The sequence below is a fragment of the Rhizobium sp. R711 genome, assembly GCF_002211365.1.
In the GTDB taxonomy this organism is placed as follows: Bacteria; Pseudomonadota; Alphaproteobacteria; order Rhizobiales; family Rhizobiaceae; genus Rhizobium.
The window spans coordinates 1-57,069 of the sequence record NZ_LOKZ01000002.1 but is presented as its reverse complement, the minus strand read 5'-3'; the positions used below and the strand labels follow the sequence as shown (position 1 = coordinate 57,069).

The following is a 57,069-nucleotide window of genomic DNA, read 5'->3' as shown; positions in this document are numbered from 1 at the left end:
CGACAATGCATCCGGTTGCAAGGGCTGTCATGATCGAGTTCGCCTGTTTCGGCGCCATCGAACTGAAGTGATCGGATTTCGTCAAGCATGCGCATCGCAATTTGCGCGCGTCTCAGGGCGATTGCTGCGCAAACGCGGTTTGTCCACGCGCCTGCCTACCCTTGGACAGTGGTTGTTCTTGGCAAAATGCGCTGCGAACGTCTCGCAGCGACAAGCCAGACTCCAAAAAGCGGGAGTCTCTCCAGAGAGGGTCTCCCGCTTTGTCAACGTGCCTACTGCTGGGGCGTGCCGCTCGTCGAAGGGTTGGCCGGGGCTGGCGTTGCCGGCTCGCTGGACGGTGCAGCAGGTGCAACCGGCGGCTTCATCGGCTGAGATTGCGTCGTCGAAGCGGTCGGGTTGGGGTCAGTGTCCGGCCGGCCAAACCATTGCGTGAGCGCAAAGGCCGCAATGAGTATCACTGCGATCGCGGCAACCCACCCAATCCAGCTATTCGAATGGCGGCGACGGGGCGTCGTGCGCAGGTCTGGTTCCAGGCTGGGGTTGCGGACGGGATCATTGGGGTCGTACGTCATGTCGTTTCTCCTCTCTGCTCAAAGAGAAATGAATTGTGCCCAAGTTTGTTCCCAGTATCTGAGCAGATGCCCTCGAGAGGTTGACCGCTCGGCATTGCACCTGGCATCACCGCGCGTTGCGATCCTGATCGCTGGACTTCTATGACATCCGTCCTTTAGACTTTCTTCAGGATTTGGCTGGCAAGGTCGGCGGGCGCGTTTGAGTCGTGCGTACGCGCACCTTGATCCGGTCGGAACGATCGTTAACCGATCGCAACGGGCGCTCCCCTTCGGGCTGGTCGTAATGCGGCTTGCCTTGACCCCATTCCGTGATCGAAGCATCCAGATAATCTGTCAAAGGTCCCGGGGGGACCGCACCGTTGATCCGCAAGCGATTACAACCACCGCCTCGCGGCGTCCGAGGTCAACGCTGGCCATTTGCGCTGGCCCAAATCCAGCTCGCATGTCAAGGTGATGCGCAACCGCAAAGGCGCCAGGCGACGGCATCAGAAGGGGTGACATATGTCGGCGATCGAGGTCCCGGGACTGCTGTCCTTTACCATCGCAATACTCGTCTTCTTTGCAGGCGCCAACCTCAATCGTTCGATTCCGATCCTTGCGCACTGGAACATACCCGAAGCGGTCTCTGGCGGTATTGTGGCAGCGTTGGCGACCCTGCTTGCCTACGAGTTCCTGAACGTTGAAATCAGCTTCACGCTTGCTGCGCGCGACATGCTGCTTCTCTATTTCTTCACGGGCGTCGGGCTGAATGCCAGGTTGTCCGATCTGATGGCAGGAGGAAAGCCCTTCCTCATCCTACTCAGCCTGACCTTGGTCTTCCTCGTCATCCAGAACCTCGTTGCCATTTTGACCAGCGAGATCCTTGGTCTTGCGCCAGGTACTGCGATATTGCTCGGGTCGACCTCGCTGATCGGGGGACACGGTACGACCATTGCCTGGGCTCCGATCATAAGCAACCGTTTCGGCTTGGCGAACGCGCTTGAGGTCGGCATTGCTAGCGCCACACTCGGTCTCGTCATCGCCAGCCTGGTCGGGGGGCCGATTGCACACTTTCTGATCAAGCGTCATCGACTGAGCGGTCGCACCAGCGAGGAACTGACGATCGGCGTCTCGCGGGCAGCGACAAGCAGCCATCACGATGATGTCAGTTATGTCAGCCTGCTGCGAACCCTGCTGGTCACCAACATTGCCATCCTCTTGGGATATGCCTTGCATGAGATTATCGTCGAGGCTGGCATCAATCTTCCGCTGTTTGTCGTCTGCTTGCTCGTTGCAATTGTGATGACCAACACCGTACCCTTCGTCGTCCCGAAATTGCCCTGGCCGACGCGCACCCGTGCGCTCTCGCTGATATCGGAGCTGTCCTTAAACGTGTTTTTGGCAATGTCGTTGATGAGCATGCAGTTGTGGGGCCTCAGTGGGCTTGGTCCGGCGCTCGCCATCGTGTTGGCGATCCAGACGATCGTCGCAGTGGCCTACATCCTGTTCGTGGTGTTTCCGGCAATGGGGCGCACTTATGAAGCCGCCGTGATTTCTGCGGGTTTTTGCGGCGTCTCCTTGGGTGCAACGCCGACCGCGATCGCCAACATGACCGCCGTGACCAAGATCCATGGTGCTGCAACGGTCGCATTCATCATCCTGCCGCTCGTTTCGGCATTCTTTATCGATCTGGCTAACGCAGCCGCGCTTGGCTTTCTTGTGCGCTGAGTTTTGTTTACAAGATGGCGAGTGCCCGCTCAAAGGCGCGCCTCGTCATCCCTGGAGACGTCTGAGGAGCACGCCAAGGCGCTGCTGCGATGGGCAATCGTCGAGTTCCGGGCGAACGGGAATGCCGCCGCCTCCTCGGTTCCTCACCTCGCTCGGGCTGTAGCCGAACGCTCGCTTGAACGCGCGGCCGAACTCGGCGCCGTCGCTGAACCCGCGTTCTTCGGCAATCTGAAAGATAAGACGCCGGTCGTTCGGGTCAGTCAACGCAGCGTAGGCGCTGAGCAGACGACGGTGCTGAATATAGTGCATCACGCCACCGAAGGGCTCGAACAGGTTGTAGAGCCGCGTGCGAGAGATGCCGAGCTCCTTTCTTACCAGCTCACTCCCGAGTTTGGGGTCGAGCAGCCGCGTGTGTACCAGTTGACGGGCCTTTTCGAGAAGCACATTGGCAATCGGCGCTTCGGCGGCTTCGATATGATCGGCCGATGGCTGTACGCAGGCAAGGATCATTGCGCGCGTGGCTGCTGCAAGCCCGGGAAGGTCGGCCCGAGTGAGCATCGGCAGTCGATTGGCGACGTCAGCGAGATAATCCGAAAACAGTCGCCCCATGCCGGTCCCAAGCGTGGAGAATTCTGCTGAGCCGAGCGTGGCCGACGTCTCTAGCGAAAGATCACGCGGAACAAACAGCATGAGCATCTCGCTGTTGTCGACAACGCCATTGAAGGATCGACCGAGCGAGTGGACCTGGACCTCTCCCGGACCCGCGGTAAACGCGGTCTTTAGCGCATCGGTGCGCGTCTGTCCGGCCAATAGGACCGTCATGGTGAAGTGGTCGACGGGGTCGCGCCGTACATGTCCCGGCAGGCTTGAAAAGGCCAGACGATCCGTTGAGATTTCGGCAAACACAAGACTGCCAAGATCCCAAAGTTTCTGTCGGCCTTTGAAATTCGCCGTCATCGGGTCGATATCGGAAAGCTCGAGCATCGGCGCGAAACTGTCGCGCCACATCGCGAACTGGTCGGCTCGCGGCAGGCCAACGGTCGAAAATTCGAATGAGGGCAAGGATGATGCCCTTCCGTTAAGAGAGATTGGCGCAACGGCATTGCGGTCAAGGTTTGCGAGGCTCCCGCTACTGGGCTGGCTTCCGGATGCCCTGACATGGTTGGTGACGCCTTCCATCATCACGTCACCTCTTGTGGGCCGCAGGCGAGGCCGTGTCGCTACCTGTAGAAGAACCGCCCTTATTGTCGCCCCTCATGCGTGGCTTTGAGAGAATTCCGTTTCGGGAGAAAGTGCCGGACGGCTTTGTGTTTGGGTGCATCGAAACGAAACGATCCCATGGAGCGGGATGCCGTGGGCCGGGGCTGCCGCAAAAAAAACGGCTCGGTAACGCGACGGAAAAGAATAGGCAGTTCATTCGTGCTTTCCTCTTAGGCCCGGGAGCGAAACAAGGTGACGTCTGAATGATGCAAGCGAACTGATGTCTACGTTTCAGGGGAATGCCCGGTCATGGTGGATGCGAAATCTCCAGCACTCGTCCGGATATTCGGCAAGCCGCCTCGGGCATCAGTATTCCTCCCGCCGGCAATTTAGCCGGTCCGGCCGCTTTCCTCAACCGTCAGATGCACGATCGGTAAAGAAGGTCGCTATAGAGTGGCCGCATGTTGTCGTTTTGTACCCGTGTGGCGCCGTTTTGCTTCTGAGCCTATGGCCCATGCGCTTCCGCCCTTGAACTGCCCGACAGCAGCGCCGCAATCCACATTGCAGACGGCGTACCGGCGCAATACACAATGAATGCGATAAGGATCGGCACACCGATGAAGGCACCCGAAATGCCCCACATGAAACTCCAGAAAAACACCGAAAAAATGACGGCAAACGGAGATATTGCCAGCGACGCCCCGGTCAACCGCGGCTCCAGGTAGCTACCGATGATGAACTGGATGAAGTTGAGGCTGGTGAAAATGACGACGGCGGTTTGCCATGCTTCGAATTGAGCAATGGCAAACAGGGTCGGAAGCGCTGTCGCAACGAAGGGCCCGAGAAAAGGGATGTAGTTGAGCGCAAACGCGATCGCTCCCCATGCTGCTGCAAGTTCGAGCCCGGCACCCAGCGCAAAGAGCCAGACCACCAACCCGGTGAGGATACTCGCAAAGGTGCGAACGATCATGAAGCGGCGCAATTTTGCGCCAAGCATTCGATTGGCCACCAGGATGCGCGTTCCGTAAGGTTGTGCTGCGGGAACGACGAGACGTTTAGTGAAGTCTTCCACTTCGAGCAGGCCCAGCATGATGAAGATGAAGACCAGAACCGCAAAACCGGCAAAGCTGTTTAGCCGTCCAGCCATCCCTTGGACAAAACCCACCAGCCAGGCAACATCAAAACGGTCGGCCAGGGGCCCTGCGACGGCCAGGCCGTGCTCTTCCAGCCAGCTTGTCCAGTTAACGTAGATGGCCTGGAAACGGTCGGCGTTGACGAAGAGCCATTGCGCCAGCCTGCCAAACCCCCAGGCAACCGATGACCCGATGGCGACGATCGCGATCATAGTGACGCTTAAGGTGATCAGAAGTGCAAGAAGTTTGGGAAGAAAGCGCTGCAACGCGGCCTGACAAGGCCAGACGAGCGCGATGACGAACAAAGAAAAGATGAGCGGCGCGAAGATCGATTGCGCGACATAAAGCAAAGCAAGCACCAGGATACCGGTTGCCGTTGAACCGATGATGCGACTGCCGCCTGCTTCCTGCATGTTTGCCCCTGGATGTTGGTCTATCTTCCAACCTCCGCCAGGAAGACGGGGAGTGGCATTGCGTGCGAGACTTCCCCGGGCGAGGCCCTTCCTCCTGGCGCGCGCCTGCCTTCTGCCCAAATGCGCGCGCCGCCGACATGCCCGCTCGATGTAGACTAGCTGGCAGCGGCCGCCTTTTGCAACGCGTCGCGCAACACCTGTTCTTTCGTTTCATCAAGAGAGGTCTTGAGGACGACGCCACCATGGGCCGATATCTCTTTCAGGACCTTGTCTGCGGTCATTTCCTGGATCAGCACGAACAAGGCGGCTTTGCCCGGATCAAGATTGGCGGCGAGTTCCTTCATGAATGGGTCGTTGATGCCGACGTCGGTGAGAGCGCCGCCGATGGCGCCGGATGCCGTGCCGACCGCCACACCCAGAAGCGGATTGAGAAACAGAACACCGATCAGCAAACCCCAGAAGCTGCCCGAGGCAGCACCGGCAACCGTGGTGTTGACCAATTGATTGAGTTTGATCTTGCCACCGTCGTTCTTCGTCGCAATCACGGCATCTCCGACCTTGATCAGGTATTCCTTCTGCATTTCGAACAAGCGCTGACGCACCTCTTCGGCTTTGGTTTCGCTCGGATAAACAATTGCAATCAAAGTAGACATGACCAGTCCTCCTTTACTGGATGGGCTTGCACCAAAATCGGAAACGCCGGCCATTCCACCAATTCTCAGCCGACTTCCTGCCATGCGTGGGCAGCAGAAATTGACAAGTTCCAATAGCACCAACGCTTTCCCGGCGACCGGAAGCGGCATGCCGCCTGTTGGATGCAGCCGGGATCAGCGGTGAGACGAAGCGCAACCCATCGCCAAAATGACGGGGCAGCGAAAAAGCGCCCCCGTTATTCATCAATCCATCTGTTCCGGGGATCAGCGCGAACGGTGGAGGTCCCGTGGAAGAACTCAAATGACGTTGCTCCTTAAATGCCCTGCCAAGCTTGTGCAGTTTGCCAGTACCCGAGGGCGCAGTGCCCGTCGCAAACTATAGAGCGGTTCAAGAAGCGAAGTGATCAGCATAGAATCCCGCGACTATGCCTGCAGTCCAGATTTGGCAGTCTCTGGCGGAAAGAAACCCGAGGCGTGCCAGAATGAAACGCCGTCAACTTGTCACCCGAACGACACGCAACCCTGATTTGAGCAAGGACGCCCGAAATTCATCTACCGCGTCCGCTGCTCATCGCTTAGAACGTTGAGATGGATCGCCTCATGCGTGCAGCCACAGAAGTGATCTGAACCGATTGTCTTTGTGTACGCCAGATTGAACAGCTGCCAGAGAATTAGACTGGGCCATGTCGTCAATGCGATTGTCCGTCATCGTGATCATGTTATTGGCGCTGGTCGGCTGCGGTGGGCCACGCGCGGTTCTTGGCCTGCCCGTTACATCGTCATCGGGATCGGAACCAGGGGCGATCGTTCCGATCTATGTCGCGACCACGCGCGCGAGATCCGACAATCTGTCCCTGCCTTACTCGGCCGAGCGGTCGCAGACGCTGAATTTCGCGAAGCTCGATATCGGAATTCCAAGGAACCACGTTCCTGGCCGCATCGAGACAAGCGGGCGGATTCCCGATCCCTGCCGGCATTTTTCGGCGCGAACCTACCAAACGATCGCTGACCGACAAGAATTCATCAGGCAGTTGAACGCCGCCTTGGCGCAGCGCGCGCCTGAAGATCGCGAGATCTTCATCTTCGTACACGGTTACAACAACAATTTCGCCGACAGCGTCTTCCGCAATGCTCAGATCACCTACGACTACAACATCAAGTCGGTCTCGCTCAATTACGCCTGGCCATCTGGAGCCTCGATCCCTCTTTATGTCTTCGACCGCGACAGTGCCCTGATCGGTCGACGAGGTCTTGCCGAGACAATCGAGATCGCGGCGCAGACCAACGCAAAGAGAATAATCCTGGTTGGCCATTCGATGGGCGCCTATGTCGTCACCGAAGCCTTGCGCGATCTGGCATTGAGGGGCCGCACCACCACCCTGAAGCGCTTGGGTGGCGTCGTTCTTGCTGCGCCTGATATCGACGTCGACGTCTTCCGCAGTCAGCTTGACGATATCGGGGATATCCCGCGGCCGTTCACAATCATTGTTTCGCAGCGCGACCGCGCCCTCGGTTTTTCCCGGCGCCTGGCAGGCGGCCACCCACGTGTCGGCAGCGGCTCCGAAGTCGCCGACCTTCAGAAGAGAGAGATCGCGGTCATCGATGTCTCCAACATCGATGGCGGTCGCCACAACGTCTTTGCGAGTTCACCAACACTGATGGAGATCGTCAACAACGACGCCCTGATGCGCAGCGTGGTAAGAGAGGACCAGGCACCGGTCGGCCAGACAATGCTCGCCGACGGCGCATCGGTTATAGAGGGTGCCGCATCCCTTGTGATCTTTCTCCCGAGCCGCATTCTGAGTGGGCTCGTGCAGGCTTCCGCAGGGCAGTAGTGGAGATGCCGGAGCGCAAACGACCAGACTGGATTTCGTCTTATCGATACAGCATATGAGCTGACGGAAGCCGTATTGGGGCTACGATATAGAGCGCAAGCATAGGCCACAGATTGGAGGAGGCGGAAGCGGGCAGGTTTGCCCGTTGCCTCTTTGGACACGCCACACCATGGCCCGCTGGCGCGAATTCTTCCGACAGTGGTCCGAAGTTACCACCCGTCAGCGCGGGCAAGCAGCGATGTAGCGCCGACCGTAGCGATCCCGGAATTCGCATTGTCCCGGACGACCGGCGACGTTGCCGATGACCGCACCGGAGGCTCCTCCGATCGCAGCACCAACCGCGGCGCCGCGCACGTTATTGGTTACCGCGCCACCGACCACCGCACCCGTTGCGGCCCCAATACCGGCACCCTGTTGCGTCGGCGTGCAACTTGCAAGCGCCAGACCTGCCAACGAACACATCAGCAATCTCTTCATCACTCGCCCCCATGTAAGGTTCATCCGGCACCGAAGATCGCGGCATCAGCCGCGTCTTTCGGACTATAGTGTTGCAGAAGAGTGCCTGTGATCGGCACGGAATCCCAAAACCAAGCTCTGAGTTCAAATCTCTTGGACCGGTCACCGCGGCCCACTGGTCTGCAGGCAGCATGCACCTGCCAGACAGGCGGCGCGCCGCGCGGCTTTTGCTCGGCGCGGGTGATCGCCAAAGCTCGAGCAAAAGCCGCACGGATGAATGATGAGGCCTACTTACGGTCTGTCACGGCCGGGCTGAAGACCAGCAGGCTGAGGATCTCAAACAGCACCTGAGCGCCAGCCTGTGCGGTGTTGGTGGTGCTGTCATATTGCGGAGCCACCTCCACGACATCGCCACCGACGAGATTGAGACCCTTAAAACCGCGAAGCAGTTCAAGCGCCTCACGGCTGGTCAGGCCGCCGATCTCGGGCGTTCCGGTACCGGGCGCAAAGGCCGGGTCGAGACTGTCGACGTCGAAAGACAGGTAGGTTGGGCCGTCGCCGACGATCTGGCGTGCCTTCTCGATGATCGCAGGGATACCCATGGCGTTGATCTCCTCGGCGTGGATGACAGTCATCCCGGATTCGTAGGAGAATTCCCAGAGATATTCGGAAGGGCCCCTGATGCCGATCTGGATCGTGCGGGTCGGATCGAGAACACCGTCGAGTACGGCATTGCGCATCGGGCCGCCGTGGTGGAATTTCGTCTGATCAAAGGGACCGCCGGTATCGCAATGGGCATCGATATGGATGAGCCCGATGGGCTCCTTGGCACCCACAGACTTCAGAATCGGATGGGTTATGGAGTGGTCGCCGCCGACAGAAAGCGGAATGACGCCTGCCTCGACAATCTTGCGGATCGCCGCCTCGATATTGTCGTGGCATTGCTCCAGCCGGTAGCGGCTCCCAAACGGGATATCACCGATATCGGCTGCCCTCAGGTCGTAGGCAGGAGCGCAGTCCAGCACGTGGTTGTAGGGGCCGATCCGTTCGATGCTGCGCACGGCCCTCGGTCCGAAGCGCGAGCCCGGTCGATTGCTGACACCGAGATCCATCGGGATGCCGATTGCCGCAACCTGCAGGTCTGCGAAATCAGGAGCGGCGAAATTGACCGCCTTGTAAGGCAGGCCCGCGAAGGTCGAAATACCGCTGTAGGGTGCCGCGCGCGTCCCGCCCTTGAAGATTTTTTCGGCCACGCGGCGGAAGCGCGGGTCGAAGAACTGCGCGCTGTCGCCAAACTTCCTCCTAAGATCTTCCAGGTGCTTCTTCAACTCGACCATCGTTTCGTCCTTCATTCGAAATTGCTCGACAGTATCACTGACAGGTGCACCCCTGTCGCGAAGGGCCGCACCCGATTGCTGTTTTCACGACCGTGGCGAGAGATGCTCGTGGATGGCCAGCCAATCGCCGGTTGACTGTTTCTCGAAAACGATTGTTTCGCGTTCCATGCTCGTAACAGGTGCGCCGTTGATACTCAGGTCAGTCTCGACGCAGTGAGTGAATATGGCAATGGAGCCGGCGATCTGAACGTCTCGGACGCTCGAGCGACAGGCGTGAACACGAAAGCCATCGCGCGTCTCCCAAAGGGCCCACTCGGCTTCATATTCGGCACGCGTGGCCAGCCGTCGGTCGAGATTGTGAAATATGAAGGTGGCCTCGGGCGCGAAAGCGGAGAAATAACCATCGCGATCGTGCCTGGCGAAAGCATCGACTAGTCTGTCTGCCGCCGCAAGCACGGCATGTTGCTGGTGTTCCATCCCTTGTGGTTCCTATTGAATTTTTGGGCTGCTGATCAGGACGGCAAGCGGCCTGTTCTGCCGCGCCACGCCTTCCTTAAGTGCCTCAAGCGTCATCGCTTCATCTTTTACGAACTCGATGAACATCATGTTGAGGTTGTTAAAGAGCATCTGGCCCACCGCGATCGCGTCGATCCCCGGCATAACGGCACCGCGAAGCTGCAGTTTCTGCACCAGCATCGAAACCTGATCACACAGGCGTCGATCGAGCTGCGTGTATCGCCTGGAGAACGGTGTTTCTGGCTGCTGTATGGATGTCGCCATGGCAGTTCGCCACATCTCCTTGCTAAGGTAGACGAGCGAATGATCGAAGTACTGGTCGATCAGCACCTTTAATGCGTCGAGCGTCGTGGCCGGTGGGTTTTCAACGATGGCCTTGCCCGATTCCAGGACCTCTTCGACTTCCATCGAAACCGTGGCGACGAGAATGTCTCCCTTGTTTTCATAGTAGTTGTAAAAGGTGCCGACCGACACCTCGGCGCGCTCGGCTATGTCCTCGATGCGCGCGCTGTCATAACCAACCTCGCGAAACAGGCTCGCAGCCGCTTCCAAAATGCGGCGATTGCGATCGGCTTTCTGCTTGGCGCGCAGCCCCGTCATGTCCAGCTCTCTCAAATAATGAATGCCCTCAAAAATCATATTGACTTAAAAAATGAACTCATTCAATCTTTTTCGTGAAGGCGCCGAAACGAGCGTCACCGACCAGAGGGCAACATCATGACCGATTTCATTGCAGGCATATCTGCGCCTAGATTTCTGACCTTTGCCGCGACATTGGCGCTTGCTGCAGCCGCCGCGCTGACATCTGAACCCGTCCTGGCACAGGACGAGTTGAACGCGCTTGTCTGGTGCGACCACACCGATCCGGCATTGATCGAACCTTTCGAGAAGGCGAACAACGTCAAGGTCAATCTGAAGGAGTATGAGGGCACAGGCGCTGGCCTCTCCATCATCGATCAGTCGCGCCCGGGAGACTGGGACGTGCTTGTCATCGACGGCGTTGACGTCCAGCGCGCCGTCGACAAGGAGATCCTTGCGGAGATTCCAGCTGACGCACTCCCGAACGCGGATATCTTCCCGGACGTGCGCATGGAGGCCAACAACAGCCGCGACGGCAGGACCTACGCCGTCACCGAGAAGTTCGGCTACAACACTGTTTCCTACGACAAGACGAAAGTTGACCCGGCCGACATGAAGGACATGTCGAAGCTCTGGTCGGATAAATACAAGGGCCGCATCGCTGTCTACGACTACTATCTGCCGATGATCGGTCTCACCGGCATCGATCTTGGAAAGGCGACGGCGAGCCTGACGGATGCCGATATGCCGGCAATCAAGGATAAGCTGCTTGCACTCAAGGCCAACGCAAAGCAGGTCAGTGACGTCGTCTCCTCGCAGACAGCGCTTGCGACAGGCGAGGTCGACATCGTTTTCGGCGGCGGGGAGTGGTTGACGGCCGGATTGGTGAAAGACAAGCCTAACCTCGACTGGACCATCCCCGAGCAGGGTGCAGTGCGCTGGGCGCAGTCCATCGGCGTCATGAAGGATTCCACGAAGAAGGACCTTGCTCTCAAGTTCGTCCAGTATATCGTCAGCCCCGAAGGGCAGGCGCGGCTTGCGACGTCGTCCTGTTACTGGGCAATGCCCGCGAACGCCAAGGCCGGCGAGCATCTGACTGACGAACAGAAGGCCGCTTTGCGCTGGAACGAGCAGGCCGACTATCTCAAGCGCACGCAGCTTTATCCGATCCCAACTGCGGAACTTGACGCAAAGATGCAGGACGCCTGGACCGAGATGCTGCAAAACTAGCGGTTCGTCTCTTCCGTCATCAGACCATCACAATACCCTCTCCCCCGTTCTTGGGAGAGGGCAGTCGGAGACTTGTCCGTGGCTCATGTTTCTCTTGAAGTCGCCGAACGCCGCAAGGCCTGGAGTTTTGTGGCTCCGGCGCTTGTGTGGACCATCGTCTTCTTTGTCGCCCCGTTTCTCTTCATGGCGGCCATGAGCCTTTGGGAGCAGCAGGGCGGAGGGATTGTCCGCGTCTGGAAACTCAACAACTACATCGCCTTCTTCGAGAAGGACGCGCTGTTTCGCGGACTGACGAATTCATTGGAGATCACCGCGATCGTCACGGTTTTCTCGATCCTGCTTGCCTATCCTCTGGCCTGGATCATCGCTGAGCGGGTACCGCAGAAATATCAGCGAACAGCCCTCATCCTGGCGATCTTGCCGTTCTGGACCTCCTACGTCGTTCGATCCTATTCCTGGCTGCTGGTGCTCTCGCGCAATGGCGTGATCAATCAGGCGCTTCTTAATCTCGGTGTCATCAGCGAGCCGCTGGAACTCGCCAGCAACCGCACGGCAACGGTGATCGGCTTTGTCCATTTCTTCGTCATGCTTCTTACCCTGACGATTTATGCCAATCTCGTGCAGCTCTCGCCGAATTATCGCCGCGCGGCGGCTGACCTCGGTGCGAATGCGTTTCAGACATTCTGGCACGTCATCCTGCCACTCACCATGCCGGGCATCATGACCGGCGCGTTCCTGACCTTCGTTCTTTGCATCGGTGACTACGTCACGCCGCAGATTCTTGGGGGCAACAATGAGCTTGTCCTGCCGCAGATCATCATGTTGCAGCTTGGTCGCCGCGCCGACTTCCCGATGGCCGCAGCGCTCTCGATCATCCTGATGCTGGTCGTCACTGCCGCATATATTGCCTGCGCCCGCTGGCTGAAGATTAAGAGGACGTAATGGCGCGCAACAGGCTCACCAACCTCGTTTCCAGTGTCTATGCCGTTCTGATTTTCGGCTTCATCTTTCTGCCGGTGATCGTGCTTGTGCTGTTTTCCTTCCAGGACGGTCGCCTGCCGGTGCCGCCGTTCAACGGGTTCTCGCTGCAATGGTATGAAGCCGTCTTCGCCGATCGGAAGCTGATGAACGCGCTGCTGCATTCGTTCCTGGTGGCGACCATATCGTCTCTTGTTGCCTGCCTTCTCGGATTTTTCGCTGCCTATGGGCTGGCACGCTTCAAGCTGCCGGGCAGCGCCTTGCAACGCGGATTGCTTATTGCGCCGATGACGGTCAGCTATCTGATTATCGCACTTGGGCTGTCGAGCGTCCTCAATGTGCTGGGCATTGGCCTTTCGTTGTGGACAGTCGGCATCGGTCACGTGGTGATCAATCTGCCGCTCTGCTTCGCGATCATCTATTCGTCTATGGGCGACCAGCATATCAATATCGAGCGCGCCGCGCGTGATCTCGGCGCCAGCGACATAAAGGTCATGGCGCTCGTTACGGCGCCGATGCTGCTGCCGTCGCTCCTCGCCTCCTTCTTCCTGTCGATGACGTTCAGCTGGGATGAATTCATCATCGCTTTCTTGCTGTCCCGTTTCGACGTGACGCTGCCTGTCGAGATCTGGAGCCTGCTTCGTTCCGGTCTCAATCCCAAGACCAATGCCATCGGGTCACTGGTGTTTCTCGTTTCGGTCGTCTTACTGATCGTGTTGGAACTGTTCCTGTTCGGAAGGACAAAGAAGTCATGACCGCCCCGGTTTCGATTGAGAACGCGACGAAGACGTTCGCCAGCTTCACGGCGCTCGACAACGTTTCCCTTAACATCAACGCGGGCGAATTCATCGTCCTGCTCGGGCCCTCCGGCTGCGGCAAGACCACGCTTTTGTCCATTCTCGGAGGTTTCCTGCAGCCGACGAAGGGGCGCATTTTAATCGGCGGCAAGGAAATGACCGGCGTTCCGCCGGCGAAACGCCCGACGACCACGATGTTTCAGGACTATGCTCTCTTCCCGCATATGAAGCTCAAGGACAATGTCGGTTTTGGCCTCAGAATGCGCGGCATCGGCAAGCCGGAGCGCGAGCAGCGCGCCGAGGTCTTCCTCGATCTTGTCGGTCTCAAGGCCTCCGCCGACAAGAAGCCGCATGAGCTTTCTGGTGGTCAGCGACAGCGCGTGGCGCTCGCCCGGGCTCTTGCGGTCGATCCTGACGTTCTGCTGCTCGACGAACCGCTGGGCGCTCTTGACCTCAAGCTTCGCCGGCAGATGCAGGACGAGTTGAAAGCGATTCAGAAGCGCGTCGGTACGACCTTCGTCCACGTCACCCATGACCAGGAAGAGGCGATGGCCATCGCTGACAGGATCGTTGTGATGAACCAGGGGAAGGTCGAGGATTTCGGACCACCTTCCGAAATCTACATGCGTCCGCGCTCGCTCTTTGCCGCCGGCTTCATGGGTGAGGTAAACTTCATCGAAGGCACGATCAGAGATGTCGACGGCACCCAGGCGATCGTCGAGACGGCGCTTGGAAAGGTGGCGTTGCCGAAAAGCTGCTTTACGGCTGGCATGCCGTGCATCGGTCAGGCGACGACGCTTTGCATCAGGCCGGAACATTTCCGTCGTGCCGGCGAGGGGAACGGCCCCGCCACTGCGCTGGGCCAAGCGACCGTATCTGGCAGCGCCTTTTTCGGAACGCATTATCGATGCCACCTGACGCCCACCGGCGCCCCGCAAATGCGCATCGTCGCGCACATGCCGCAATCGGCGGCGGTGATGGAGGGCCAGGCAGTCAGGCTCGCGGTCAATGTCGGCGACATCGTGGCCTTGCCGTCGAAACAGGCATAGGCTCACACCATGGAACGCGTGACCCCGGACAAATGGTATCAGGTGAAACGGCTGGCGGACGACGTCACTCTCATTTCCGAGCCTTTCATCCAGGAGTTCTACCGCTGCAATGTCTGGCACGTTCGCGGGCGCGATCGCGATTTGCTTGTCGACAGCGGTATGGGCGTTGTGTCGCTACGCGAATGGGTGCCCCTGGTCACCGAGCGGGATCTGATTGCGGTCGCAAGCCACACCCACTTCGACCATATTGGCTGCCATCACGAGTTCGAGTGCCGCGCGGTCCATTCAGCGGAAGCCGACCTCATTGCCAATCCGACGCGGACGAACACGCTTGCCGACCCCTACGTCACCGATGACATCTTCGACGCATTGCCACCCGAACCCTATTGCTCGAAATGCTATGGCGTGAAGAAGGCGCCGGCGACGCGTATTCTGGAGGACGGAGATGTCATCGATCTTGGCGACCGGCGCTTCGAGGTCGTCCATACCCCCGGCCACTCGCCCGGTGGCATCGCACTTTGGGAAGCGAGGACGCAAACCCTCATCTCTGGTGATATTCTCTACGACGGGCCGCTGATCGAGGACGCCTATCATTCCAACGCGGCCGATTATCTTGCCTCGATGGAGCGGCTTTTGACGATACCGGCCCGTGTCGTGCATGGCGGGCATTTTCCGAGCTTCAGCGGCGAGCGATACCGCCAGCTGATCACGGATTGGCTGAACGAAAGACACAAGAAGATCTGACGGGAGTGAAGACATGCTCGACAAGCGCAAATTCTACATCAATGGCGAGTGGGTAGCGCCGCTGGCAGCGAATGATCTTAAGGTCGTCAATCCTGCGACCGAACAGCCGGTGGCTGTGATTTCGATGGGCACGGCCGCCGATATCGATCGCGCGGTCACAGCTGCGAAGAAGGCGTTTTCGAGCTACAGCCGCACGAGCGTCGAGGAACGCCTGGCGCTGTTGGAGAGATTGCTTGAGATCTACAAGCGCCGCTACGAAGAGATGGCGCAGACGATCACGCTCGAGCTCGGCGCGCCGATTACCATGAGCCGCCAGCAGCAGGCCGACGTTGGAGTTGGGCATTTGCAGGGTTTCATCGATGCGCTGAGGCGGCTGAAGACACGCGACGCATTGGCGAACGGCGACGTTGTCTTGCGCGAGCCGATCGGCGTTTGCGGTCTTGTCACTCCCTGGAACTGGCCGATCAACCAAATAGCACTGAAAGTGGTTCCGGCGCTGGCCACAGGCTCGACCTGCGTACTGAAGCCGTCCGAGTTCACACCGCTCAACGCCATGCTCTATGCGGAGATGATACATGAAGCCGGCTTCCCCGCCGGCACCTTCAACCTCGTGAACGGCGATGGCGTTAATGCCGGTGCCGCACTTTCGAGGCACAGGGATGTGGACATGATGTCCTTTACCGGTTCGACCCGGGCCGGCATTGCCGTCAGCAAGGACGCGGCCGACACAGTCAAACGGGTAACACTTGAACTCGGCGGGAAGTCCCCCAACCTCGTATTCGAGGACGCTGATCTTGAGGACCGCATCATCGGAAGCGTGCTTGAATGTTTCAACAATTCGGGCCAGTCCTGCGATGCACCGAGCCGCCTCCTCGTTCAGACGTCGGTCTATGACAAGGCTGTCGAGATCGCCTTGCGTGTCGGTCGTGAGGCCAGGGTCGGTAGTCCCGCAGAAGAAGGCAGCCACATCGGCCCGCTTGTCAGCGACCTCCAGTTCGCTCGGGTACAGTCATTGATCAATGCGGGTATTGCCGAGGGTGCGCGCGTTCTCGTCGGCGGGTCTGGCAAGCCGGAGGGCTTCGAGACCGGCTATTTCGTCAGGCCGACGATTTTCGCCGACGTCAACAATGACATGCGCATTGCCCGTGAGGAGATATTCGGGCCGGTGCTGGCCATGATGCCGTTCGACACCGAGGAGGAGGCGATCGCGATCGCCAACGACACGAGCTACGGACTGGCTGCCTATATCCAGACCGGCGACCCTGCTCGTGCCGAACGCGTAGCGGCAAGGCTCAGGGCCGGGATGGTCCATATAAACGGTGCGCCGCATCGTTATGGAAGCCCCTTCGGGGGCTACAAGCAATCGGGCAACGGACGAGAAGGCGGTATATTCGGACTTGAGGACTTCCTTGAGGTCAAGACCCTTCACCGTCCTGATGCTGCCTGATCGGTGTGGTGAATACATGGGCTTGCGCGCGCGACATGAGCATCGCACATTGCGCAGCGGCAATTGCAAACGCAGGACGAACGATGAGGGGAACTTTCTTTCAACCAGTTGATGCTGCAGACGTTCCGCGCTTCGCCGGGCATTCGACCTTCATGCGTCTGCCAGCGGTGCAGACCGCAGTCGGGCTTGATATCGCGCTTGTGGGAATCCCCTGGGACGGCGGAACAACGAACAGGGCAGGCGCACGCCACGGGCCGCGGGAAGTTCGCAATCAGTCGAGCCTGATGCGGCGTGTGCATCACGTCTCAGGGACAGAGCCGTTCAGTATCGCGAATGTCGCCGATGTCGGCGACCTCTCGGTCAACCCAATCGATCTTATGGACGGTCTCAAACGCATTGAAAGCGGCATGAACGAGATTGTCGCTGCCGGTGCCATTCCGTTGTCGGTGGGCGGCGACCATTTGACGACGCTCCCCGTGTTGCGTGCGGTCGCCAAGAACCGGCCCCTCGGACTGATCCATTTCGACGCACACTCCGACACCAACGATCGTTACTTCGGCGACAATCCTTACACGCACGGAACGCCGTTTCGTCGTGCGATCGAGGAGGGACTGCTCGACCCGAAACGAATTGTTCAGATCGGAATTCGCGGCTCGATCTACGATCCAGGCGAGCACGACTGGGCGAAAGAGCGGGGCGTGCGGATCATCTATATGGAGGAGTTTGTCAGCCGCGGCGCGCAAGATGTGATGCGGGAGGCGCGAGAGATCGCGCGTGGCCTGCCGACCTACGTTACCTTTGATATCGACAGCATCGATCCATCAATGGCGCCCGGAACCGGAACGCCGGAGGCGGGCGGCTTCACGACGCGGGAGGCACAGCAAATGATCAGGCTGCTTGCCGGAGTTGATATCGTCGGCGCCGACGTGGTCGAGGTCTCGCCGCCATTCGACCTGGTTGGCATGACGGCGCTTGCCGGTGCCACGATGATGTTCGAACTTCTTTGCGTCATTGCCAAGCAGATCGGGGATCGGCGCAACGCTGCGGGCGCCTGATTGCCTGGCGTTCATCAGGCGCGAATGCCAGCCTCGCCCGATAGTCGTCGGTAGCCGCCACGCCAGTAAAGCAGTGGCAAAACATCCTCGCGCGTTTCGATCGCACAAACGCGACCGATAAGGATCGCGTGCGAATGGTGGTTGAGTACCGTTTCCAGTTCGCAGTCGAGAACGGTCAGCGCGTCCTTTAGCGCCGACGTTCCGGTCGAAAGACTATGCCATTGCGCGTCCTGATAGCGCTCGATACCGCGCCGTCCGTCGAACCCGGCGAAGGATTGTGCGATGTGCTGCTGGTCGGCGGTAAGCACGTTCACGCAGAAGCGGCGATACCGCTCGACCACAGGCCAGGAAGACGATTTGCGATTGAGGCTGACGATTACCGAGGGCTGATCTGCCGATAGGGAAGATACCGATGTCGCGGTAAAGCCTGTCCGTTCTTCGCCTTCACCAACGGTGACGACGCTGACCGCCCCGGCCAGATACCGCATCGACAGCTTGAACACAGATTGATCGACGACAGGTCGGGTTGTCACCTCTGGCATCCGTTCTCTCCCTGGTTAGCCCGCGGCTTGTGCCTTGGCGAAACGATTGGTTGGCATTGAAAGGCCGAGGTTCTCCCGTAGCGTCTTGCCTTCATATTCTTCTCGGAAGAGCCCGCGCCGGCGCAATTCAGGAAGGACCAGCGTCACGAAATCGTCGAGGCTCGAGGGAAGTGTCGGGAACATCAGGATGAAGCCGTCCGCCGCACGGGAATTAAACCACTCTTCCATGAAGTCGGCAATCTGGGTCGGTGTGCCGGTGATGCCGTTGCCCGTGTGCTTTTCGGCATAGTGACGCACCAACTCACCGACTGTCCGCCCGCTCTTGACGAAATCGGTGAGCTCTTCGAACAGCGCCCGCGACCCCTTGGGCGCAGTCGGCAGTCGATCCATCGGAAACGGCTTGTCCAACGGCACGCCGCGCAGGTCGGCCTCGAGAAACTCGGAAAGCATCAAGCGACCAACGTCCGGATGCATCTTGTCGATGAGGTAGTTGACCTTGGCCTGAGCCTCGGCCTCCGTTTCGCCGACATTTAAGACAACACCCGGCATGATCTTGAGGTCATCAGGATTGCGTCCGTAGGCGGGCATACGACCCTTGACGTTTTCGTAGAATGCGCGGTTTCGGTCGATGTTCGAGGCGAGGCTGAAGACGATCTCGGCTGTGCGTGCCGCCATGTCCATGCCGGGTTCGGAACCGCCTGCCTGTGCGATGACGGGCCGACCCTGCGGCGACCGCGCAATGTTGAGCGGTCCGCGCACCTGGAAGTGCTTGCCCCTGTGATTGAGCGCGTGGTGCTTGCTCTTGTCATAGTAGACGCCGCTCTCACGATCGAGCAGCAGCGCGCCGTCCTCGAAACTGTCCCAGAGACCAAGGACGACGTCTAAAAACTCGTTGCCGCGCTCGTAGCGCAAGGCGTGCGGATCCAGCCCCTCGCGATTGAAATTGTAGCCCGTCTCGTCGTGGTCCGAGGTGACGACGTTCCAGCACGCTCGCCCATGGCTCAGATGGTCGATCGAGGCAAATAGCCGGGCGACGTTGTAGGGCTCGTAGTAGCTGGTCGAGACGGTGGCGACGAGCCCGAGGTTTTCCGTCGTCACCGACAGGGCGGCGAGCAGGGACAAGGGTTCGAAACGGTTCATCTTGGTCGGAATGCGGGCGAGAGCATCCGGGTCGCCGACTGCTGCAGCCGGAGAGTCGGCCATGAACATGAAATCGAACTTCGCCGCTTCTGATCGTTTGGCGACATCGAGGAGGTGGCTGAAATCGTTGGCGCCGTTCACGTTGCTGGCCGGGTGCAGCCAGGAGGCTGGATGAAAGCCGAACGTGTAGACGAAGGTGCCCAGTTTCATCTTGTCGGTACGCGCCATGACATTCTCCCGCAGGCTCTGATCCGTGATTGCCCAAGGTAGCGCCACGCGACTTTTTTCATCAATATCGCGATGCTGGCTTCCGTTTTAGTTTTTCTAAAGTGTCGCCGGTGCAGAGATCTGCGCCTGCCGCCGCGAGATGGCAATGAGCCAATCGCGAAACTCCAGACCATAGGGCTTTTGCAGTGCTGAGCGGTCCCAGGCGAGGAAATAGCTCTCGCGCAGCGGCATTCTGATATCGATCGGGATGACCAATGTCTGCGCTTCCAATTCGTCGGCAATCATCGACATCTGTGCAAGCACGATGCCGCGCTTGTTGACGGCAGCATCTATGGCGCTGCTCGACAGGGTAAAGGACAAGCCGGAGGGCGGACCCTTGAAACTCAATCCGACCTTTGCAGCAAATTCGGCCCAGCTGGGATAGGGTGTGAAATGCCGTTCCCATTCGACATGCAGCAGCGGGTAGGACATGAGATCGGCGGCCGCCAGCCCTTTGTCGCCGACCAGGGCAGGGGAGCAAGCGGGAACGACCCAGTCGCGAAACAGCTCGGCATAGTGGTCGTGCTGCACGACGTCCGAACCGTAACTGACGCGGAAATCGACTTCGTCGAAGCCCATTCGTGGCTCCTTGTCGCGACCGGTCACGCGCACATGCGCATCGGGATGCAGGGCCTGCCAGTCGAAAATGCGCCTGCCAATCCATTTGTTGACAACCGACGACAGTGCACTCAGAACCAGCGCATTTTCGTTGCGGGCACGCTCCAGGACCTGTTGGGCGAGCGCAAATTGCTCAAACGCCTTCGATATTTCGCGGTGGTAAAGACGACCCCATTGCGTCAGCTCGACAGTCCGGCCGCTTCGTTCCACAAGAGTGATGCCAAGAAAGCTCTCGATCTTGCGTATCTGCTGGCTAATAGCGCCCGGAGATACGTCGAGCTCGGCGGCAGCTGCCATTACGCTCCCACAGCGCCCGACCGCTTCGAATGCCTGCAGACCTTTGAGGGGAATTCCCCGGAATATCTGTTCGTCGCTCAACGCATCCCCACTATGGCTCTCGTCGTGACGCAGGCTTATCGGCCGGATGAAATATGCCAGCAAATTGGAAGCGATCTCCGGGATGCGTGATCTCGACATACGTCACCATGCGCTCATTCTGCCACGTCTGACGAATGAGGGTGAGGCAGGGCTCGCCACGGTCGATCGCCAGCATGCGTGCGGTCACCGCGTCGGCTGCGACAGCCCGTATCACATGTTTGGCCTTAGACCAGGGCACTTGCGACAGCAGCCATTGTGCCGGTGGTACGGCTGCAAAACTCTCGTTTCTGGCAAGCGGTACGGTATCCAAAAGGATGATGCGTCGCTCGATTGCAGTGGGCTTTCCGTCGAGAATGTGCAGACACTGAATTCTGAGGATTTCGGCTCCCGACGTGCTGCCCAGCCGGCGAGCCTCGATGGGCCCCAGGGTCTCTATCGTTCGCGTCAGGATCTCATAGCGGTGCTCGTGGCCCGCCAGCATTGCCTCGGTGCCGATATCCTGGATGTCCATGACGGTACGGTCGATCTGCGGCGAGGCGACGAATGAACCGGTTTTGCGCTTGCGCACGACAAGCCCGCGCTCGACGAGTGCCGTCAGCGCCTTGCTCACCGTCATGCGCGAGCACGCGTAGTCATTGATGAGGTCATGCTCTCTCGGTATCCGATCACCTGGACGCCAGTCTCCGCTCAGGATCTTCGCCTCGATGTCTTTGAATATCTGAAGATAAATTGGCTCCAACACACGGCCTCATCGCGCTGCCGACCAAAAAACGCAACCGCGAAATTACGCCGGCAGGAAGCCGTCCGGCACAAAAATTGCGTTCGTCGACTTTGACATTGACACCCTAGGCTAGCGCATATCTATTTGTATAGTCAAAAGCGGATCGCAGACGTCCGCGCACGGGACTAAAAATCGGGAACTCGAACGCATCCTGGCGGGTGTGGAAACTGGAGAGATGACAATCATGATCGCACGTTCACTGCTTAAGGGCCTCGTCGGCGCCGCCTTTCTGGTCGGGGCGACCCTGTCGGCGCATGCGGCCGACACGCTTGCCGCCGTCAAGGCAGCGGGCACGCTGAAAGTCGGTACGGAAACCGCCTTTGCGCCCTTTGATTTTATCGATGCCGGCGAGCACGCTGGTTTGAACGTTGATCTTTTTGCCGAAATCGGCAAGGAGCTCGGGGTCAAGATCGAATGGGTAGCTCTTCCTTGGGACGGCGTGTTCCCGGCGCTTGAAGCTGGGAAGTTCGACGTCGTTGCCGGCCCTGCGACCATCACCAAGAAGCGCCTGGAGCGTTATCGCTTCACGCCCCCGATTGCCGAAGCGACCATCGCGATCCTGAAGAAGGCCGGTGACACGACGATCAGCAAGCCCGAGGACATCGCCGGCAAGACGATTGGCGTTGGCAAGGCGACTTCACAGCTCGATCAGCTGAAGGAATTTTCGGCAACCCTGCCTTCGAAGGTGGACATCCGCGAATACCCCGCCTTCACCGAATCCTATGCTGATCTCGCAGCTGGTCGTATTGCTGGCGTTGCCAACTCTTTGCCGAATATCGCTTTCGTCGCCAAGCAGCGGGAGGGAACCTTCGAAGTCGTCCTGCCGCCGTTCGGCAAGAAGTCCTATTTCGGTTTCATCGGCCTGAAGGATGCCGATCACGGGCCGCTGATGGACGCTATCGATGCAGCACTTTTGAAGATCAAGGCGGACGGCCGTATGGCCGAGCTGCAGAAGAAGTGGTTTGGCGCCACCTTCGACACGCCCGATGCGGTCAAGGATCCTGCGTTCTGACTGTAGACCGATCATCGATTGCGCCCGGTCGGGGCGCAATCGAAGACGCCATTTGCCTCTATGACAGCCAGGCGGGCAAAAGCCGGACATGTCCATCAAACTCTTTGAATTGCTTCTCTATGCGTCGATCTACACGGTGCTGATAAGTGTCGTCTCCATTTTGATCGGCTTTGCAATCGCAATCCTTCTGTCGGGCATGCTGCTGTCGAAGAAGGCGCCCTTCGTCATTCCCGCACAAATTTTCATCAGTTTCTTCCGCGGCGTTCCTCTGCTCGTGCAGCTGCTGTTGATCTACAACATGTTGCCCGCGATCGGGCTGAACGTGCCGAGCATCGTCGCTGCGATCATCGGCCTCTCACTGTGCACAGCCGCCTACCAGGCAGAAAACATGCGCGGCGGATTTGCCAGCGTCCCGATCGGTCTCGTGGAATCCGCCGAAATGGTTGGCCTGACACCGGGCCAGATCTTCCGGCGCATCAAGGCGCCAATCGCGCTCAGGCTGACCTTTCCGGCGCTGGTCAACGAGGCAATCCTGATCCTCAAGGCGTCGTCGCTGGTTTCCGTCGTCGGCGTCATCGAATTGACGCGCATGGCGCAGGATCTCGCCGGCAGCACCTTCCTGCCGCTGCAGATATTTGCGGCCGCGGGCCTTATCTATCTCGTCATCAACTGGATCGTCGCGCTTGCCGGCGATCTTATCGAGCGCTCTCTTCCGGGAGTGCCGCGATGACCTTCGACATAAACGTCATCCTCGACCAACTGCCGGCGATCACAAGTGGTGCCGGCGTCACGATCCTGATCTGGATCGTCGGGACAATCGCTGCTGCCATCCTCGGATTCTTCGTCGCTGTCGGCCGGCGGTTCGGTGGCCCGATGCTAAACAAGGCGCTTTTCCTGATCGTTGCCGTGCTGCGCGGTACACCGTTCCTCATCCAGATCTTTCTCGTCTATTACGGCGGTCCGTTCATCGGCCTGTCGCTCGATCCGCTCCCTGCCGGCTTGATTGGCATTTCGATCTATGGCGCTGCCTACTACAGCGAGATCTTCCGATCCGGTTTCATGGCCGTTCCCAAGGGTCACATCGAGGCGGGCGAGTGCGTGGGCTTAACGCAGAGGCAGATTATCCGGCGCATCCTGTTGCCTGAGATGACCATGCTCGTGCTCCCACCGTCTCTCAATATGGCGGTTCTCCTGATGAAGGAGACTGCCGTCTTGTCGATCATCACTGTTCCGGAACTGACGGCGACACTGAGCGCCATCGGCGCCCAGCAATATGCCTTTGTCGAAGCCCTCTCCGTGCTGGCGCTCTTCTATTGGGTGCTCGTGGAGATCACCGGCAGGCTTGGCCGCCTCGTCGAAACAAAACTCACCAGATTCAGGTTTTTCAACGCATGAGCCTTCCCGCGATCGCAGTTAGAAATCTCGTCAAGACGTTTGGAAATACGACGGTTCTCCAAAATATCGACATCGAGATCCCGCAGGGCCAGGTCTCCTGCCTGATCGGACCGTCGGGTTCGGGCAAGAGCACGCTGCTTCGCTGCATGGCTTTTCTCGAGGAAGCAACGTCGGGAACGATCACGGTCAATGGCGAGGTCCTGGGTTTCACCGAAAATGCCCAAGGGATGCGGGAGCGCATTGCGCCTGCCGCCAACCGTGCGATCCGTGCGCAGATCGGCATGGTGTTTCAGCAGTTCAACCTCTGGCCGCACATGACAGCGCTTGGAAATGTCAGCGAGGCGCTGAAGACCGTCCACAAGATGAGCCGCAAGGATGCCGAAGAGCGTGCCATGGCACAACTCGTGAAGGTCGGCCTGGAAAGCCGGGCAGGGCACTATCCGTCGCAGCTTTCCGGCGGGCAGCAACAGCGCGTGGCGATTGCCCGGGCGCTGGCTCTCAAGCCAAAGATCATGCTTTTCGACGAGCCGACGTCCTCTCTCGACCCGGAGCTGACAGGCGAAGTGCTGAATGTCATGCGCGATCTCGCCGCCGAAGGGATGACGATGGTCGTCGTCTCCCATGAAATCGGCTTTGCCGCCACTGTCGGACAGCAGATCGCATTTCTCGACCACGGCAGGATCGTCTTCACCGGGCCTCCGCAAGAGGTTTTCAGGAAGCCGAGAAATGCACGGCTCGAGCAGTTCCTCGACACCTATCTCGATCGCGGTGCGTCGATGTTGCTTTAAGTGCCAACGACACGGGGTAACTCACTGCGGCCGCGCAATCGATGGCTCACGCTGTGGCAAGTCGGGTGCGCGGCTTGGCGTCTCCTGAAACGAGGACGGTCTAACCGGTTGCGGCCTTCGGCCGCTATGCGTCTGCCGCATGGGTGGCGTGAGGTCTTGATGCTGTTCGCCGGCAGAAGATGCGCCTATATCAGGGTCATCGAAGCAAACGAAGCGCCACGGACTGGCAGCTGTGCTTCGAAAGCCCAGGAAAGGGGATTATCATGAACGTAGCACGCTCTTTCAACAATTGGCGCAAGTACCGTCAGACGGTCTCCGAGCTTGGCCGTATGAGCACTCGCGAGCTTTTCGATCTCGGCATCGAGCGCGCCGACATCCGTAGCGTTGCGAAGGCAGCGATCGGCCGTTAAGGCCGGCAAACCGCCAAAGTTTTCGATTTCCGAGCGTCCGCAGTCTTCTTGCGGGCGCTTTTTTCTTTGGCGTCTGCACTGTCGGCGGGCGTTTGGAATGCCTGTCGAGCCACCCGGTAGACGCATAGCGCATGGCAGACATGCAGAAAGATGCCTGTCATTTGGGCGAAAATGGTGTAGAAGTCTATCCATCGAAGCGATGCACCTCCTCCCGCAGCGCTTCGTATGGCAAGCGTCCTTCTCCTCCTCCCAAGGTCGCTTGCGGAACAGCAGCACTCCTCCTCCCAGCTGCTGTTCGGTTATTTCAGGAAAAGCCTGCCGCACCTCCTCCCGCGGCAGGCTTTTTCGTTTGTGCTGTGATTGCCCGGCCTGGGGTGGCGAAGGCTGCGACTGATCACTGCTTCCGCCGAGATCTCGAGCACGTTGCACCGGCCGTCGACGGCACGGATGAAGTTTCCATCCTATGCGGCAACCATCCTTCGGGAAAATGGCAGGGATCGAATACAGGCCATGGCAGAAAGGATCACCGGCAGGCACGCAAGATAGGACGTGCGGATGCCGGCGTGCTCTGCCACGAAGCCCAGGAGCGGAGGGGCAAGGAAGAACACGACGAATGACATCTGGCCGAGTGCTGCGACGTTGAGATGGGCAGCGCGATCCGCGCGCTGCGCTGCTGCCGAGACGGCGAGCGGATAGACCGCGCTGCATCCCCCACCCATGAGGGCAAACCCCGCAAGGGCCATAGATTGGTGCGGGGCGAGCCAAACGGCACAAAGCCCGGCGGCAGATACGAGAAGCAGCGTAAAGGCGACCGTTCTGGAGCCAAAGCGATCGACAAACGGGTCGGCAAAGAGGCGTGTGAGCGCCATGAAAAACGTGAAGAACGTAAGACCAAGTCCTCCGACAAACGGCTCTGAGTCAAAGACGTCACGCATATAGATCGCTGACCAGTCAATCCCTGCACCTTCGACAAGAAATGCCGCGATGCCTATGAGGCACAGCGGAAGCAGCCCAAGCGTCGGAAGCGCGATGTGCCCTGGATCGGCATGTGAAAGCGTTGGGCGGGCAGGAGCATTGCGCATGCCAGCGATGATGGTCGTACCAGCCAGGAGGACGAATGCGAACGTCAGGGCAAGATGAAGCTGCACCGATAGTCCTGCCTGGCGGGCAAAGGCCGAAACCAGGGCGGTCACGAAAAACCCAAGACTCCAAAATCCGTGAGCTCTGTTCATGACGCCACGGCCAAGCTGCGCCTCGATGCGATCGATCTCGACGTTAAGATTGATCTCCAGCGCTCCCGCCAGAAGCCCTTCCATGAGGAGGAGCGCAAAGACGAAGGGTGCCGCACTCATCCACGGCACGAGCGCAAGCAGCGCGGAGGTTCCAAGAATAGTGAGGAACGCCGTCGTTCGCGCGCCGAGGCGTGCGACGATGGTGGATGAAAATGTCAGCGATACGAGAGCGCCAATGGCGGCGCCGATCAGCGTCAATCCAAGCTCGGATTTGTCGATCTGCAAGGCGTCCTGAACATCGGGCAGACGCGAAAGCATTGCTCCCATCGACACCGCAAAAAGGAAGAAGCAGACATAGATCCGCTGCTGCGGCGCGATTTTCATGCATGGCTCCCGAGAATCGTAAAGGCTGAGCAAGCCATGTTTATCCGAGCACGACAGATATCGGCAATTCGCTTATAGTCGTGGCTCCGCTTGCAAGGCTAAAAGAAGCCCCACCGAAGCGGGGCTGGAGGAAGAGTGTCTATCTAACGCTCAACTCGCCAGAGGGTTCCCGCGCGCCCCGTCACCTTAGACCGCAGAGGCAGACGCCGACGGCGTCGTGAACCAGTGCGGACCGTCTTCAGCCATATAGATGTGATCCTCTAGCCGAACACCGAATGCGCCGGGAAAGACGATCATTGGCTCGTTCGAAAAGCACATGCCGGCAGAAAGCGGCGTCCGGTTGCCTTTGACTATGTAAGGTGCTTCGTGAATCTCGAGGCCCAGCCCATGGCCTGCGCGGTGGGGCAGACCGGGCAGACGATAGTCCGGACCAAGACCGTGCCGGGCAAATGCGTTGCGGGCGGCGGCATCAAGGCTTTCGCAGGCGGCTCCCGATTTTGCCGCCTCGAACACGGCCTGCTGTCCCTCACGCTCGATTGCCCATGCGCGCATAAATTCCTTATAGCCATCGTCAAGCATATAAGTGCGCGTCAGATCGGAGTGATAGCCGTCAATTCGGCAGCCGGTGTCGACAAGGATAACGTCTCCCTGTTTCAAAATCTGTTCGCCATCGGCGCCATGCGGCAACGATGTCGCCGACCCGAACGACACGATGCAGAATGTGGAACCGTCGTCGGCACCTGCGCTGCGATGCTGCTGGTCGATGAAGCGTGCCACTTCGGAGGCGGCAATACCGGGCGCGATTGTGTCGCGGACCTTGCGGTGAATGTCCAGGGTGATATTCATCGCATGCTGGATCAGGGCGATCTCGGCCGGCGACTTGATCGCCCGCAGCGCCCGTAGCATCGGTCCGCCGTCGACAAGCCGCACTGTCCCCATCTGTTCTGCAAAAGCGTGGTAGAAGGCGAGAGGCAGGGCGTCGTCGAGCGCCAGCTTGCCGGCCGGATCGACCAGTTTTGACACGAGTGCGGCGCTGCTTTCTTCTTCCTCCCAGCTTTGAATGTCGCCTGGTAGGTGGGGCAGGGTCTCGACGCGGCTGCGTTCGAAGCCGGGAACGACGTAGGTGAGCTTCACGTCCGTCACGATGGCACCGATAAGCCTCTCGCTCAGATGCCAGATGAGGCCGGTGAAGTAGCGCAGGCTCTCACCTGGCCCGAGGAAGGTCGCGGCAACGCCCTTTGCCTGCATGCGTTGGCGAAGTTGCGACAGGCGGGCGTGATGCTCCTCTTGCGTAATTGCCGCGACGGGGTGGGGCCAGTGCGAATGTGACACGCGATTATCTACCTGCAATGATGGCTGAATGAGACCTCTTCATCCAGCATAGGGCAGTTGTAGGCAAATTGTCGACACGATAATTCCTGATCGCAGCACCAACGATCAGGTGTTTGCACCAGAAACCCAAAACGCCACCCACTGCGATGACAAGCATCCGAGGGTAGCGTTTTTCAAGCAACACCTCTCAGCGGGCACGAGGAGACGACGAGCATCGCCGCGATCGGGTCAGGCGGCAGGGCGGATATTGTGGTTCATCCGGAACAGGTTGTCTGGGTCGTATTTCTTTTTCAGGTTGAGGAGGCCCTCGTAGTTGTCGCCGTATGTGGCCTTCAGGCGTGCATCGCCTTCGTCGGCCATCATGAAGTTCGGATAAGCGCCGCCGAGATCGAATGGATGGACCGCTTGCCAATAGTCGCTCGCCCATTTCTTCAGCGTCGGCGCCTGGCGCGGATCGGCGTCAACGCCGGCAATCACCATCGACCACGTGGCATCGCGGCAATTCCATGCCGTTTCATTTCGCGCCTTGCGGTGGACGGCGGCATCAATCGGGTAGAGGTGCATCAACGAGGCTTCGCTGGGCGCCTCGGCGACGTGCTCGATGTGCGCTTCGATCGCCGCGTCGGGAAGCGTCTTTACAAAGTCGCCCTTCCAGTACCATTGGAGGCCTTTGGGGTAGAGCCCGTCGAACATGCCTTGAAGTGCCGGGTAGGGCATCGGACCGACAAAATCGAAGATCGGCGCGGGAAGCGACCGGCGTACAGCATTGACTGCCTTCTCCCCCTCGACAACCGCGCCATTGTACGACACGAGGAGCACGCAGATCCGCTTGCCACGATGCTCCACCGGGAATGGATCGGCAGAGGGAACCGTCTGAAGCCCAAGGAAAACGTAAAACTCGTTCGGCGCGGTCGCCAGAAACTCGCGATACCAGCGCATGATCTGCGTAGCGTCCTTCAACTCCCAGAAGATCGGACCGGCATAGACAGTGTCTGCAGGGTGTGCCTCGAACAGAAAACTGGTGACGATGCCAAAGTTGCCGCCGCCGCCGCGCAGTCCCCAGAAGAGATCGGGTCGCTCCGTCTTGCTGGCGGTTACGAACGTGCCATCCGCCAACACTACGTCTGCCTCGATCAAATTGTCGATCGCAAGCCCGTATTGACGGGTGAGGTATCCGTGGCCACCGTTCAGCGTCAGTCCTGCTACGCCCGTGGTCGAGACGACACCGAAGGGGATTGCAAGCCCAAAGCCGTGGGTGGCATGGTCGACATCGCCAGTTGTGCACCCGGCGCCTACGCGAACTGTCCGCTTTACCGGGTCGACCCGCACCCCCCTCATCAACGACAGATCGATGACGAGGCCGTCGTCGACGCTCGCAAATCCTGCTCCGTTGTGGCCGCCGGCGCGCACGGCGATCGGAAGATCGGCGTCGCGGCCGAAGTTTACGGCGGCAATCACGTCGGCTGCATCCGAACACTTTGCGATCAACAGCGGCCGCTTGTCGATCATGGCGTTGTACAGCTTGCGGGCGTCTTCGTAGTCGATGTGATCGCGTCCGATAAGGGCGCCGCGCAGATTCTGAGTGAGCTTCCCGATGGTTTCGCTGTTCATTACACCCTCCTGAAGCCAAGCCTGGAGTTCCTGACATTGGATCGAACGCTGACAAGGCGCGCCCACACAACGATGTACTGACAACTGGTTTGGCTACCCACAGCGGTCGATTGCGAGCTCAAAGAATGCGCTGAAAGACACCGATAGTCCACAATCGTCCTGGAAGCTTCGACGCTGTTGTGCCTGATGGGTAAATGCAAGCAGGTGTCGCGAAACTTACGCTTCGCAAGCCCCGTGACCAGGCGTGCCCCGTGGACATCTTGAGCGCCTCGATCCCCTTCGAACAGCTGCCGCGCCAGGGCGTGGCAGGACGCTGGCGTTCGTGGTATTTTTTTCGACAACCGTGTAGCGGAATGAACGTCGATGCAGACGATTGGGGATTGGCTAGGCCAACTCGGTCTCGGCAAGTACGCCGAGGCCTTCGTCGAGAATGACGTGGATTTGCGAGCGCTCCCTCATGTCGCGGAATCCGATCTGCGGGAGCTCGGCGTCTCGCTTGGACATCGCAAGATTATTCTGGCTGCCATAAGCCGGCTTGCGCAGCAAGCTCCGGACGAACAGCCTTTCGGGTTGGCCGCATCCGAAGCTGCGGCTGACCGGCGGTTGCTCAGTGTGCTCTTCTGCGACCTGGTCGGGTCGACGGCGCTGTCGGCTGAGCTAGACCCGGAAGACATGCACGAGGTGACCCGCCATTATCAAGATAGCGTCGCAGGCGCTGTGACGCGGTTCGGAGGTTACGTCGCCAAGTATCTCGGCGATGGCGTGCTTGCCTATTTCGGATGGCCCATGGCTTTCGAGGACCACGCCGAGCGTTCAATCCGGGCCGGTCTCGAGGCGATGGCCGCCGTCGACGCGCTGCAGTCGCCGAACGCGCAGCGATTGAAGGCTCGAATTGGCATCGCATCCGGGCACGTGGTCGTTGGCAACACCGACGGCAGCGCGAAGGAGCGTGGATCGATCGCGGGAGACACTCCCAACCTGGCAGCACGCCTGCAGGGCTCGGCTGCCCCAGGCCAGATCGTGATCTCCGACAGCACCCGCCGGCTTGCCGGGCAGTCGTTCGATATCATCAGCCTCGGCGAGCGGGAACTCAGAGGGTTTGCCTCACCCATTGCACTGTTTGAAGTCCGCGGTGAGCGAGAGGTGGAAAGCCGCTTCGAAGCAGCGCATGCGAGCGGGCTTTCGAAATTTGTCGGGCGCATCAGCGAGATTGGCCTTCTGCTCGAACGGTGGGAGCTTTCGAAGACCGGTCAAGGCCAGATGGTCTTTCTTTCGGGCGAGGCTGGCATCGGGAAATCGCGTCTTGTCGAGGCTTTCGAACAGCGTTTGCACGAGACCCCGCATGAACTCATCCGATTGCAGTGTTCACCCTATCACGCTACCTCGGCCTTTTACCCGATCGTCGAGAGACTAAGCCGGGTCGCGTTGTTTGCGTCGACGGACGACCGGGACATGCGCGTTGAAAAGTTTCGCACCCTTGTACGCCGCTACGGCGAAAGTCCTGCAGAAGTTGGCGCGATCTATGCCGAGCTGCTTTCGCTCGACGTCGGCGACGAGTTCACACCGCCGGCGCTCTCTGCCCACCAGCGCAAGGAACTTCTTGTCCGCACGTTGGCGAACCGCTTGCTGCTTGCGGCCAGGATCGCACCGGTGCTCATGGTTGTCGAAGACGCGCACTGGATGGACCCGTCCACCAGCGAGGTGCTGCAAGAACTCGTCGGCCGACTTCACGGCACGGCCGCCCTTATCGTTGTTACCCATCGACCGGAATGGAGCGCGACTTGGGCAAGCGGACTGGCGCAGGCGACGACGCTCTCCGTCGGGCGCCTGACGAGGCAGCAGATGCGCGAGTTGATCGAATCGATGGTTTCCGACATTCCCGAACAGCTTGCCGAAATGATCGCGGAGCGAACGGACGGTGTGCCTCTGTTCATCGAGGAATTGACCCGCTCGATCACAGAGAGCGGAAAGTCGACGTCGATCAACGTGGAGATCCCCGACAGTCTGCAGGGATCGTTGATGACACGTCTGGATCGCTTGCCGACGACAGCCAAAGAGGTCGCGCAAATTGCGTCTGTGATAGGCAGGGAATTCGATCGCGACCTTCTTTCAAAGATCGCAGGCCTCGACGAGCGAACGCTCGAAGAAGCACTGAACCAGCTTGAGACCAGCCAAATCGTCGTCGCAGGCGGCGTCTTGCGGGATGCCGCCCTCGTTTTCCGCCATGCGCTCATTCAGGATGCGGCATATCAATCGCTCCTCAACCGACGGCGGCGACATTTCCACGAGGAGATCGCCAGAGTTCTCGTCGACCATTATCCGGACGTCGCCGCCACGCAGCCCGAGCTCATTGCCCAGCACTTCGAGAAGGCGCAACGGATTGAGCTGGCGCTTCCTTACTGGATGAAGGCCGGAGAACGCGCTCTTGCGCGATCAGCCAACTACGAGGCGGTCGACCATTTCCAGAACGCCCTGACGATCGCGGAGCAAGCGCTCCAATCACCCAATCGGCAGACCGACTTGCTTGCCGCGATTCTCAAGCTTGGCGATGCCTTGTACGCCGCGGGCCGCATGACGGACTCGCTGGCGAAATACAGGCTGGCCGTTCCATTGGCGCGCAAGGCCGCAGACACGCAGGGCTTCGTTCGCGCGGTGATCGGCCTTGACGGCTCCCAATTCCTCTCCTCGAACTCGCTTGCCGAAACCTTGCCGCTTCTCGAGGAGGCCATGGCGCTGGTTCAGCCCGCGGACAAGAGGTCGCGGTGTCAGCTTCTCAGCCATCTTGCGCGGGCATACGCCTACCTGAGTGACAGCGAGAAAGCCGCACAGTGCCGTAGCGCCGGAATAGAACTCGCCCGGCAGGTCGGCGACAAGACTTCGCTTGTGGAGCTCTCCGTTCTGCCACTCCTGACAGCCTCACCGGTCAAAACCGCCACGGAGAAAAATAACCGGTTCGCCCGCGTGGATGAAATAAGGCGCCTGGCGGGGGAGATTGACGATGACGACGTGCTGACGAGGGCGCTTTCCATTGACGCCTACGTCTCGACTGAGTTGGGGGATCGCGCGCGAGCCGACCGGGCAGTCGACGCCCTGGAAGAACTCGGCACCAAGCGGCAGCATCTCAACGTCCAGTTCTACGCCCGGATCGGGAGAGCGATGATGGCGATACTCGATGGAAGGTTCACTGCCGCCGAGGCGTTCGCCGAAGAAGCGCTGAAGCTCGGCATGCGGACCCTGGGCGTGGCACCCGAAGGTGTCTACGGCATGCAAATGTTCGCGATCCGCCGGGAGCAGAGCCGTCTTACGGAGGTCGCACCAGTGATTAAGTTGTTGATCGATGAAAACCCGGAGGAAACCACCTGGCTACCGGGCTTCGCGTTGGTCGCCTTGGACCTCGGTTATCGGGAAGCGGCCCAAGGGAGATTGAACGAGCTTGCCCGCACCGGCTTTACCCTTCCGCTTGATGGGAAGCGAAGTGCATCCCTCTCGTTCCTGACGGAAGTCGCCGCTGGTCTCGGCGACGCGGAGGCTGCCCAGACCCTCTACAGGCTTATGCTCGACTACAAGGAGATGACCGTCACGATCGGTATGGCGACCGTCTGCTTCGGCGCGGCAAGCCGCTATCTGGGTATGCTGGCGGCCGCTCTGGGCGAATTCGACAGAGCGTCCAAGCACTATGAGCATGCTGTCGAGATGAACGCGGCCATCGGCTCGCGACCGTGGCTCGCGCACACGCAGGCAGAATATGCGGATGTGCTTATGAAAATGGGTAGCCGGGCCGCGATAAAAAGAGCAATGTCACTGTCCGAGCATGCCCGGTCAACTGCGGCCGAACTTGGAATGGTCCGGCTGCAACAGCGACTGAAGCCGACGATTCATTAGGACCAACAGTTCGCAGCTTTGGTGGGAAGAGGGTCTCGTCATGCCACGCTACATCATTGAAAGAAATTTTGCCGAACAACTCGAATTGTCGAAAGACGGAGTCGAGGAAATCAACCTGATCAACGACCAGGAAGGCGTGAAGTGGATTTTTTCTTTCCTCAGCGCGGACAGGAAAAAGACTTACTGCCTTTACGAGGCGCCCAATCCTGAAGCCATTCGCGCTGCAGCGCGCAGGAACAATGTTCCCGCGGACGTGATCATTGAAGTTAGCGAGGAGATCGGTCCCAATATGTTCGCGTAACCCTGGTCGGCCAGGCGTAGTCCTGGTGCGAAAACACCTGCCCGACGTGCCAACGCCAATGGCACGGAACAATGCAGTCGGCCGATAAATCGACTTTCGGGGCCGACAGGCGACCTGGACCGCAATCGGAACGTACGCAAATGGCCGATGATCGCATTTGGCCGAGGCGACAAGGCTCGCGGCACGCGTGTGCGACGAGCCCGCAGAGGATCGCGTGGCGGACAGGTTGTTGTCAGCCGATCGCGACGATGGACCGGAACACTTCAGTATCTGATCACGGCGCACCCATAGGGTCCGAGCTCCAGACCTGAGCGTATGTCTTCGCCCGTCAAAAGGTCTGTCCCCGAAGGCAGCGACGTTATGGTGACGGGCGCTTCCCCGGTATTGATGACAAACATCAGCATGCGGTCTTTACCCTCCCGGACAGACACTTCCACCGTGGGAGGAAGATTGGCGACCAGGGGCGCAATCCCGGCCCGGGAAAACAGCTGATCGGCCAGCCCGTCGACGAGCCAAGGTGTCAGATATGTTCCCATATAGACGGCGTGGCCGGCGCCAAAGCTGCGGCTTGTGATCATCGCCCGTCCAGTTGCAAAGCGGCTCGTCCATTTGCCGAGGACCTCGACGTCGGAATCGGCATCGAGGATTTCATAAAGATGCGCCGCCTCGTGCTCGCGGTTGCCAAGTACGAAGCTGTAGCGACGGTCGGCGGAACTGGATTGAAGCTGCGTTGCTGGATTGTGCATGCCGTATTCAGTCGCCTGTAGTCCAAAAAGGCCACCCGCGCCGGGTTCCACCACGCGACCGAACTCCTCGACCCGCACCCCGCACAACTTCGAAAGCGTGATACCGGGAGCCTGGACCGTTGGAATGTGATTATTGACGTCGCGCGTCCCGGTCATGGCGCCGAAGACAACCGTCCCGCCATGCTTCACAAATTCCTCGACCTTGGCGTCCCACTGTGGCTTCCACATCACCCAATGGGGAACGTAGAGGAGCTTGATCTTCGAGAGATCGTCTTGCGGGTGGATGAAACCGCAAGCGATGCCGTTGGCATAGCAATAGCGATGCAGATGGACGGCATCTTCCATCGGGCTCGGAAGCCCGATCGGATATGTCTTGTAGGCTTCCTGATTGTCGAAGTCGGCTCCGGCGATACCCACGTCCATGCGAACCGTCGTGCCGGAAAGGTCGCTCTTGATCTTGGCGATGTCGGAGGCGAACTCGGCTGCCTCCTGATATCTGCGGCGCGGCACGTCGTCATGATCGATGATGCCCATCCAATAGATTTCCGCGCCGTAATGTGCCGGACGCCATCTGAAGAACATCAGGCCGTCGGCGCCGCGCGCGACCGAACTCATTGCCATGCGCCGCATCTCGCCGGGTTCCGGTGTCATCGTCGAAAAACCCGGCTGGCTGCCGAAGCCCGAGGCCTGTTCAGGCACGATGAAGTTGCCGCTGAAGGCCCTGCAGACGTCGAGGTGCAAGGCTTGCGTGGCGGCGTGGCCGCCCGTGCGACGCATCTCATCGTAAAGCATCGGGTAGATATCAAAACCGAGGAAGTCGAGATCCTGCCCAAACTGGCCACGGAAGTCGATGTCCTCGAGACGCCCGAGATTGTGGAAGATGAACCAGTCCGGATTTGCGGCCCGCAGGATTTCGACTTGATCATGCTGGAATGCCGCGGTCGCCTGCGCCAGGAAACGATGGTAGTCCTGGACGTGGCCCGGAGCGGGAAAACCCGGATTGTTCTGCCGAGGTGCAGTGATCTGGCCGAAATTGTCATAGGCTGTCGCCCAGAAATTTCCGCCCCAGGCGAAGTTCAACGAGGCAATGTCCCGGTACGTGTCGTGGAGGTAGCGCCGGAACTCGCGTTCGCTCGCCTCCGAATAGGACGTCGAGACTGTCGTATTCAGCTCGTTGTCGGTCTGCCAGCCGATAATATGCGGATTGTCGCGGTAGTGATCGGCAAGCGCCTTGGTGATCCGCTTGCTATGGGTACGAAAGACGGGGCTGTTGGTGTCGGCGTGCTGGCGCGAGCCATGCGTGGCAACGCGTCCGTTATGATCGACGCGCAGCACCTCGGGATAGGTCGACGTCAGCCAGCGCGGCGGCGTCGCCGTCGGCGTGCAGAAGACCGTCTTGATGCCATGCGCGCCGAGAACGTCGATTGCCCTGTCAAACAGCGTAAAATCGAACGTGCCTTCACGCGGCTCCAGGATGTGCCAGGCGAACTCGCCGAGGCGCACGGTATTGAAGCCGGCAGCCGCCATTCGCTCGGCGTCGCGCTGCCAATAGCGTTCGTCTACGTGCTCGGGATAATGCGGCGCGCCGATCAGGAATTCGTCAATATTGAGGGTACGCCAGACCGACAGCGGCGCTGGTGGTATGCGCTTCATTTGATATGTCCTTGCTCAGATTTTCGCAAAAGGTTTGGGAAGAGAGACGGTGCGACCATCGGTGGCGAAGAGATAGGCGTCACGCTGGTCGAAGCCGACAGAAACGCGCGTTCCGAGCACGAACGGCCGGATATCGCCGATCTGAACGGTGAACACGCCCGTTCCGCTATCCGATCCCGTGGTGACGAGTTCTCCGGCCTCGGCATAGACGATCGTCTCGCGGCCGAGATATTCCGTCAGGCGGATATCAGCCGGAAATGTCAGCGCCGTGGTCATATCGTTTATGCGCAGCTTTTCCGGGCGAATGCCGATGGTCACGGCATCGCCTGCGCTTACGGGTTCGATCAGCGCCTCGAAGTCGACGGTTAGTCCCCCGGCGCAGACGACCTTGGCCGAATGTGCGTCGGCGGCTGCGACCTGGCCTGCGACGAAATTCATCCGCGGCGCGCCGAGGAAGCCTGCGACGAACAGATTGACCGGATTATCATAGAGTTCGAGCGGCGCACCCACCTGTTCGATCTGGCCCCGGTTGAGGACAACGATGCGGCTCGCCATCGTCATTGCTTCGACCTGGTCGTGGGTGACGTAGATCATCGTCGAGCCCAGCTGCGCATGCAGCGTGGAAAGTTCGACACGCATCTGCGTTCTGAGGGCTGCGTCGAGGTTGGATAGCGGCTCATCGAACAGAAAGACGTCAGGCGATCGGGTAATTGCGCGACCGATGGCCACACGTTGCCTCTGTCCGCCGGAAAGCTGCTTGGGTTTTTTCTCAAGCTGTTCCTCGAGCCGCAAGATTTGGGCAGCGCGCCCCACCGCCGCGTCGATCTCCTTTTTCGGGCGTCCCGCCATGCGCAGGCCAAACCCCATGTTGTCCTTGACCGTCATGTGCGGATAAAGCGCATAGGACTGGAAGACCATGGCAATGCCGCGATCACCCGGTTCCAGCCTGGTCACCTCGCGCCCCTTGATCAGAAGCTTGCCCGATGTCACCGTCTCAAGCCCGGCGATCGTCTTGAGAAGGGTGGACTTGCCGCAGCCCGACGGCCCCACCATGACGACGAATTCGCCTTCGTCGATTGCAAGGTCGATGTTCTTCAGCGCATGGAAGCCTCCATAGTGCTTCTCGACGCCCTTGATTTCCACACTGCTCATTTGACATGTTCCTTGGATTTTTCTCAGCCCTTGACGGCGCCGACCGTCAGGCCGGCGATGAAGTGGCGTTGCATGAGGAAAAACATGGCGACGGGTGGGATTGCGACCATGATCGTTGCGGCCGCAACGAGGTTCCAGGAGGACACCCATTCGCCTCTTAGGTTGTTAAGACCGGCCGTCACCGGCTTGACCGCTTCGCTCTGGGTGAGCACGATCGCCCAGAAGTAGTCATTCCAGACGAACGTAAAGGTGAGAATTGCCAGTGCCGCCAGCGCTGGACGCACGAGTGGAACCACGACATGAACCAGTGTCTGCAACGCAGATGCACCCTCGGCACGCGCTGCCTGGAACAATTCGTCGGGCAGGGCGGCGATGAAGTTGCGCATGAACAGTGTCGCAAATCCGGTCTGGAACGCGATGTGGAAGATGATGAGGGCATAGTAGGTGTCGTACAACCCCAGTCCCACCATGAGGTCGCGAACCGGGATCATCATGATTTGAGCCGGAAGGAAGTTGCCGCCGACGAAGAGTGCAAAGATCAGTTGCGCAGACCTGAACCTGTAGCGGGAAAGGACGAAGCCGGTCATGGTGGAGAGGACGAGCACGCCAAATACCGACGGGACGGTGATAAGCAGGCTGTTTGCGAAATAGCGCGCCATGGCGGTCTGGGTAAAAACAGCCGTGTAGTTTTCAACGAAGTTGAACGTTTTCGGCCAACCCCAATAGTTGCCCGCCATAACCTCGTCGAAAGAGCGCAAGGAGGTTGCCATGACCGCAAGCAAGGGAACGAGCCAAAGGATGAGAACCAGGCCAACAAGACTGATATAAAGGCCGCGCTTCAGCGGTGCATCGTCGGCGATTGGACGGGGATACATCAGGCGCCCTCCTGTTCCGGTTTCAAAAGGGTGTGCAGGTACCAGGCGATAAACGCGGCCATGATCACGAAAAGAACCGTGGCGATCGCCGCGCCATAGCCGAACCGGTACGAAAAGATCGATTGTTCGTACATCTGGTATGCGAGGACCTGTGATGAGCCAAATGGCCCGCCCGACGTCATGACGGCCACCATGTCGAACGATCGAAGAGCGCCGATCACGGTGACTGCCAACGCAATGAAGCTGACCTCGCGCAACTGCGGCAGGATGATGTGCCGGAGCATGGCGAGCCCCCGCGCACCATCGACGCGGCCCGCACCGATCAGATCCTCACTGAGGTTGTTCAGTCCGGCGAGAAAGAGCACGAGACAGAAGGCGATCTGCGGCCAGAGTGCTGCGAATACCACCGCAAAGGTTACGAGGTTCTCGTTCGACAATAGGGCCGGCGCGGTGGCACCAAATGCCGAAAAGGCGAGCGCCATGAGACCGAACGTCGGATCGTAGAACCAGGTGAAGACAACGCCGACCGTCACGGAGGCAAGCACCAGCGGTACGAAGAACAATGACTTGAGGACCCTCATGCCGGCGAGCGGCTGATTGAGCAGCAGCGCCAACGCCAGACCGATCGGCGGGGCAAGCATGAAGACTGCGAGCCAAATGAGATTGTTCTTCAGCGAGACGTAGAACTGGGGGTCGCCCACAAGCTCAGAGTAGTTGGACAGGCCGACCCACGTCTTGACGCCCACGCCGTCCCAGTCGAAGAACGATATCCAGACGGTCTCGAGCGAGGCCATGATGATGACGATGCCGAACAGGACCGCTCCAGGCATCAGGAACAATGCTGGAGCGATCCAACTCCGGTTTTGTCGCCAGAAAACTGACATCTTCGTTACTCTAGTCCTTTGGGGTAAAGATCGCCGGCCATCGCTTTTTTCGACGGAGACCGGCCTTTCAGGCACGGTCCCCGCCAGAAGCGGCGCGCAAGGGAGGAGACGCGTCGCAGTCAGCGTGGCTACGATTTGAAGATGCGCTTGCGCGTCGCTTCGAGGCGCTGAAGGATCTGGTCGCGGCGCTCCGGTTTGACCATGAACTCCTGGAAGCCTTTCAGGCCCTCCTGCGCCATATCCGGATCCGTGTCGCGATCGTAATATTGCGCCGACCCTGCGACAGTCTTCAGGGACTGGACTGCCGCATTGACGAGCGGATCGTTGCTCGGCGGGCAGTCGTTGCGCGGAGGTACGCCGCTTTCGGCCTCGACGAAGGCGCCAAGATTTTCCGGTTTGTAGAAATAGGCCAGGAAGTCACGAGCGCCCTGCTTGTTCTTTGCCTTCGCAGGCACGTGGACGGAATTTACCGAAAAATCCTCGTATCGGGCCAGGCCCGGAGCAATCTCGGGGAAAGGGGCGTAGCCGATCTGGCTCACCTGGTCGGCCGAAAACCCGTATTTGATGAAGCCGCCCAAGTCCATCATGGCTGCTTTCTTCTGGGCGAGCGCTGCGGCGGCCTGCTCCCAGCCCGAAGAGGTATGGTTCGGGCTGAACATGCCTGCCTTGATCATCTCCTCCCACTTGTCGAAGACGGGCTTTAGAGCCGGGTCGGTGTAGGCCATCTTGCCATCCATGAGCTCGAGGTGCTTGTCGAGGCCGTTGATGCGCAGGTTCATGTGATCGAACCACCCCGCCGCTGGCCACATCTCCTTCGTACCCATGCTGACGGGGACCATTCCCGCTGATTTGGCACTCTCACCAAGCGCCATGAGTTCGTCCAAGGTCTTGGGTGGCGTCCAGCCCTTTTCGGCAAATACGTCCGTCCGGTAGAACATGCCCCACAAAAGACCTGCAAGCGGTAGACCGTACTGCTTTTTATCCACAGTGACGGCGCCGGCGGTCTGTCCGAGCGCTTTTTGGTAACCTTCCTTCTCAAACAGGTCCGAGATGTCGTCGAACAGTCCGCGTTTGACAAAAGCCTTCATGCGATTGCCAGAGAACCAAAAGCAGACATCTGGCGCGCCGACGACGAGATAGCTGCGGATCGCCGTCTTGTGGGCCTCGTGGTCCATGTTGTTGATGGTGACCTTGGTGCCGCTCTCCTTGGAAAAGGCCTCGGCAATCTTTTGAAGGACCCCACGCTGTCCGGCATCGCCAATGTTGGAGATGATCGTGACTTCATTGGATTGAGCAATGGCGGGCGCGCTCAAAGCCGCTCCTGCCAGCATTGTGCCAGCGCCAATGATGAACTGGCGGCGTGATGGTGCCGCGAATGTGAGCTGTGACGTCAAATCCTTCATAAATGTCTCCTCCAGACAAAGCTTCGCCTCGATTGCGCGAAGGTTTTCCCGCGCAATCGTCTCTGTTTCCCACTTGGTTGTTATTGCCGCCGCGCAAGCATCGAATTGTCGACCCGCGGCGCACTCCTCAATTGCCAACGCGGGCAACCTAGCTTAGTTTCAACAGCCGGACAATATTTATTTTAACAAAAAAAATAAAGGTAACCATGAAGATCAACGCCACGATGTCGCGGGCGCTAAACCGCCGAATGGTCCTGAACCATCTCCGCCGCGAGGGTCCGATGTCGCGCGCCGACATCACCGCTCTGACCGGCCTCAGTCCCGCCGCTGTTACCTTTGTCGTTGCCGAACTGATGGACGAGGCGCTGGTTCATGAGCGAGAAGCTGTCGCCAATATCAAGGGGCGACCTTCGACGCCGATCGACATCAATTACGGTTCACGGCTGGCATTCGGGTTCAAGCTCAACAGGGACAGGATCAACTGCGTCCTGACCGATCTGGCGACGACGGTGCTTGCCTCGGCCGACGTGCCCATTTCGGATACGTCGCCAGCCGGAATCACCACGGCGATCGTCAGCAACATGCCCATTCTTCTTGAGATGGCCGGCAGGGCCGAGACGGAGGTGATGGGGATTGGCGTTTCCATCCCGGGTGAAATCGATCCGGTGAGAGGCATGTGTATCCAGAGCCCACGCTTCGGATGGCAATCACTCCCATTCGCCGAGCTTTTGGGGGAGCAGGTCAAAGTCCCCGTATGGATCGACGACGACGTCAACGCCTTCGGTATCGCCCAAAGGCTTTTCGGGGCAGGAAGGGAGCATCAGAACTTCGCGGCGCTTGCGATCGGGGCGGGCATTGGATGCTCTCTCATCATCGGAGGCGAGATATATCATGGCGGCAGGAGCGCGGCTGGAAAGCTTGGACACATAATCTCAGTTGAGAACGGAAGGCGATGTGAGTGTGGACGGCGCGGCTGTCTCATGGCGCATGCGGCAGAACCTTACATGCTTGATGAATGGGAGCGCCTGTCCGGGGCGCCGATTTCGCGCGACGGCTTCGTCGAGGCAGCGACCAGCAATTCAAAACTGGCGATCTCCATCCTTCGTGATGCGGGTTCGCGCGTCGGACGACATCTGGCCGACGTCGTCAACATGTTCGATCCCGATGTCATCATCGTTGGAGGCGAGGCGGTGCAGTTTGGAGAGCTGCTATTGGGCCCGATCCGGGAAAACATGGAACGGTTTTCTTTCTTTTCCAAGCCTGCATTGATTGCGGACTGGGTGTCGAATTCCTGGCCACGGGGAGCGGCCGCATTGGCAACCCAGAACATATTCGACTTTCAGCGAGCCCCGAGTGGCTGATCCGGCTGTCGTTGCCGGTCCTTGCCACTACAACCCACGCGTTCGCCCGAAGGTCCGCAAGAAAAGATTAAGCGATACGGCCACCTTGTCGATATCGGCCACGTCCTGTGAATAGCGGCCGGTATAGAGCTTTACGATCAGTTTGTCGCGCGCTGGCCCGTCCAGGTCGAAATGGAGATGCAGGTAATAGCCCTGCTTGTCGCCGGTGCGGCTTATGCTTCTGCGCCGCTGGGTGACCTGTCTTAGTTCGGCGTTGAAAGGTTCGAAGCCGTCGAGTGACAGTGTCACCGTTTTCGATTGGAACAGGGTTCCTTCAGGTACGGTCACGACCGCCTTGTCCAACGCAAGACTGACGACACGACCGAACATACCGTCCACTTTTGCCGGCTCGTCAAGCTTGAAGGCGTGGAACAATCGTCGGGGCTTTTCGAAGCAGATCAGGGAGGCAATGGCGAGCACGACAATGTTGATGCCCGACCAGCAAGCGGCAACGGGCGAGAACTCCCCCGTGATGTGAGCGGTCTCCGGCACGACGTTGACGAGCAAACCGAGTGCCGTGATCGCGCTCAAGCTGGCAATCCAGGCGAAGGTATACCTGTCGAATCCACCGGCTTCGTTGCCGCTACCCTTGGGGGTGACCCTAAATGGCTTGCCGAACGGACGCACCAGGCTCGAAATGACGGTCGGCAGCATGCGAAACGTGGCGAAGGCACCGACCGCGCTTGAGATCAACGGCAGGTATCGTGTCGGCGTTATCCAGAGCATCAGGAGAAAATAGGCGGTCAGCAGCGGCACCTGGTGGGACACGTAGTCGGCGGCACTGGTGAAATAGAGCGGCAGCACGCCGAACCATAGATAAATAATCGGCACGACCAATATGGTGAAGCGGACCAGATATTGCACCAGCCACGACACCGGCAGGAACATGACCCGCTGAAAGAGTGACAAGCCCGGTCCGCGCAATGGGCCGTTGGGCAGATAAAGCGTCTGGATGCCGCCCTGGCACCACCGCTCGCGCTGCACGAAATAGCCGGCCAGATTCTCCGCCGCCAACCCCATCGACAGCCGCTCGTTCAAATAGCGTGTCTTGTAGCCCCGGTTCAGCATGGCAAGCGTGGTCAACAGGTCTTCCGTGATGGACTCGGTGGGAAAGCCGCCGATTGCATCGATTGCCTTGCGTCGCGCGATCGAACACGATCCGCAACAGAAGCTGACGTCCCAGACGTCTCTGCTTGGCGCGATTTCGTCAAAGAACAATCGCTGCTCATCCGGCCAGATATTTTCCAGGCCGAGGTTTGTCTGGACCGGATCGGTATTGAAGAAATGCTGCGGCGTTTGGACGATGCCAATGCTCTCATCGGAAAAGAAAGGGAGCGTCCGGCGAAGGAAATGCCGGTAAGGCACGAAGTCTGCATCAAAGATTGCAACAAAGTCGCCCGAGCTCACCTTCAGCCCATTGTTCATGTTGCCAGCTTTTGCATGGGCATTGTCGGGTCGCGTCACGTGGATTGCACCCCTTGCTTCGCAATAGGCTTTCAGCCAATCCCGACGTTGATCATCGAGAACAAGAACCTTCAGCTTGTGGGCCGGATAATCAAGCGATAGTGCACCGATGATGGTTCTTTCCAGGACATCGAGGGGCTCGTTATAGGTCGGAATGAAAATGTCGACCGTTGGAAGCTCGTCTTCGTTGCAGTCGAAGAAGGCTTGCGCGAGCCTGTCCGCCTCGGCGCTGCGATCGACGCTTCGGCTCATCAAGATCAGAAACAGCACGACCTCGAAAACGGCCAGAATTTCGACAGCGAACAGGAACCAGACCCAATAAAAACCTGGACCATCATTCGGAAAGGGAAGGACGGTTTCAACCAATCGCCACACCATATAGCGCAGTGCCACCGCGGCCACGAAAAGGCACGTGATCGTCCGCGCCCAGGTGTGCGAGCGCGACCAATTGAAAGGCCCGAGAAGAAAGAAGGCAAGGACAAGAAAGGTCGGCGCCAGCGCTACGAGATGCTGAACCACAGGCTTTCAATCCATTTTTTGAAACCGACATCGTGCTTGGACAGGCGCACCTGCACCGAACGCCCAACCTGGCAGAAATTCGCAAAGTCGGTATTGAGGGTGGAAGGAGCCAGGCTGAGGCGAATACGAGCGCTGCGCGCCGTCGTCACGGGCTGGTTGGCCGCAAAGGCGTCTTTCTCGATAATGGCCGAGCTGCCTCGTACCGACAGGACTGCGGCCTTGAAGGCATCGCCGCGCCCGAAAAGTCTCACTTCGGCGGTCCGACCAACGTAGATTTCGTCATAATCGCCCTCTGGCACGAGAATATCCACGAACAATTCGCGGCAATCGAGGACGCGCATCAGCTCGTTGTTCAAAAGAACGTTCGAGCCATTCACGATGTTGCTGCTCCATACGACGCCATCGAATGATGCCGAAACGGTTGCCGATGCCAGGCTGTCGACGCGGCTGCGTTCTTCGGCGATCTGCTTTTCGACTTCGATTGCGCGTGTTTCGTTTTCTGCAATGCGCGTGTTGAGATCGTTGATCCGAACGAGCACTTCGTCCTCGCGCTGCCGGGAATAGGGGACATCGTTTTGTCCGTCGCCGATAAAGATGCCCTGCCGGACAGCATCAAGCTTCTGTTGCAGCTGTTCTACGGTCAGGTTGCTGATTTCGACTTCCCCACCCGTGGCCGCTCCGGCCGCTCGGGCCGATTCGACGAGCTTTTTCGTCAAGATACCCTTCTGCTCGAGGGTCAGCCGCCGATCGAGATCGACCTGGGCGACAAGATCCTGTGCCTGGGAAACCTCGACCCTCTTGCGCAGAATTTCGACTTCGCGCTCCAGATTGGCGACCGACGTGTTCTTGTAGACATCCAATCGCGTCGACAGTTGCTGGCGAAGCGCATTGAGCTCGTCGCGCTCGCGTTTGAGCGCCGCAGCGCGATCAAGCGCCGCATTGTGCTCGGCCTGAAGCGAAGCGAGCGTTGCTCGGTTGACACGCGCATTGACGATCCTCAGGAGCGGCTGTCCTTCGGCGACCGGACTGCCCACCCTGGCTGGCGCTTCTGCAACCGCGCCGTCGATTGGCGCATTTATAGCGACAAAGCGTGCGTTGACCGTTCCGTCAAGACTGGTGACCCCTGTCAGGCCAGGCAAGAAAACGATGACGGCAAGCACGAGCAGCACGAGCCCGATCGTGATGCGGATTAGGCGATGGTTCCATATCATTTTGGTATCGGACCTCGGCAACGACGAAAAGGGACCAATCAATCTCGCTTCAACGCTATCAGCTGTCAGTTAGGACGGGCAAGATTTCCGACAAGGGATGGTAGTATTTTTGCTCTCTGCTACTGACCGGGCGATGGGAGACTGGGTGGCTCGGCGGCAGCCGGCGACGAAAACAGGTGCCGATGAAACGGGCTGGAATCTTGCTTCCACAAAAAATTTCGTTGGCTGCGAGGGTTTTCCAGATACGCATAAGCCAGGGCAACCTTCATTGCCTGCCAGCAAGCGACCTGCAGGCCGTGAACCCTTGGAGCGCTTGCGATTGGAGCGGTGCACTCTGCATCTAACAAGGGGCCCGATAGTTCAGACACATGTCAGCTGTCCTTAGATCGGACGGGAGAATATCTGACCTGCGCTTTCGGACTAAAGTCCGACCACGGACAGCGGGTCACAGTTTGGCCCGATTCCGTCCGAATTTTCATCCCCGCGTCGACACTTCAGTCCGTCTCGTCCGGGATGGAACAATCAGCAGCAGGAAACGGGCTGCAGGAATGCCATCGGGACATGCTCTTGCAAGGAGTTGTGTCTCAAAGGCTGAGGGGATCCATGTCTCATTTACGCGACCGGCAACTGGACGGACTTCGCACTGTCGCCGTTTCAATGGTCCTGTATCACCATTTCTTCGCCGTCGAAGGGTCGGTTCTGGGGCATCTCGGCGTCCGTTTGTTCTTCGTCTTGAGCGGCTTTCTGATCACCCGGCTTCTCTTGGATGCGCGTTCTGCCGCGCACTATCAGCCGGGCGCTGCGCTCAAAGCGTTTTACCTTCGCCGTGCACTGCGCATATTCCCGCCCTATTTTGCGATGTTAGGCTTCATCTGGTTTGTCAATCTCGAAGGAACACGCGGCAGTCTCAAGTGGCACGCGCTCTATCTCTCGAACTACTGGTATGCCCTTCGCAACGAGTGGACGCCTTGGCTCTTGTGTCACACCTGGAGCCTGAGCATCGAGGAACAGTTCTATATCGCCTGGCCGCTGGTCATTCTCTTGGCTCCGCGCCGGCTGATTGCACCGATTTGCGTTGCCGTCATAGCAGTTTCGCTGGCCTATCGCTTCTGTTGGCCACTTACAGGCACAGCATCTGTTGCGCGGGACCTTCTTCCGCCGGCTTCGCTCGATGCGCTCGTTGCCGGCTCCCTTCTCGCCGTCCATCGACGAAGAACGGAGCGGTGGCCGGTGTGGATCGGACTGAGCGTGGTTCCTTTGACAGTCGCCTCCATTGTCGTTCTTTGGTTGAAGTCGTTACTGATGACACCATGGCTGGAGTGGCTAACCTGGATTGGTGCGGAGGTTTTGCCGCTCGTTCCACTGGTCGTGCTGGTCGGATGTTGTTCCTCTGGCATGCGCGGACCACTCGGCCGCGTCCTGGAACGCCCGGCGATGACCGCCGTCGGACGGATGAGCTACGGCGTCTACCTCTTTCATCCACTTGTCTTGTCGCTGGTTGTTAAGGCTCAGACCCTGATCCCGGTCAACGTCTCGCAGCAGGGCCCCGGTCGCTTTGTGGTCGCGACCGCGGCGACATTGGTCCTGGCCTCGATTTCCTGGCTGACGTTCGAGAAGCCGCTCAACCAATTCAAACGACACTTTCCCTATGTCGGCCCTCCAAAGGCCACCCACGCCAGCGTCGATCCCGCAAAGCAGGGCCAAGGAGCGCAAATATGAGCCTTCAGCCAAGTTGTGCCAAGCGCGATCAAGGTGGGAGTTGAACGATGTCTCTTCCGCTGATTTCTGTCGTGTTGCCGGTCTATAATGGCGCGCCTCACCTTGCCGCAGCGCTCGAGAGCGTTCTGCGTCAGGATTATGGACACTTCGAAGTCATCGCGCTTGACGACGGGTCGACCGATGGTTCGCTAGACATCCTCCAGCGATATCGCAATGCCGATGACCGCATCCGTGTCGTCACGCGGGAAAATCGTGGACTGATCGCCACTTTGAACGAGGGCATCGCCTTGGCCAACGGTGATCTTGTGGCCAGAATGGATGCGGACGACATTTCCTACCCATCCCGTTTCTCCAAGCAGGTCGCGCTCTTTGCAAGGCAGCCCGACCTCGCAATGAGCGGTACGGGCATCGACCAGCTCATCGGAAATCGGGTGGTCCGCGGTCAGCCAAATCCAATCTATCAGACCGGCGATTGGCGCATATTGTCGATGTTCTTCACCATCTTCCTGCACTCGACGGTGATGTATAACCGCAATGTCATTTCGGATGACATGCTTGTCTATGACGCAGGCTATCTTCATGCCGAAGACTTCGATCTCTTCGGACGCATTGCGCGACAGTTCAAAGTGGCGATGATCGATGAGAGCCTGGTCGCCTATCGCATTCACAGCCAAAGTGTCTCAAGCCGGCACAAGCGGCAAATGCGCCAAACCCACCTGAAGATCGTTGCCGAAAATCTCGAACGACAATCTCTTTGCGACGATCCTGGGGCCCTTCACGCCATTGGTGTGGCAGTCACCCCTGAGACCGTGCGCCGTGCTGCCAATTGCATTCTCGCAATCGAAGGAAAAATCGCCGAACAGCCAGGCCGTGCGGCCTTGAGCTATGCGCACGGCACCTTGTGTTTCTTCTATTTTCTGTATCAGCTCGTCATCGACGCGCAGCAACCAGAGCTGACACATGCCTTTCTGACGCTGACTGGAAAGTGGCGGCTCATCCGGCGTCGGGAGCGGTACGGCCTTCGTTCTCATGCTTATGCACCGTGGCTGTGCCGTTTTTCTGCCGGTGCGACCCGACACATGGATCTCATGGCGCGTTACTACCAGTCGGTCCCAGCCAGAAGCGTAGAGCCGCTTCAGGGCCTTGCGTGATGGCGAGGCGGACGGCGAAATCGCGCGCTCACGCGCCCTTTCACTCGTTGAGGTCACAATCGCCATGCTAGACTTCCTTGCATTGAGTTTTAGGCTATTGCAACAGGCGCTTGGCCGGCGGGCAGGTTTGCTGGCGGTCGTCGTCATTTTGGGACTGAGCACAGCTGTCCTCGAAGGGACTGGCATCGGGCTCATTATCCCGATGCTCGGCATTATCGCGGGCGAGGGGGAACCGTCGGGACTGGCCGGCCTCTCGGCGGTCTTCCAGCAGGTGGGTGCGGGGTTGGATGACCGGACACGGCTGATTGCGATCGCGCTCGCGATCCTCGGATTGATCACGCTCAAGAATGTGCTGGCGTTCGCCAATGCCGTGCTTACCAATTTGATCTATGGCCGGGCCGGTCATGCCATGCGAAGTTCTCTTGCCAACCAGCTTTTAACGATCGGCTTCCCGTTCTTCCTCCAGGAAAGCCCCGGGCGGCTGCTCAATATCATCTCCAATGAATCCTGGCGGGCGTCGGACGCAATCCAGACGACTCTCGCGACGATCGTAAATGCATCGGCCGTGATCATTTTGCTTGCCTTTCTCCTGCTTCTTTCATGGCAGATGACACTTGCCGTTGCTGTCGGGCTCGTATTGATCCAGGCTCTCCACGCGCTGTTGTCAGCCAGCCTCAAGGCTCCGAGCCGCAATGTCACGTCGTTCAACAGTGAGCTCGCTGCCAGGATGCTTCATCTCGTGCATGCCGGGCGGCTCGTGCGTGCCTTTGGACAGGAACAGCGCGAGAAGGCGATCTTCGATTCTTGCTCGGATGCGGTCAGAAAGGCGGGCTTCATCCTGCAATCGCGCCAGGCTTTATTGCCGCCGCTGACGGAGGTCCTGCATTCAGGTCTGTTTTTGACCGTCGTCGTCAGCGCCTGGCTCTGGGGGGTGAGTTTTCCGGTTATCGTGGCTTTCGTCGTGTTGCTTTATCGCCTGCAACCGCATGTGCGTGCACTGCAAATGGCATGGAGTGCCGTACAAGGCTGGAGCGGCTCCTTGGAAGAGGTCAGATGGCTCTTGGATTCATCGGATAAGCCGAAGTCTCCCGAGGGCGAACATCCGGTTCAGGGGCTTCGTCATGAGATCAAATTTGAGGGTGTGACATTCAAATATCCGGGCTCGGGCTTGCGACCCGTCGTGCTGCGCGCTGCGACTTTCGATATCCGCAAAGGCCGTTCGACGGCAATTGTCGGGCGATCGGGAGCTGGAAAAACGACGATCGTCAATCTCCTTTGCCGATTTGTCGAGCCTGATGATGGCACCATCCTGGCTGACGGCATTCCGCTCAATCAGATCGATCCGAACCAGTGGCGACGACAGATTGCACTCGCCAGCCAGGATCTTGAATTGATCGATGGGACTATCCTGGACAATATTACCTATGGCCACCGCGCTTCGCTGGATGAGGCCAAGAACGCAGCCAAGCTGGCCGAGGCGCACGAGTTCATCGACAGCCTGCCTGACGGATACGACACCGTCGTCGGCTACAGGGGAGCCACGGTTTCGGCTGGCCAGCGACAACGTATCGCGCTTGCAAGGGCGCTTGTGCGCGATCCCGAAATTCTCATTCTGGACGAGGCGACGAACGCCATGGATGGACTGTCCGAGGCGGCGATCGTCGAAACCTTGAAATCAAGAGCCGGTCGGCGCACGACAATTGTCATCAGCCATCACCGCAGCACCATCTCGTTCTGCGACGAAGTCGTCATCCTTCATGGCGGCCGCGTCAAGAACCAGGCGCCCTTTGCCGAGGTCGCGACGTTGAGCATGGACCAGCTCTATGAGCCTGACAGGCTTTCGTCCTGAACTGGTCGTCCCGGTTGGTCCTTGATGACGGTCTGCCAAAGCAGGCCTGGAGCGGGCTTGCGGTCGAAGCGGCATTCCGGCATCGCTGCCAGGTGCGATGGCTCGATAACTCGTTCGCCCCCCGCGATGCCGCGTCGGCGGTCACAAGGGCCATTGGTTCGCCTTGCCGGCTGGGAATGTTTCATATTGCCAAGGATATCGAAGATGGGCGCCTGGTCGAGGTCCTGTCGGAATACAACGGAGGCGACCTCGAAGAGATAAACGTCGTCTACAGCAATCGCCGGTACATGCCTGCAAGAACCCGCGTCTTCATTGATTACCTGGTCGAGAAATTGCAGTCTGGGTTGAAGCTTGATGAGTAGGACGGCGCTAACGATCGACAAAAGCAGCCGCGGATTTCAAGTCATCGACAAAGCGGGCGATTTCTTTCTGTCCGTCTGGCTGTTTGAGCATTCGCAGCAGCGCGGACGGATGCATGGTGATGAAAACCGCAAGGCCGGCAGATGAGCGCAGTACCACACCTCGATCGCGGCTGACCTTGGCTTTAGGCCCAAGCAGGGCATAGGCTGCGGTGGCACCCAGGGCCACGACCAGCTTTGGCCGGATTAGGCGTAGTTCTGCCGCAAGCCACCATGCGCAAATCTCGACTTCACCCCTGCTGGGCTTGGCATGGATGCGACGTTTGCCCCGCGGCTCAAACTTGAAGTGTTTGACGGCATTCGTGAGGTAACACTTAGCGCGCTCGATACCGGCTTCCTCGAAGCAGCGATCAAGAAGCTTTCCGGCCGGGCCGACGAACGGCCGTCCGGCAAGATCTTCCTTGTCGCCAGGCTGCTCGCCAACGAATACGAGGTCGGCTGTTTTCGGACCTTCGCCAAAGACAGTCTGCGTCGCGTTTTTATAGAGATCGCACCGGGTACAACCGGCTGCCCGATTGCGGACCTCCTCGAGGTGTGTTGCAGGTGCTGCCTCCTGCACCAGAGCCGGGCCTAGGAGTTCCGGCATATGTGAATTCTCCTTCCGTCGAGCCGAATGCCAATCAAGCAAGACAAAGCATTCTTTGAGTTCCGGCTCTGAAAGGCATGCCACAGTGACATCGCCTCCTTGCAGGTTTGAAAACAACCGAAACAGTCAATTCGTTCCAGAAGTCGGCACCAGTCTCGCAGTGCATCGACGATGGTCCTGAATGCCGGTTATGTCGCCAAGGGGCCGGTTGGCGTCTACTGTGCCATGGAAGGCTCGCGGAGGATCGCAAGCCACCGCGGAAATAGTGGCTGGCGCCACGTTCGTGCCGGAATTCTGTTGTTGGTACGTCCTCAACAAAAGGGCGCGACATGGAATTCATCAATCGTTTCGTTGATCAACCGATGCTTCAGGGGGCATCGCGACTTCTCCAGATCTGGCACGAGCGGAGCCGTCGCTCTCCCGAGGAACTTGCGCCCGTTTGGAACCTGTTCGTGATCTCGTGCCTGTTTGCGCTGAATTGGTGGTTTCTCCCCGGATCTCGCGGTTTGCTTGCTGCGGGCGCGTTGGTGATGCTCTCGTTTCCCCATGCATGGAAAGTTCTGACGAGACAGGAGCGTGGGGACTATGACGCGGGTGCATATCGTGCCATGGCCGCTCTGGCGATCAGGAAGCGGGAAACAGAGTGGGCGGTGCGGCTATTGGTGCTCATGATCTCCGCCTGTCTACCGATGCTTGCCCGAGGCGGAGATCACGACGGGGAATTATTCGTCATCGGAGCTGGCCTTTGGTTCGTTCTGACCGCCCCTGCGAATGCGTATCTGGCAGCGGCCGAACCTCCAAAGCCCTGGGACGGAGACAAGATATTCATGCGCCGAGGCCTTGTGACGGCTGCCTGACAGGGCGTGCCGCGCACGGCTCCTCGGAACCAATCGCCTGCCGCTCCGTTTTCTTTTGGTCACAATGACGGAGGTGGAAATGCTTTACTATGCACTCGTTTTCCTGGTGGTTGCACTGATTGCCGGCGTGCTCGGTTTCGGTGGCGTCGCCGGAGCATCGGCATCGATCGCCCAGGTCCTATTCTTTATTTTCCTGGTTCTCTTTGTCGTCTCCCTCGTTATGCGTGTCATGAGGCGCTGAGACTGCGAGCTTAAATCCTCGTGATCTTTCCAGCCAACGGACGTTAAACGTCCGGAGGCTGCAGGGTGAGCGTTTGGCATGCTAGTGGCCGATCGATTTTTCGTCACCTGCCCCGACGTGAGGGCGACCGATCCCTCTAATTTATCAGGTGGCGCGGCTAGCGGAGGAACCGTCGCATCAATGTCGATCTTTAGCGTCGGACGATCTCTCAAGCTATGCCTCGATAACGAGGTCTGAACGCACATCAGTCGGACTGCATCGCGACTTAGGAACCGACATTCGCTACGTCGAGGGCCAAGTTTCTTTGCCACGCGGCTTGATTGCGAAGACGCTTGACTGCCCATGAAGTCGCGCGGGCGGAAGTCCAAAATTGGGGTGAAGTCCGCTCTGCAATTGCGGAATAGCTCTATACTCCACGTTATTTGAGCAATGAGAATATAGTTCAACGGCCGCCAGCGCCGAGCAAATATATATGTTTTATGTCACTTAATATTGCTAGACGAGCCGGGTCGTGATTGTTATGTTGCTATGCACAATCGAGAGCAAGAACCAGAAGATGCGTCGCGCTCCGATAGATGTTGACTTCAAGTTTGTGGCCTCTTTCCGTGTCGTCCGGTCAGAATCGGCGACACTGGCGAAAGTTTTGTGGGGAGCGTTTCGTTGGAAGACATCTACATCTCTAATCAGTACGCCGAACTCAATCCCACATGGCATGAGGAGGATTCTCCCTGGAAGGCCGAGCAGATCGCGAAAATCATCGACAAGAACCGCCTGGAGTTTTCCAGCCTCTGCGAGGTGGGTTGCGGCACGGGCGAGATATTGCTCAACCTGGCGCGCACCTATCCCAATGCTAAATTTGACGGATATGAGGTGGCTCCTCATGCCTACCAGAGGGCCAGGCTGAAGACGACAAGCAACGTCTCATTCCGCTTGCAGGATATTCTCAAGGCGCCTGATGTCCACTATGACGTCCTCGTCATTGCGGACGTCATAGAGCATGTCGAGGATTACATTACCTTCATCAAGGGATTGCGGACACTTGCTCGCTACAAGATCTTCCATATCCCGCTTGACCTTTCAGTTCAGTCGGTCCTGCGAGGGTGGCCGATTACGACTTTGCGCAAGAATGTCGGCCACTTGCACTATTTCTTCAAGGATACTGCCCTCGCCACCCTTACCGATTGCGGCTACACCGTCGTCGATTATGCCTATACGGCAAGCCGGATCGAATTGCCGAACCAGGCATTCAGCAGCAGGGTGATGAGCCTGCCGCGGAAGCTGTTGTTTCCACTGAGCCCTGACCTCGCAGTGAGGGTCTTAGGGGGGTACTCGCTGCTTGTGTTGGCGGAGTAAGGGTTTGGCGCATGGGGGACGACGATCACGTCAAAGATCGTACCGTGTTCGAAAGGCCGGGCTCGATCATTGAGGTGATGGAGTGGGCACAAGCCTGTTCGTATCGTCCCCTCGGAAAGGATACTCGAAGCCGATGCGCACGCGTCGGCACGACGAACCCCTTAGTGGTCCCCACAAACCTCACCGCGCCCGCCGTGATTTCGCCTCGCGCCAGACAAGGAACAGGACGCCGCCGACATAGCCTACCTGCATCAGAACGATACAAATAACGCTATAGTATAATGAAGTTATGATGCTCTTATAGTGAAACAGGCAAAGGATAAAGAATACGAATGTCGCAAAGAGCATCCGTATATAGATACCGGGCGCACGCATTAATTCGCCAAAACGCTTCATAAGTAGTTCCCCGCCTTTTCGCTTGAGGTTCACACGACGGTTGATATTTTGCAAGTGCGAACGCAAATCGCGAGATCCAAGTATTCGTCACAGCCAAACGGCTAACATCGGAGTTGCGTGCAGCTTCGTGAATGTTTTCCGGCAACTTGAAAGCAAAGATGCTAAAGATAGCAGTTGGATGGGCGATTATTGATGACTTGTTCTAGAAAAGCGTGTTCGGCCCGCCAGCCGTCGAAGAGGTGACGCTTTTTAAGTGCTTCGAGCAACGCTATGCTGCAGCGCAGCGTAATAGTATTTCGATCGCTGCAAAAGAATACCAACTGACTCGACGGTGTTTGTCCGATGAAATTATCGGGAGGGATCATTGCCACAGCTAAGCAATCGTCTTGATGATCCTGAAGATAAACCGCCACCAGGTCCAATAAAGCGAGACCGAAAAGGCTCCGCAGTTTTAACGACTGAAAAAACGGCGGCCGATTGCGGTGTCAAGCGCGAGGGCAGGACGCCGACATGGTAGAACCCATCGGGATGTTCACCCTTCTTTTGGGGTTCTATTGTTTGACGCGCGGATATCCCGTCACCGTGCCCTTCTTCATTGTGTTGACCCTTCTTGGATCTGCAGCGGCACTGAGCTTCGGTGGGTCAAGCGTTCCGCCGGCACATCTGTTCCTGTTGTTTCTCACGCTCGCGGTCCTGCGCACCCGCGAACTTCCGGCTGTCGCAGTGAAAACCCTCCGCTTTGGCCGGCCGGCGTTCTGGTTTGCATGCCTTGTGGTCTATGGCGCCATCTCGGCCTATTTTTTACCGAGGCTCTTTGCCGGAATGAGCTACATCATACCCCTTGGCGCCTCTGAATACCCCTCGACCGGCGGCACCGTGCCTCTCGGACCAGTATCGAGCAATCTGACCCAAACGATATACCTTGCAGCGGATCTCTTGTGTTTCATGACAATCACCGCTGTTTGCTCGACGCACTCTGGTTTTCGAGCAACCCTTGATGGGCTGATCGCCTATGCTGCGGTCAACGTGATGTTTGCCGCATTGGATTTGGCAACCAGTGCAACCGGGACTGAGTGGCTTTTGCAGTTCGTGCGCAATGCGCAGTACACGTTTCACGACAGCGACACCGTCAACGGAATGAAGCGGATCGTTGGATCCTGGCCGGAAGCGTCAGCTTTTGCAGGAATGACGCTTGGTGCTTTCGGCTTTACCGGGAGCCTGTGGATTTGCGGACGCCGGACCGGCTGGAGCGGACCGCTCGCGCTTTGTTCGTTTGCCCTGATCCTCCTGTCGACGTCATCGACTGGATTGATTGCCGCGCCGCTCTGCCTGCTCCTTCTTTATCTCACCGCTGTTTTGCGGTGCGGCGTCGAGCCGCTTGGCCAGCGAAGCACGGCCGTCGTTCTTCTGGCTCCTCCGATCATGCTGGCGCTTTTTCTTCTCGTCCTGATCCAGGACGGCCTTTTTCGGGCGCTTTATGACTACGTCGATCTGCTGGTGCTGAGCAAATCGACCTCCAGTTCAGCAGTGGAGCGCGGGTCGTGGAACGCAGCGGCACTGCAAAATTTCATCGATACCATTGGCCTTGGCGTCGGATTGGGCACTGCGCGCACGTCGAGCTTCCCGCTTGCAGTGCTGTCAAATGTTGGCGTTCCGGGCGCCGTCCTGTTCATGTTGTTTGCGATTACCGCCTTGAGACCGCGCCTATCTTCCCGCACGTTCGAATCGGACGTCAGGCTTGCCGGGTTGAACGGCTGCCTGGCTCTTTTGATTGGATCCCTGGTGGCTGGACCGACCGTGGATCTGGGGCTTCTATTTTTCGTCCTGGCTGGCCTTTGTGCAAGCCGGCCTCTTGCGAAGACAAGCGAGGTTCCGCTGCTGCCCTTGCGTGGTGCACCTTTCAAGGAGGTTGCCAATGCGCGTCTTTCGACGGATCAGTAAATCGGGCAGAGATTACTGCGTCAGAGTATCTGTTCCAGAGAACGAATGGGCGCGGCTCGTCAAATAGCCGGAATGCCGGTGGAGGCATTTGTTCAGATGGGCCGGCGCACTGCGCTGGCGTATTGGGCAAAACCACTGACTGACCAGGTGGTGCGAGCGTTCAGGGAAGAATGATAAAAACAATCGCCGTTAGGAAATCTACTTTTGGATTGAACTAAGCCGCGGACCGGCTCCGTCTCCGAACGCCGCCGCGGGATTTTGGAAATTCCAGCCACGAAAGGCTTTAGCCGCAGCGAGCGCAGCGTTTGCGCAGGCATGCGACCACGCAAGGATATTGCGAGATAATGTCCGTTCTTATGATAGCGTGGTTACGGCCAGCACTGTCTCGCCACGTGCGGGGTGAAATTCGTCGCCCCGATGTTACCGAAACCGCTCCCCTCGGTGACGAGATTTAAGACACGTTTCCTTTCAGCGCCTCCACAAAACCGATCACGTCACCAACCATGCTATCGCTGAAGATATCGTTATGACCCGCACTGTCATAGATCAACATCCGCTTGGGCTCGGGTGCGATGCGGTACAATGCCTCCCCTGAGGAAAGCGGGATGCTATCGTCAAGCCGGCCGTGGAGGAACAACTTCGGTTGTCTTACTTTTCCGATGTTGAGGTCGGAGCGAAACGGGTCCTTGAGAAGAACCTCGACCGGGAGGAACGGATAATGTGTCTGCGCAACCGACAGAACCGACAGGTACGGAGACACAAGAATGACGCCAGCGGCCGGCCTCTTCCCGGCCGTGTTCACAGCAACTCCAGTGCCAAGTGACCGGCCCAGCACAACGATCTTGCTTCTGGTGCGTGCCGAAAGCCAGTCGAACGCGGCGATGCCATCTGTCTGCAGCCCCTGCTCGCTGGGTGAGCCGGTCGATCCGGGATAGCCGCGATAAGAAATCACCAGCAATCCAATGCTTCGCGTGGCCAGCGCCTGTGCAAGAAACTCGTAGTTGTTGACGCGGTCACCGTTTCCGAAAAAGAGGAGAACGCAGGGCTTGTCGTCATCGCCCTGGCTGTACAGTCCCTGAAGCGTCTCTCCATCGGGCGTCTTGATGTGGATCGTCTGGCCCCAACTCGCGTGCTCCGCAATAGGTGTGGCGCCGGCTCCGGGGTAAAGCAAGGCTCGCTGAGAAAGATAGACCAGACCGACAAGCGCCATGTAGGCGATGAGCGCCATCAGCGGCAAGATCAGCAAGTACCTTGTAGCGCTCACGACAGAATGTACCCGCGGATTTGGCGATGCCCAGAATTCTTTGCAGCTAAATGTGGCCCGTTGCGGCGTGGTGTGCCCAGCCTGCTAGGCCGTAAACTCATAAATTCTCTTGGCGTATTGCGTTCCGCGTGATTCAAGGCTTCCGAATTAGGAGCTATGATGACCCGCCGCCGCTACGAACTCACGGACCACGAATGGTCAATTATTTCGCC

51 protein-coding genes (1 of these 51 only partly in view) are annotated in these 57,069 nt (G+C 58.7%); 25 read left to right on the top strand and 26 right to left on the bottom strand.

The window, feature by feature from the left end; translation table 11 throughout:
- Both ATY80_RS05885 and ATY80_RS05880 read right to left on the bottom strand, forming a co-directional pair.
- Window positions 1-31: the 5' portion of a DUF4239 domain-containing protein gene (locus ATY80_RS05885; RefSeq protein ID WP_088691695.1), read on the bottom strand. Its footprint begins 731 nt before the window's first position; 31 of the gene's 762 nt are visible here — the first part of the coding sequence; its start codon is at window positions 29-31; its stop codon lies off the left edge, out of view.
- A gap of 241 nt (window positions 32-272) precedes the next feature.
- A complete protein-coding gene (locus ATY80_RS05880) occupies window positions 273-572 on the bottom strand; it encodes a hypothetical protein (RefSeq protein WP_088691548.1) in 300 nt (99 codons plus the stop codon).
- A gap of 501 nt (window positions 573-1,073) precedes the next feature.
- Between ATY80_RS05880 and gltS the strand changes: the two genes are divergently transcribed.
- The gene (gltS, locus tag ATY80_RS05875) at window positions 1,074-2,279 is read left to right on the top strand and encodes a sodium/glutamate symporter (protein WP_088691547.1); all 1,206 of its coding nucleotides are present in this window, start codon (window positions 1,074-1,076) and stop codon (window positions 2,277-2,279) included.
- A gap of 45 nt (window positions 2,280-2,324) precedes the next feature.
- Here gltS and ATY80_RS05870 read toward each other — a convergent pair whose 3' ends face one another.
- From ATY80_RS05870 to ATY80_RS05860, 3 genes are all read right to left on the bottom strand, one after another.
- Window positions 2,325-3,341: a helix-turn-helix domain-containing protein gene (locus tag ATY80_RS05870; RefSeq protein WP_245306772.1), complete on the bottom strand. Its 1,017-nt coding sequence runs from the start codon at window positions 3,339-3,341 to the stop codon at window positions 2,325-2,327.
- A gap of 643 nt (window positions 3,342-3,984) precedes the next feature.
- Window positions 3,985-5,025 (bottom strand): AI-2E family transporter, encoded by a 1,041-nt coding sequence (locus ATY80_RS05865; protein ID WP_088691545.1) that lies wholly within the window; start codon window positions 5,023-5,025, stop codon window positions 3,985-3,987.
- Between the two features lie 155 nt (window positions 5,026-5,180).
- Window positions 5,181-5,678 carry a DUF1269 domain-containing protein gene (locus tag ATY80_RS05860; RefSeq protein WP_088691544.1) on the bottom strand — a complete coding sequence of 166 codons (498 nt, stop codon included), beginning with the start codon at window positions 5,676-5,678 and terminating at the stop codon, window positions 5,181-5,183.
- Window positions 5,679-6,361: 683 nt separating this feature from the next.
- Here ATY80_RS05860 and ATY80_RS05855 point away from each other — a divergent pair.
- Window positions 6,362-7,513, top strand: coding sequence for an alpha/beta fold hydrolase (locus tag ATY80_RS05855; RefSeq protein ID WP_088691543.1), 1,152 nt, complete (start codon window positions 6,362-6,364; stop codon window positions 7,511-7,513).
- 219 nt (window positions 7,514-7,732) lie between these two features.
- Here the strand turns inward: ATY80_RS05855 and ATY80_RS05850 are convergent, their stop codons facing one another.
- The 4 genes from ATY80_RS05850 to ATY80_RS05835 all read right to left on the bottom strand — a co-directional run bounded on the left by ATY80_RS05850 (window position 7,733) and on the right by ATY80_RS05835 (window position 10,422).
- On the bottom strand, window positions 7,733-7,990 hold the full coding sequence (locus ATY80_RS05850) for a glycine zipper domain-containing protein (protein WP_088691542.1): 258 nt from the start codon (window positions 7,988-7,990) through the stop codon (window positions 7,733-7,735).
- Window positions 7,991-8,256: 266 nt separating this feature from the next.
- Window positions 8,257-9,306: an agmatinase gene (gene speB, locus ATY80_RS05845; RefSeq protein ID WP_088691694.1), complete on the bottom strand. Its 1,050-nt coding sequence runs from the start codon at window positions 9,304-9,306 to the stop codon at window positions 8,257-8,259.
- A gap of 84 nt (window positions 9,307-9,390) precedes the next feature.
- On the bottom strand, window positions 9,391-9,783 hold the full coding sequence (locus ATY80_RS05840) for a nuclear transport factor 2 family protein (RefSeq protein ID WP_088691541.1): 393 nt from the start codon (window positions 9,781-9,783) through the stop codon (window positions 9,391-9,393).
- Between the two features lie 12 nt (window positions 9,784-9,795).
- The gene (locus ATY80_RS05835) at window positions 9,796-10,422 is read right to left on the bottom strand and encodes a TetR/AcrR family transcriptional regulator (RefSeq protein ID WP_088691693.1); all 627 of its coding nucleotides are present in this window, start codon (window positions 10,420-10,422) and stop codon (window positions 9,796-9,798) included.
- A 117-nt stretch (window positions 10,423-10,539) separates the two neighbouring features.
- On the opposite strand from ATY80_RS05835, the gene ATY80_RS05830 reads away from it, so the two are divergent.
- The 7 genes from ATY80_RS05830 to speB (ATY80_RS05800) all read left to right on the top strand — a co-directional run bounded on the left by ATY80_RS05830 (window position 10,540) and on the right by speB (ATY80_RS05800) (window position 17,701).
- Entirely contained in the window at window positions 10,540-11,631 is a 1,092-nt protein-coding gene (locus tag ATY80_RS05830) for a spermidine/putrescine ABC transporter substrate-binding protein (protein ID WP_088691540.1), read from the top strand.
- A 78-nt stretch (window positions 11,632-11,709) separates the two neighbouring features.
- Window positions 11,710-12,573, top strand: coding sequence for an ABC transporter permease (locus ATY80_RS05825; protein WP_088691539.1), 864 nt, complete (start codon window positions 11,710-11,712; stop codon window positions 12,571-12,573).
- On the top strand, window positions 12,573-13,364 hold the full coding sequence (locus ATY80_RS05820; protein ID WP_088691538.1) for an ABC transporter permease: 792 nt from the start codon (window positions 12,573-12,575) through the stop codon (window positions 13,362-13,364). The genes ATY80_RS05825 and ATY80_RS05820 overlap by 1 nt, the downstream gene beginning before the upstream one ends.
- Complete coding sequence (locus ATY80_RS30120; RefSeq protein WP_088691537.1) at window positions 13,361-14,455, top strand: ABC transporter ATP-binding protein; 1,095 nt, start codon at window positions 13,361-13,363, stop codon at window positions 14,453-14,455. The genes ATY80_RS05820 and ATY80_RS30120 overlap by 4 nt, the downstream gene beginning before the upstream one ends.
- A gap of 9 nt (window positions 14,456-14,464) precedes the next feature.
- Window positions 14,465-15,199 (top strand): MBL fold metallo-hydrolase, encoded by a 735-nt coding sequence (locus ATY80_RS05810; RefSeq protein WP_088691536.1) that lies wholly within the window; start codon window positions 14,465-14,467, stop codon window positions 15,197-15,199.
- A gap of 13 nt (window positions 15,200-15,212) precedes the next feature.
- A complete protein-coding gene (locus ATY80_RS05805; RefSeq protein WP_088691535.1) occupies window positions 15,213-16,646 on the top strand; it encodes an aldehyde dehydrogenase family protein in 1,434 nt (477 codons plus the stop codon).
- Between the two features lie 83 nt (window positions 16,647-16,729).
- Complete coding sequence (speB, locus tag ATY80_RS05800) at window positions 16,730-17,701, top strand: agmatinase (RefSeq protein ID WP_088691534.1); 972 nt, start codon at window positions 16,730-16,732, stop codon at window positions 17,699-17,701.
- Window positions 17,702-17,715: 14 nt separating this feature from the next.
- Here the strand turns inward: speB (ATY80_RS05800) and ATY80_RS05795 are convergent, their stop codons facing one another.
- The 4 genes from ATY80_RS05795 to ATY80_RS05780 all read right to left on the bottom strand — a co-directional run bounded on the left by ATY80_RS05795 (window position 17,716) and on the right by ATY80_RS05780 (window position 21,385).
- Complete coding sequence (locus tag ATY80_RS05795; protein ID WP_088691533.1) at window positions 17,716-18,243, bottom strand: flavin reductase family protein; 528 nt, start codon at window positions 18,241-18,243, stop codon at window positions 17,716-17,718.
- Window positions 18,244-18,258: 15 nt separating this feature from the next.
- On the bottom strand, window positions 18,259-19,611 hold the full coding sequence (locus ATY80_RS05790; RefSeq protein ID WP_088691532.1) for an LLM class flavin-dependent oxidoreductase: 1,353 nt from the start codon (window positions 19,609-19,611) through the stop codon (window positions 18,259-18,261).
- A 96-nt stretch (window positions 19,612-19,707) separates the two neighbouring features.
- Window positions 19,708-20,646, bottom strand: coding sequence for a LysR family transcriptional regulator (locus tag ATY80_RS05785; RefSeq protein ID WP_088691531.1), 939 nt, complete (start codon window positions 20,644-20,646; stop codon window positions 19,708-19,710).
- A 10-nt stretch (window positions 20,647-20,656) separates the two neighbouring features.
- Window positions 20,657-21,385, bottom strand: coding sequence for a UTRA domain-containing protein (locus ATY80_RS05780; protein ID WP_088691530.1), 729 nt, complete (start codon window positions 21,383-21,385; stop codon window positions 20,657-20,659).
- Window positions 21,386-21,611: 226 nt separating this feature from the next.
- Between ATY80_RS05780 and ATY80_RS05775 the strand changes: the two genes are divergently transcribed.
- The 5 genes from ATY80_RS05775 to ATY80_RS05755 all read left to right on the top strand — a co-directional run bounded on the left by ATY80_RS05775 (window position 21,612) and on the right by ATY80_RS05755 (window position 25,032).
- A complete protein-coding gene (locus tag ATY80_RS05775; protein ID WP_088691692.1) occupies window positions 21,612-22,439 on the top strand; it encodes a transporter substrate-binding domain-containing protein in 828 nt (275 codons plus the stop codon).
- A gap of 88 nt (window positions 22,440-22,527) precedes the next feature.
- Window positions 22,528-23,169 carry an amino acid ABC transporter permease gene (locus tag ATY80_RS05770; RefSeq protein WP_088691529.1) on the top strand — a complete coding sequence of 214 codons (642 nt, stop codon included), beginning with the start codon at window positions 22,528-22,530 and terminating at the stop codon, window positions 23,167-23,169.
- Window positions 23,166-23,834, top strand: a complete 669-nt coding sequence (locus tag ATY80_RS05765; protein WP_088691528.1) for an amino acid ABC transporter permease — start codon at window positions 23,166-23,168, stop codon at window positions 23,832-23,834. The genes ATY80_RS05770 and ATY80_RS05765 overlap by 4 nt, the downstream gene beginning before the upstream one ends.
- Window positions 23,831-24,622 carry an amino acid ABC transporter ATP-binding protein gene (locus ATY80_RS05760; RefSeq protein WP_088691527.1) on the top strand — a complete coding sequence of 264 codons (792 nt, stop codon included), beginning with the start codon at window positions 23,831-23,833 and terminating at the stop codon, window positions 24,620-24,622. Before ATY80_RS05765 ends, ATY80_RS05760 begins: the two co-directional genes overlap by 4 nt.
- Window positions 24,623-24,885: 263 nt before the next feature.
- Window positions 24,886-25,032 carry a DUF1127 domain-containing protein gene (locus ATY80_RS05755; protein WP_088691526.1) on the top strand — a complete coding sequence of 49 codons (147 nt, stop codon included), beginning with the start codon at window positions 24,886-24,888 and terminating at the stop codon, window positions 25,030-25,032.
- A 461-nt stretch (window positions 25,033-25,493) separates the two neighbouring features.
- On the opposite strand, the gene ATY80_RS05750 is transcribed toward ATY80_RS05755, so the two are convergent.
- The 3 genes from ATY80_RS05750 to ATY80_RS05740 form a co-directional block, all read right to left on the bottom strand.
- Window positions 25,494-26,648 (bottom strand): MFS transporter, encoded by a 1,155-nt coding sequence (locus tag ATY80_RS05750; RefSeq protein WP_088691525.1) that lies wholly within the window; start codon window positions 26,646-26,648, stop codon window positions 25,494-25,496.
- 186 nt (window positions 26,649-26,834) lie between these two features.
- The gene (locus ATY80_RS05745) at window positions 26,835-27,980 is read right to left on the bottom strand and encodes a Xaa-Pro peptidase family protein (RefSeq protein ID WP_088691691.1); all 1,146 of its coding nucleotides are present in this window, start codon (window positions 27,978-27,980) and stop codon (window positions 26,835-26,837) included.
- A 228-nt stretch (window positions 27,981-28,208) separates the two neighbouring features.
- Window positions 28,209-29,591, bottom strand: coding sequence for an FAD-binding oxidoreductase (locus ATY80_RS05740; RefSeq protein ID WP_088691524.1), 1,383 nt, complete (start codon window positions 29,589-29,591; stop codon window positions 28,209-28,211).
- A gap of 363 nt (window positions 29,592-29,954) precedes the next feature.
- Here ATY80_RS05740 and ATY80_RS05735 point away from each other — a divergent pair, with 363 nt between their 5' ends.
- Window positions 29,955-33,473 carry an adenylate/guanylate cyclase domain-containing protein gene (locus tag ATY80_RS05735; protein ID WP_088691523.1) on the top strand — a complete coding sequence of 1,173 codons (3,519 nt, stop codon included), beginning with the start codon at window positions 29,955-29,957 and terminating at the stop codon, window positions 33,471-33,473.
- A 40-nt stretch (window positions 33,474-33,513) separates the two neighbouring features.
- On the top strand, window positions 33,514-33,774 hold the full coding sequence (locus tag ATY80_RS05730; protein ID WP_088691522.1) for a DUF4242 domain-containing protein: 261 nt from the start codon (window positions 33,514-33,516) through the stop codon (window positions 33,772-33,774).
- Between the two features lie 263 nt (window positions 33,775-34,037).
- Here the strand turns inward: ATY80_RS05730 and ATY80_RS05725 are convergent, their stop codons facing one another.
- The 5 genes from ATY80_RS05725 to ATY80_RS05705 all read right to left on the bottom strand — a co-directional run bounded on the left by ATY80_RS05725 (window position 34,038) and on the right by ATY80_RS05705 (window position 40,487).
- The gene (locus tag ATY80_RS05725) at window positions 34,038-36,173 is read right to left on the bottom strand and encodes a beta-galactosidase (RefSeq protein ID WP_088691521.1); all 2,136 of its coding nucleotides are present in this window, start codon (window positions 36,171-36,173) and stop codon (window positions 34,038-34,040) included.
- Between the two features lie 15 nt (window positions 36,174-36,188).
- Window positions 36,189-37,325 (bottom strand): ABC transporter ATP-binding protein, encoded by a 1,137-nt coding sequence (locus ATY80_RS05720; RefSeq protein ID WP_088691520.1) that lies wholly within the window; start codon window positions 37,323-37,325, stop codon window positions 36,189-36,191.
- Between the two features lie 23 nt (window positions 37,326-37,348).
- Window positions 37,349-38,200 (bottom strand): carbohydrate ABC transporter permease, encoded by an 852-nt coding sequence (locus ATY80_RS05715; RefSeq protein ID WP_088691519.1) that lies wholly within the window; start codon window positions 38,198-38,200, stop codon window positions 37,349-37,351.
- Entirely contained in the window at window positions 38,200-39,084 is an 885-nt protein-coding gene (locus ATY80_RS05710; protein ID WP_088691518.1) for a sugar ABC transporter permease, read from the bottom strand. Before ATY80_RS05710 ends, ATY80_RS05715 begins: the two co-directional genes overlap by 1 nt.
- A gap of 128 nt (window positions 39,085-39,212) precedes the next feature.
- The gene (locus tag ATY80_RS05705; protein WP_088691690.1) at window positions 39,213-40,487 is read right to left on the bottom strand and encodes an ABC transporter substrate-binding protein; all 1,275 of its coding nucleotides are present in this window, start codon (window positions 40,485-40,487) and stop codon (window positions 39,213-39,215) included.
- Window positions 40,488-40,693: 206 nt separating this feature from the next.
- Here ATY80_RS05705 and ATY80_RS05700 point away from each other — a divergent pair, with 206 nt between their 5' ends.
- Window positions 40,694-41,848: an ROK family transcriptional regulator gene (locus tag ATY80_RS05700; protein WP_088691517.1), complete on the top strand. Its 1,155-nt coding sequence runs from the start codon at window positions 40,694-40,696 to the stop codon at window positions 41,846-41,848.
- Between the two features lie 27 nt (window positions 41,849-41,875).
- Here the strand turns inward: ATY80_RS05700 and ATY80_RS05695 are convergent, their stop codons facing one another.
- Window positions 41,876-43,870 (bottom strand): glycosyltransferase, encoded by a 1,995-nt coding sequence (locus ATY80_RS05695; RefSeq protein WP_088691516.1) that lies wholly within the window; start codon window positions 43,868-43,870, stop codon window positions 41,876-41,878.
- On the bottom strand, window positions 43,852-45,081 hold the full coding sequence (locus tag ATY80_RS05690) for an HlyD family efflux transporter periplasmic adaptor subunit (protein WP_088691515.1): 1,230 nt from the start codon (window positions 45,079-45,081) through the stop codon (window positions 43,852-43,854). The genes ATY80_RS05695 and ATY80_RS05690 overlap by 19 nt, the downstream gene beginning before the upstream one ends.
- A 603-nt stretch (window positions 45,082-45,684) precedes the next feature.
- Here ATY80_RS05690 and ATY80_RS05685 point away from each other — a divergent pair.
- The 4 genes from ATY80_RS05685 to ATY80_RS28530 all read left to right on the top strand — a co-directional run bounded on the left by ATY80_RS05685 (window position 45,685) and on the right by ATY80_RS28530 (window position 50,162).
- A complete protein-coding gene (locus tag ATY80_RS05685; protein ID WP_088691514.1) occupies window positions 45,685-46,800 on the top strand; it encodes an acyltransferase in 1,116 nt (371 codons plus the stop codon).
- Between the two features lie 47 nt (window positions 46,801-46,847).
- Window positions 46,848-47,951: a glycosyltransferase family 2 protein gene (locus ATY80_RS05680; RefSeq protein WP_088691513.1), complete on the top strand. Its 1,104-nt coding sequence runs from the start codon at window positions 46,848-46,850 to the stop codon at window positions 47,949-47,951.
- 64 nt (window positions 47,952-48,015) lie between these two features.
- Window positions 48,016-49,800, top strand: a complete 1,785-nt coding sequence (locus ATY80_RS05675) for an ABC transporter ATP-binding protein (RefSeq protein WP_088691689.1) — start codon at window positions 48,016-48,018, stop codon at window positions 49,798-49,800.
- Window positions 49,801-49,976: 176 nt separating this feature from the next.
- Entirely contained in the window at window positions 49,977-50,162 is a 186-nt protein-coding gene (locus ATY80_RS28530) for a hypothetical protein (protein ID WP_141105538.1), read from the top strand.
- Between the two features lie 7 nt (window positions 50,163-50,169).
- On the opposite strand, the gene ATY80_RS05665 is transcribed toward ATY80_RS28530, so the two are convergent.
- Window positions 50,170-50,805 (bottom strand): UdgX family uracil-DNA binding protein, encoded by a 636-nt coding sequence (locus ATY80_RS05665; RefSeq protein WP_088691511.1) that lies wholly within the window; start codon window positions 50,803-50,805, stop codon window positions 50,170-50,172.
- Between the two features lie 329 nt (window positions 50,806-51,134).
- Here ATY80_RS05665 and ATY80_RS05660 point away from each other — a divergent pair, with 329 nt between their 5' ends.
- The 3 genes from ATY80_RS05660 to ATY80_RS05650 all read left to right on the top strand — a co-directional run bounded on the left by ATY80_RS05660 (window position 51,135) and on the right by ATY80_RS05650 (window position 53,256).
- Window positions 51,135-51,662, top strand: coding sequence for a hypothetical protein (locus tag ATY80_RS05660; RefSeq protein WP_088691510.1), 528 nt, complete (start codon window positions 51,135-51,137; stop codon window positions 51,660-51,662).
- Window positions 51,663-51,741: 79 nt separating this feature from the next.
- Window positions 51,742-51,903, top strand: coding sequence for a DUF1328 domain-containing protein (locus ATY80_RS05655; protein ID WP_028827869.1), 162 nt, complete (start codon window positions 51,742-51,744; stop codon window positions 51,901-51,903).
- Between the two features lie 660 nt (window positions 51,904-52,563).
- Window positions 52,564-53,256: a class I SAM-dependent methyltransferase gene (locus ATY80_RS05650; RefSeq protein WP_088691509.1), complete on the top strand. Its 693-nt coding sequence runs from the start codon at window positions 52,564-52,566 to the stop codon at window positions 53,254-53,256.
- Window positions 53,257-53,436: 180 nt separating this feature from the next.
- On the opposite strand, the gene ATY80_RS29460 is transcribed toward ATY80_RS05650, so the two are convergent.
- On the bottom strand, window positions 53,437-53,604 hold the full coding sequence (locus tag ATY80_RS29460) for an exopolysaccharide production repressor protein (RefSeq protein WP_245306774.1): 168 nt from the start codon (window positions 53,602-53,604) through the stop codon (window positions 53,437-53,439).
- Window positions 53,605-54,162: 558 nt separating this feature from the next.
- Here ATY80_RS29460 and ATY80_RS05640 point away from each other — a divergent pair.
- The gene (locus tag ATY80_RS05640) at window positions 54,163-55,593 is read left to right on the top strand and encodes a hypothetical protein (protein ID WP_088691507.1); all 1,431 of its coding nucleotides are present in this window, start codon (window positions 54,163-54,165) and stop codon (window positions 55,591-55,593) included.
- A 451-nt stretch (window positions 55,594-56,044) separates the two neighbouring features.
- Here ATY80_RS05640 and ATY80_RS05635 read toward each other — a convergent pair whose 3' ends face one another.
- Window positions 56,045-56,857 carry an alpha/beta hydrolase gene (locus ATY80_RS05635; RefSeq protein ID WP_088691506.1) on the bottom strand — a complete coding sequence of 271 codons (813 nt, stop codon included), beginning with the start codon at window positions 56,855-56,857 and terminating at the stop codon, window positions 56,045-56,047.
- Window positions 56,858-57,069 lie beyond the last annotated feature (212 nt).

What these genes read in the sequence shown, in the direction of transcription:
- ATY80_RS05880 (WP_088691548.1), bottom strand. Translation starts at nt 572, where the DNA reads ATGACGTACGACCCCAATGATCCCGTCCGCAACCCCAGCCTGGAACCA.
- gltS (WP_088691547.1), top strand. Translation starts at nt 1,074, where the DNA reads ATGTCGGCGATCGAGGTCCCGGGACTGCTGTCCTTTACCATCGCAATA.
- ATY80_RS05865 (WP_088691545.1), bottom strand. Translation starts at nt 5,025, where the DNA reads ATGCAGGAAGCAGGCGGCAGTCGCATCATCGGTTCAACGGCAACCGGT.
- ATY80_RS05860 (WP_088691544.1), bottom strand. Translation starts at nt 5,678, where the DNA reads ATGTCTACTTTGATTGCAATTGTTTATCCGAGCGAAACCAAAGCCGAA.
- ATY80_RS05855 (WP_088691543.1), top strand. Translation starts at nt 6,362, where the DNA reads ATGTCGTCAATGCGATTGTCCGTCATCGTGATCATGTTATTGGCGCTG.
- ATY80_RS05850 (WP_088691542.1), bottom strand. Translation starts at nt 7,990, where the DNA reads ATGAAGAGATTGCTGATGTGTTCGTTGGCAGGTCTGGCGCTTGCAAGT.
- speB (WP_088691694.1), bottom strand. Translation starts at nt 9,306, where the DNA reads ATGGTCGAGTTGAAGAAGCACCTGGAAGATCTTAGGAGGAAGTTTGGC.
- ATY80_RS05840 (WP_088691541.1), bottom strand. Translation starts at nt 9,783, where the DNA reads ATGGAACACCAGCAACATGCCGTGCTTGCGGCGGCAGACAGACTAGTC.
- ATY80_RS05835 (WP_088691693.1), bottom strand. Translation starts at nt 10,422, where the DNA reads ATGACGGGGCTGCGCGCCAAGCAGAAAGCCGATCGCAATCGCCGCATT.
- ATY80_RS05830 (WP_088691540.1), top strand. Translation starts at nt 10,540, where the DNA reads ATGACCGATTTCATTGCAGGCATATCTGCGCCTAGATTTCTGACCTTT.
- ATY80_RS05820 (WP_088691538.1), top strand. Translation starts at nt 12,573, where the DNA reads ATGGCGCGCAACAGGCTCACCAACCTCGTTTCCAGTGTCTATGCCGTT.
- ATY80_RS30120 (WP_088691537.1), top strand. Translation starts at nt 13,361, where the DNA reads ATGACCGCCCCGGTTTCGATTGAGAACGCGACGAAGACGTTCGCCAGC.
- ATY80_RS05810 (WP_088691536.1), top strand. Translation starts at nt 14,465, where the DNA reads ATGGAACGCGTGACCCCGGACAAATGGTATCAGGTGAAACGGCTGGCG.
- ATY80_RS05805 (WP_088691535.1), top strand. Translation starts at nt 15,213, where the DNA reads ATGCTCGACAAGCGCAAATTCTACATCAATGGCGAGTGGGTAGCGCCG.
- speB (WP_088691534.1), top strand. Translation starts at nt 16,730, where the DNA reads ATGAGGGGAACTTTCTTTCAACCAGTTGATGCTGCAGACGTTCCGCGC.
- ATY80_RS05795 (WP_088691533.1), bottom strand. Translation starts at nt 18,243, where the DNA reads ATGCCAGAGGTGACAACCCGACCTGTCGTCGATCAATCTGTGTTCAAG.
- ATY80_RS05790 (WP_088691532.1), bottom strand. Translation starts at nt 19,611, where the DNA reads ATGGCGCGTACCGACAAGATGAAACTGGGCACCTTCGTCTACACGTTC.
- ATY80_RS05775 (WP_088691692.1), top strand. Translation starts at nt 21,612, where the DNA reads ATGATCGCACGTTCACTGCTTAAGGGCCTCGTCGGCGCCGCCTTTCTG.
- ATY80_RS05770 (WP_088691529.1), top strand. Translation starts at nt 22,528, where the DNA reads ATGTCCATCAAACTCTTTGAATTGCTTCTCTATGCGTCGATCTACACG.
- ATY80_RS05765 (WP_088691528.1), top strand. Translation starts at nt 23,166, where the DNA reads ATGACCTTCGACATAAACGTCATCCTCGACCAACTGCCGGCGATCACA.
- ATY80_RS05760 (WP_088691527.1), top strand. Translation starts at nt 23,831, where the DNA reads ATGAGCCTTCCCGCGATCGCAGTTAGAAATCTCGTCAAGACGTTTGGA.
- ATY80_RS05755 (WP_088691526.1), top strand. Translation starts at nt 24,886, where the DNA reads ATGAACGTAGCACGCTCTTTCAACAATTGGCGCAAGTACCGTCAGACG.
- ATY80_RS05750 (WP_088691525.1), bottom strand. Translation starts at nt 26,648, where the DNA reads ATGAAAATCGCGCCGCAGCAGCGGATCTATGTCTGCTTCTTCCTTTTT.
- ATY80_RS05740 (WP_088691524.1), bottom strand. Translation starts at nt 29,591, where the DNA reads ATGAACAGCGAAACCATCGGGAAGCTCACTCAGAATCTGCGCGGCGCC.
- ATY80_RS05735 (WP_088691523.1), top strand. Translation starts at nt 29,955, where the DNA reads ATGCAGACGATTGGGGATTGGCTAGGCCAACTCGGTCTCGGCAAGTAC.
- ATY80_RS05730 (WP_088691522.1), top strand. Translation starts at nt 33,514, where the DNA reads ATGCCACGCTACATCATTGAAAGAAATTTTGCCGAACAACTCGAATTG.
- ATY80_RS05725 (WP_088691521.1), bottom strand. Translation starts at nt 36,173, where the DNA reads ATGAAGCGCATACCACCAGCGCCGCTGTCGGTCTGGCGTACCCTCAAT.
- ATY80_RS05720 (WP_088691520.1), bottom strand. Translation starts at nt 37,325, where the DNA reads ATGAGCAGTGTGGAAATCAAGGGCGTCGAGAAGCACTATGGAGGCTTC.
- ATY80_RS05715 (WP_088691519.1), bottom strand. Translation starts at nt 38,200, where the DNA reads ATGTATCCCCGTCCAATCGCCGACGATGCACCGCTGAAGCGCGGCCTT.
- ATY80_RS05710 (WP_088691518.1), bottom strand. Translation starts at nt 39,084, where the DNA reads ATGTCAGTTTTCTGGCGACAAAACCGGAGTTGGATCGCTCCAGCATTG.
- ATY80_RS05705 (WP_088691690.1), bottom strand. Translation starts at nt 40,487, where the DNA reads ATGAAGGATTTGACGTCACAGCTCACATTCGCGGCACCATCACGCCGC.
- ATY80_RS05700 (WP_088691517.1), top strand. Translation starts at nt 40,694, where the DNA reads ATGAAGATCAACGCCACGATGTCGCGGGCGCTAAACCGCCGAATGGTC.
- ATY80_RS05690 (WP_088691515.1), bottom strand. Translation starts at nt 45,081, where the DNA reads ATGATATGGAACCATCGCCTAATCCGCATCACGATCGGGCTCGTGCTG.
- ATY80_RS05685 (WP_088691514.1), top strand. Translation starts at nt 45,685, where the DNA reads ATGTCTCATTTACGCGACCGGCAACTGGACGGACTTCGCACTGTCGCC.
- ATY80_RS05680 (WP_088691513.1), top strand. Translation starts at nt 46,848, where the DNA reads ATGTCTCTTCCGCTGATTTCTGTCGTGTTGCCGGTCTATAATGGCGCG.
- ATY80_RS05675 (WP_088691689.1), top strand. Translation starts at nt 48,016, where the DNA reads ATGCTAGACTTCCTTGCATTGAGTTTTAGGCTATTGCAACAGGCGCTT.
- ATY80_RS28530 (WP_141105538.1), top strand. Translation starts at nt 49,977, where the DNA reads ATGTTTCATATTGCCAAGGATATCGAAGATGGGCGCCTGGTCGAGGTC.
- ATY80_RS05665 (WP_088691511.1), bottom strand. Translation starts at nt 50,805, where the DNA reads ATGCCGGAACTCCTAGGCCCGGCTCTGGTGCAGGAGGCAGCACCTGCA.
- ATY80_RS05660 (WP_088691510.1), top strand. Translation starts at nt 51,135, where the DNA reads ATGGAATTCATCAATCGTTTCGTTGATCAACCGATGCTTCAGGGGGCA.
- ATY80_RS05655 (WP_028827869.1), top strand. Translation starts at nt 51,742, where the DNA reads ATGCTTTACTATGCACTCGTTTTCCTGGTGGTTGCACTGATTGCCGGC.
- ATY80_RS29460 (WP_245306774.1), bottom strand. Translation starts at nt 53,604, where the DNA reads ATGCTCTTTGCGACATTCGTATTCTTTATCCTTTGCCTGTTTCACTAT.
- ATY80_RS05640 (WP_088691507.1), top strand. Translation starts at nt 54,163, where the DNA reads ATGGTAGAACCCATCGGGATGTTCACCCTTCTTTTGGGGTTCTATTGT.